Raw genomic sequence first — 57,671 nt, 5'->3', positions numbered from 1 at the left:
GGAAAAGGCAAAGTTGCCGTGTTGCTTGCTATCGGTTCGGATCAAGGGATGTGTGGTCAGTTTAATGAGGTTTCAAAGCAGGAAACTTTGCGGGTGATTGATGAGCTTAAGTCCGAAGGGTTTACTGTTTCGTGCTGGACTTGCGGAGAAAGAGTGCATGGAGCTCTTGAGGGTAGCGGAGTTACTACAGATCTAAATTTCAGAGTTCCGGGAAGTTTGCGCGGAGTTAACGGCATAGTTAATGACATTGAACGTAACCTTGAGGAATGGAAAAGGAAAAAAGGTATGCACAGATTCAGCATTGTGCATAATAGATTTGCCCCCGATGGTTCAAGGGTTGCCGCAAAGCATATACTTCCGCTTAGTATAAGATCAAAGGGGGCGCCGTGGGAAAGTAGATCTTTGCCCATGACGAATATTCCTATTACCGATTTATTTTCGACTCTTTTTCTGGAATACATTTATATTTCAGTTTACGGAGCTATCGTGCAATCTCTTGCCGCGGAAAACAGCTCAAGGCTGGCGGCAATGCAGGTGGCTGAGAAAAATATTATAGAGCATGTCGAATTGCTCGAGTCGGACTACCGCAATACTCGGCAGGGAACTATTACGGGTGAACTGCTTGATATTGTCGCGGGAGTCGAGGCTGTTTCGGGTGGAAAGTTTTAATACGGTATCTATTTGATAATAAACAAAAAGGCCCGCTAAAGCGGGCCTTTTTTATGCGAGGTATTCGAAGGTGAGGCTTAAGGCTGTTATTAGCTTTCTTGTACTGCCTTGGGGGCAACGTACTTTACGAGGAACAGAGCCATTGTGGCTACGGCTGCTGCAATCCCGATCAGTATTGATGTGTTCATACTAAGTTCGAATCCGATTTTAGCCTGCATGATGAATGTTACAACCACCGCTGTCATGAAGGTGGCAGGGATGGATGCAATCCAGTGCAGTTTTGCGCGCTGTCCTAAGTAAACTGCTGCGGTCCAGAGTACCATCATGGACAGACACTGATTTGAGAATCCGAAGTATCTCCAGATTGAAGTGAAGTTCTGAGTAGAGATTACATATCCAAGAGCGAACAGAGGAACCGCAATTAGCAGACGTTTGATTGCAGGACCCTGATCAAGTTTGAATGTTTCAGCTACAATAAGACGTGTGCTGCGGAATGCAGTGTCACCACTGGTGATGGGCAGGATAACAACAGCGATGATTGCGAAGATTCCGCCTACAGGTCCGAGAAGTGCATTTGCAGCCTGTGAAACTACAGCGGAAGGGCTGCCGGAAGCGATAACAGCGTTCATAGCTTCAGGGGAGTCATAGAAAGACAAACCGATAGTACACCAGATAAGCGCGATGACGCCTTCAATGATCATTGCACCGTAGAATACTGAGCGTCCTTCTTTTTCATTTTTTACACAGCGAGCCATAAGTGGCGACTGTGTTGCATGGAATCCACTGATTGCTCCGCATGAAAGAGTGATGAAGAGCAGAGGCCACATTGGTTTGCCAGTGGGGCTGGTGTTAACAGCAAAGTCAAGGTTAGGCAGAAACGCGTGATCACTGAACATGAGTGCAACTGCAATTGCGATGGTCATGACCAGTAACAGTGCTCCGAAAAGCGGATAGAGTTTTCCGATAAGTTTATCAATTGGAAGAATAGTTGCGAGGAAGTAATATGCGAAAATACAGGCTACAAGGAGTCCGGTGTTGATTCCGGTCAAACCTGTGAGCAGTTTTGCTGGGCTGAGAACAAAAACTACGCCGACAAGCATTAACAGAACGAAAGCGAATACGCGCATAACATGGCGGGCAGGCATTCCTAGATATTCACCAACAAGTTCAGGTACGCTTGCACCGTTGTTGCGGATGGAAAGCATTCCGCTGAAATAATCGTGGACAGCTCCGCCGAAGATACAACCGATTACGATCCAGATAAGGGCGGCAGGGCCGTAAAGTGCGCCGAGAATAGGTCCGAAGATCGGGCCGATACCGGCAATGTCCAGAACCTGAATGAACATCAGTTTCCATTTAGGCATGGGCATGTAGTCAACATCATCACGCATAGTGTAAGCAGGGGTGGTGCGGTTACCGTCCGGGCCGAAAACATTATCAACAAATTTACCGTAGATAAGGTATCCGACAATCAGGGATGCAACGCAGGCAAAGAAAAATAGCATAGACAAGACCTCCATCTTTTGTGCTGAATGAAAATTATGCACCTTTCTGACATGAAGGGGTCGGCAGGTTCAACAGTTCATGCTTGAAGTGACTAATTCGATGTTTGAAATGACATTCAAAGTGTCGAATCAGCTTGTTGTTGTTTGAAAGTCCGTTTTCCGGGGTTGATTTCGCAGTTTTGGAATTTTAAAACTGACGCAGGTTCCTTCGTTTAGTTTGCTGGTGATTGTTATTTTACATTGAGGGCCGTATATCTGCTCGATACGCTGAATGCAGTTGCGCACACCTATTCCTTCCTCGCATGATTCGATTTTCTTTTTTTCAAAGAGCTGATCCAATTTAGCCTGACTCATTCCGACACCGTCATCTTTTATTGAAACGCTGAGTTGCCTTCTATCGCATTGAATCGAAATAGTAATTTGACCGCCTTCCTCGCGTCCCATTATGCCGTGTTTCACACTGTTTTCTACCAGCGGCTGGATGATCAGCGGCGGGATGGGCCAGTCTTCGCATTCTTTTTCAACAGTAATATCAACTTTAATGCGGTCTCCGAAGCGGGCCTGTTCAATTGCAAGATAGCTTTTGAGCTGGGCAAGTTCTTCGGATAGCGGAATGTAGCCGCGGCTGCTGTCCAGATTTTTGCGCATGTACGAGGATAGCTCAAGGAGCAACTCCCGCGCCCTGTTCGGATTTGTACGACAAAAGGATGTAACTGTATTTAAAGAATTAAATAGAAAGTGAGGATTTATTTGAGCTTGAAGGCGACGAATTTCCGCATGAGCAAGCATTTGTTCTTTGATTTGAATTTCTTCAAGTTCCAGCTGTGTGGAGCACAGATTGGCGAGTCCCTTGGCTATTTCAAAGGAAAGCAGATCAAGCTCTTTCTTTTTTGTTCCGTAAAGTTTTAAAGTTCCTAAAATTTCACCCTTTTTATGAAGGGGAACAACCGCTGCGGAAGTGAAAGGACATCCTCGATGATTACATCCGATTTTTTCACTTGAATCCAAAAATACAGGCTCACCTTGGGCAAGCGCATTTAAGGTGGAAGCTGTTCTGATTTTTTTACCGGGAAGGTGATGATCGTCACCAACTCCGATATGAGCCAGCACATTTTTATTGTCAGTAATTGCCACGGCTGCAACAGAAACATTGAAAAATATAATTTTGGCTGTTTCCATAGCAGATTCCATGGTTAAACCGGAACGGAGGTGTCCCACCGTGAGGTTGGCAATGTCCAGAATTTGTTGCGCCTGTATGGAATCGCGTTTGGTGCCGTAGCGGAAAACTATGTTGATAACCTGTGCAAAAATAGCTGCACCGAAAGTGTTTAAAATGATCATGGGCAGTGCGATTAATTCTACAAGCTTTAATGCTTCGGAATACGGACTTGAAAGGTAGAGGACCATGATCATATGGATGATTTCACCCACAAAGGCGAGACCGGCGGCGGCTCGCCAGTCCATACGGTTGGCAAGTTTGAGAGAAATTAATCCGGCTGCAGTACCTTCTAAAACTGTTGCAAGTCCGCAGGGAACGGCGCTGAATCCGCCGAAATCTATTAAAATGCGATGACCTCCGGCTATAAGTCCGGCGCCGAGTCCGACTAATGGTCCGCCGAATAAGCCGCCAGTGATAACCGCCATTGCCCGTAAATTTGCTACTGATTGAAATACGAAGTTGCCACCGTATGTTCCGAGTATTCCGAAAATTCCGAAAATGAGTATTTGTGTGGCAATTGTTGCCTTGGGTGAAGTTTTACGGAATCCTATTTTATGGATAGGTGTGATGGTGAGCAGTAGAAATGCTCCGGCTACGATAAGGCCGAATCTTTCCGCAAGGGTGATGATCAGAGTTTCGGGATTCATATCTTAAATTCTCCGCATACTGAGCTATGCAAGTCCAAGTCTTTCGCGAAAAGATTTTACGCGGCCCTTGCTTATTATGACTTCATTCTCTTGAATGTTATTCATGGTCAGAACGTATTTTCCATTAAACCACGGCGCAAAATCCCGAACATGGGTCAGGTTTACAAGCTCGCCCCGATTAGCTTTGAAAAAAGGTTGTCCTTGGAGGCGTTCTTCAAGTTTATCGAGAGTCTTATCTCCGTAGCAGGGGAAAATATCTTCGGCAGTGTAAACCATGATTTTACGATCTTCCATTCTGCATAGAATTACTTCGGCAGGCTCGAGAAGAAGTATGCGTCCATTCCCTTCAACTGAAATCCGCAAAACGTTGTGTCCCAGTCCCATGCCGCTTAGTAATGCGTTCATGTTGGGGACTTCAACTTTTTCAGTGCAGTTTGCAAAAAGTAGGCAGCGGACCCGTTCAAGACTTTTGGAAATCCGTTCTTGCGAGAAGGGTTTGAGAATGTAGTCGACGGCGTTTTCTTCAAAAGCCCGCAGGGCGTATTCATCGTAGGCTGTGGCAAAAATAACGAGCGGCGGATTTGGAAACTGCATAATTTCCTGCAATACATGGAAACCGTTTTTGCCGGGCATTTGAATGTCCAGAAAAACGAGATCAGGTTCTTCTTCCTGTATCAACTTGATGCCTTGAGTGGCCGAAGTTGCGGTCCTTATGATTTCTATATCATTGAACTCTGACAGCAGATAATTAAGCTCATCCAGCGCAGGAGCTTCGTCATCTATGAGAATACATCTGATTTTCTGCTTTGCAGCCATGGTAAGTCCTCTTATTGCAGATTTCGTAATACCTTTTCGCGTCTGGATTTGACAGTTTCTTTTAAGGTATCCACATCTATAAGGGTAAAAGCTCCGGCAGGGCAAATCTGTACACAGGCAGGCCCTTCTTCTCTGTCGCTGCAAAGTTCACATTTCTGTGCATAAAATTCAGGAAGTTCCGAATTGTCATAGGGGTATTTAGAGCCTGTGGCAGGGCGCGGCAGATTTTTATCAAGAGGTAAAATGTTAACGGCTCCAACAGGGCAGGCCAGTATGCACATTTTACAGCCGATACAATTTTCTTTGCGAATGTGAACCACTCCGTTCAGATAGACAATCCCTCCTACTGGGCAGGCTTTTGCGCAAGGAGCGTCTTCGCACTGGCGGCATTGTATGGGCATTGTTATTTCAGGAGTCGATATTAAATTTAAACGGGGATTAAATGCCGCGCGCAGCCTTGCCGCTTCCGGGATAGACAGTTCGCTGTTCGCTGAAGCGCAGGCAACCTCACACGCTCCGCACCCAATACATTTACGCGGATCTGCAATAACGAAGGCTTTCATTTTATGCGTCCTGTTTGCCGAAAACTGTGTGCAGCAATTTATGGGAAGTGTGACCTAAAGGTTCGCCCAGAAAATCAGCATATGCTTTTTGCACGTCAGGATTTTCATGTGATTTGCGAATCTTGGAGTTTTTGTCATGTGAGTACATGGATTCTTTTCTGCACCGGTAGACTTCATCCCGTTCAATCGGCAGCAGCACTTTAGGCTGACCGCCTCCGCTGATACATCCCGACGGGCAGCACATGACTTCCACGAAATCTACATCTGCGTTGCCTACACGTACTTTTTCTAAAAGCGGAGCAACGTTTGTAAGTCCGGCAACTACCGCAATTTTGAAAGTCTGTTCACCCATGGTCATGGAAGCTATGCGGAAACCTTCCTCGCCACGGACAAAAATAAGATCTGTTTCGGGTACTGGTTCACCTGAAACAAGTTCGTACGCTGTGCGAAGTGCGGCTTCCATAACTCCACCCGTAACCCCGAAAATATTTCCTGCTCCGGAATATGTGCCGAGTGGTTTGTCGAAATCTTCATCAGGCAGTGATTCGAAATCAATTCCTGCTTCGCGGATCATGTATGCCAGTTCACGTGTAGTTAAAACAGCATCAACGTCGCGGTGTCCTTCCATACTCATTTCAGGTCTTGCGCTTTCGAATTTTTTGCAGGTGCAGGGCATAACCGCAACACTGTATATTTCCGCGCGCTGTTTGCCGTTAATGTCGGCACCATAGGTTTTAAATAATGCGCCGGACATTTGCTGGGGAGACTTACAGCTTGAAAGATGCGGCAATAAATCAGGATAATTCAGCTCCATGTAACGCACCCATGCCGGACAGCAGGAGGTGAACATCGGGAGCGTTCCGTTATTTTTAACGCGTGAAAGAAGTTCGTTCCCTTCTTCCATTATGGTGAGGTCTGCGGCAAAATTTGTGTCATACACTTTGTCGAAACCCAGTCTGCGAAGTGCGGCGGCCATTTTACCGGGGGTGAGGCTTCCTGCCTTCATTCCAAAATCTTCGCCTATAGAGACTCGTACTGCCGGAGCACATTGAACCATAGTAAATTTGTCTGATTTTAGTGCGTCTGAAATTTCGAAGACATCACCCGCACAATAAGCGGCAAACAGAGGTTCCGTTGTTGATTGAAACATACCGCGTTCAAGAAGTTTATCTGCGCGCGGAGTTTCCGGTTCATCTAAAATTGAAGAGTAAGCACTGCATGTCTGCACGCATTGTCCGCAAAATACACAGCGGGAAGAGTCAATTTTATGCGGCTCTCCATGAATTCCGGAGATAGCGTCTACGGGGCATACGTCCTTACAGCGACCGCAGCCGGTGCAAAGTTCTTCATCTATTATGATAAGTTGTTTTGATTTGGACATGAATATTAACCTTAAGAAAAATTTTGTGAAGTGTTTAGAAAACTCATAGCCGCTTTAATGTTGCGTTCCCGTTTCATGCGGGAAGGGTCTATTAAGCTCAGTGCTTTTTCAGGGCACACTTCAACGCAGGCAGGACCTTTTTTCCGATCAGAGCAAAGGTCGCATTTTCCGGCAAAGAGCATGGGCACTTCGTCCATTGAAGTTTCACCATTTTCGCACAGAACAGCCTGCATCACTGGAGCGCCGTTTTTATATACAGGCAGAAGTTCAATTGCTCCGAAAGGACAAGCGAGCATGCAGGTTTTACATCCAACGCAAAGCTTTGTTTCAACAACAATCGCACCGTTTTTGCGGCTGATGGCGGAAACAGGACAGCAATTAGCGCAAGGGGCGTCTTCGCAGTGGCGGCATTGAACGGGAATGGTAATTTCAGGAGTCTGCACAACGTATAAACGGGGCAGAATAGGCGCGTTAAGTGCTCCTGCTGTGAATGCCGGACTGGACGAATGAGCCTGGGAGCAGGCGACTTCGCAAAGTTTACAGCCGATGCATTTTTCAGGATCAGCTGCTATAAAATGGTTCAGGGAAGAAGACATATATTCCTCATTGTAATTATTTATGATGCAAAAATATTATGCACTGACGTTATTGATATTGTATGGCTTTGCCGGATGTTTTTCCGCGCTGCCTGCTCGAACTTTTACGGCACAAACCTTAAACTCAGGCGTACCTGTTTCAGGATCAGTGGCACTGTTGGTGAGTATGTTGCCCGGACTTTCGCTGAAATGAAAGGTGATAAAAGTCAGTCCTTCGGGGACTCTTTCAGTCACCTGCGCCCGCGCTCTAAGTTCACCTCTTCGGGATGTGACGACAACATAACCGTTATCTTCGATTCCAAAGCGTTTTGCGTCTGCCGGATTGATTTCCAGCATTTCTTCCGGTCGAAGTCCGTCCAGTCCCCAGCAGCGGCGCGTCATTGTGCCGGTGTGGTAATGGGCTGTTACTCGTCCAGTCGTAAGAACTAAAGGGAAATCAGCGTCAGGTAGTTCAGCTGGTTCTTTATAATCAGCGGCAAAAAAAGAACCTTTGCCGCGCACAAATTTATCAACATGCAGGACCGGAGTACCTTTGTGATCTTCGGAAGGGCACGGCCATTGTAACTTTTCATTTTCTAAACGGGAGTAAGTTATTCCGCCATAACTTGGGGTAAGCGCACGCATTTCATTAAAAATGTCTTCGGGGGAATTGTATTTTGTTTTTATTCCCATGCGCTTAATCAGTTCAGCAAGTATCTGCCAATCGGCTTTGCTGTTTCCGATCGGATCAATGGCTTTGCGAATAAGCTGAACCCGTCGTTCCGTACTGGAAAAAGTTCCGTCTTTTTCCGCGAAAGTTGCACCGGGTAGAACCACATCCGCCAGTTCTGCCGTTTCAGTCAGAAAAATATCTTGCACAACCAGAAAATCAACAGCTTCAAGGCAATGTTTCACATGGTTGATATCAGGGTCGCTGCGCATAGGATTTTCACCGAAAACGAATAATCCTTTTACATTACCGTGTTCAATTTCATGCAAAACTTCGGGGATTGTAAGCCCTGTTGTTTCGGATAGTTCAATTTCCCAAGCTTTGCTAAATTTCTCGCGTACTTCCGGTAGGCGGACTTTTTGGTAGCCCGGAAAAACGTCCGGTAGCGTACCCATGTCGCAAGAACCTTGAACATTGTTTTGACCGCGCAGGGGGTTAACACCTGTTAAAGCTTTTCCCATGTTTCCTGTGAGCATAGCAATATTAGCGACGCTGCGGACATTATCAACACCGGAAGTGTGTTGAGTTATGCCCATAGTATAATATGTAGCAGTGGTACGGGCGGTGCCTATTATGCGGGCCGCCTTGTAAATAAGTTCTGCTGGAACGGTTGTAATGGTTTCAGCGTATGCCGGAGTATAGCGCATGGCAGAGGCTCGAAATTCTTCATATCCTTCGGTGCGTTCCGCTATAAATTTTTCATCCGCCAGCCCTTCGGTAATTAGAACGTGAGCAAGCCCGTTTAGCAGGGCGACATCGGTTCCGGGTTTCAGTCTAAGCCAGACATCCGCATGTTGCGTAAGGGTGATGGCGCGCGGGTCGGCTATAATCAGCTTTGCTCCGCGCTGGGCCGCTTTCATCATGCCCAATCCTATAATAGGATGGCATTCTGTGGTGTTGGTTCCGATTGCAAAAATGGCATTACCCGTGCCCATCAAATCCAGTTCATCAATAGAATTAGTCATTGCCCCGCTTCCGAATGATGCAGCCAGACCGGCTACAGTGGGAGCGTGTCAGAGTCGCGCGCAGTGGTCGATATTATTGGTACCGATGGCTGCGCGCATAAATTTTTGCATGAGATAATTTTCTTCATTGGTGCAACGGGCCGAGCTGAATCCGGCAATTGAATCAGGTCCGAAATCTTTTTTGAATGATTTGAACCGTTCAGTGATTACAGAAAAAGCTTCGTCCCAGTCTGTTTCTACTAATACGCCGTTTTTACGGACAAGCGGGGACGTTAACCGATCTGGATGGTGAACAAAATCAAAGCCGAAATGCCCTTTGGCACACAAACTACCTTGGTTAACTGAGTTGCTCATAGCAGGGATAACTCCGATAATCTGATTGTTTTCTACTTGAAGATGAAAATTGCAGCCTGATCCGCAATAAGGGCAGGTGGTGAGTATTTTTTTCATAATTTAATGGTCAGCCGTGTGAGATGGGCTATATTTATAGGATACGTTTTGAATGGGCAGACCATAGAGACGAGTTTGGAAGGGATGCAAGGATTTTTTTGAAAAGTTATGATTTGAGTGCTGGTATTATAATGAATGTTGTTTTGTATCAGTTGAGAGCTAGATGTCGAAGAGTTCCGCCATGCGCTTATTCATAATGTCTTCAACAACGGAAAGGATCGTGGATGTTGTAGCAATTTGTGTGTCTGAAAATTCATCCAGTTGATTCAAAAGATCGTTGAGGTGGCGTTCGTGAAATTCTTCATGAATTTTGAAGGCTTCCCAACCTGAATCAGTAAGGAAAGCAAGTGTTTCTTTTTTGTTGTTTGTTGCTGATCGCTTCTCTATCAAACCTTTTTTCATTAGTTTTCCAACCATCTGGGAAGCTGCACTTCTGGTGATCCCCATAAGCTGTCCCAGTGTGTTAATATTTACCCCTTTATTATTACCGATTGTTTGAATTGAGTGAACTTCGGACGGACTCAGCAGAAGGGTCTCACCGACAGGAATGGGAAGTTTTTCGATACGCATGTGTTTGTTAATGATGCGTTTCAGTCTACGGGTCATGTGTCGAACGGTTTCTTCTTTGGTATTCATGTTTTTATTTGTAAAGTTTCTTTACATTCTGGTCAAATGAATTCTTGTTAAAGTTAATTGTTGTTAGCGTGTAAAGTAATTCAATTCAATTAATATTGTTTAGAAGCTTTACAAAAGTTTTAGCCGGAGGTTATGCTTCTTTTAATCTAAAAAGGAGAAAATATGACTACTGAAAATTTACGCACAATATGGGATCGGAAAGCAGAAGATCACGCCGCCGGGAGAGAATGCAGATCGCAAAAACGAAGCTCTCAATTGTATCACGATAGTTGGTGGAGCTACATTCAGCCACTATTGTCTCATATCCCAAATGGCAGGATACTGGAGGCTGGGTGTGGTACAGGACGATGGGCTGAACATTTAGTTCCCATGGGATTTGATATGGTTCTTTCGGACTTCTCTCCAAATATGCTTGTAAAAGCTCAGGATTATGCTGAGAAAAAAGGGTTTATTAAGGGAGTAAGTTTTGAGGAACTTGATGTCTGCGACTTGCACACGCTTAAAAGTGAAAGCTTTGACATGGTTATTTCGACAGGAGAACCAATAAGCTTGTGTTCCGACCCGCAGAAGGCGATCAGTGAATACTGCCGAGTGGTCCGTCCGGGCGGCTATGTATTGTGTGATGCTGGGAACAGATACCGCAGAGCCTATGACAATTTTCGTGCATCACCATCTGAACAGGTTCTTCAAATCCTTGAAACAGGTGTGTGTGTTATGGACAACGGAATGAAGCTTCATCTTCTTGGTCCCGGTGAATTGACGGCCATTTTTGAGGATCAAAATATGGAATTATGTACACTGGCCGGAATAACTCCGATGTTATGTTTTCCCCCGGATCCAAAGCTAGAGAAGGGTATGGAAAACGATGCAACGTATCAGGCAATGATTACCATGGGACAAAAATATGCTGAGCATCCAGAGATGATTGCGTTAAGCAGCAGATTGATCGCAGTAGCTCGGAAACCGTAAGACTGTAGCGAGTATTTACTGTTATTGCGAGATTTGTTTCGTTAATTCTTATCTTTTTGCACGATTAAATTGATTAATACTCTTAAATGTTTGAATAAAAATCGGTATGCTCTTTGCAAAATGCTTGATGGTCATAATTCAGCAAAAAAGCGGAGGGTCATTATGAGTATTAAGGGGAAACTGTTATTGGTTTTTATTTGTATTTTATTAGGATTGTTCAGCATTTTTGGAGTGAATTTTTACGGCGGGATATTGATTGAGCAAACTAGAAAAATAGAATTACTCGCTAATCAAGGCACGGCTGACTTGCTTCAGGCTAGAAGGCAGGAGAAAAATTTTATTTTGCGTCGGGAAGAGTCATATGTGGAAAAAACTAAAAAGTATTCACAACGTGCTGGAGAAACCCTTCAAAAAATAGCTTTAATGCAACCAGAAATGGCTAAGAGATGCAGCGATGCAATGCAGCTTTTAACTAAATATGAAACTGCAATGTCTAAAGTTGTTGATTTATATAAGCAGATAGGCTTGACGATGAATGATGGGTTGAGATGGCAGTTTATTTTAAATGCGCGAAACATGGAAAAGGTTTTTAAGGAAAATGAACAGGATTCTGAATTCGTAGTGCTTTTGTTGCAAATGCGGCGCCACGAAAAAAATTATATTATTCGAAGTGATGATAAATATTTGAAACGTGTTGATAACATTGCGTTGAAGCTTCGTGATCTTGTTAACGAACACTACCTCGGCGAGAAAGGAAAGATTCAGCTTAAAGCGCTAGATGGATATTTAAATACATTTGATGAATACGCAAAGTCAAATAAAGCTGTAGCTGAACAAACAGCAGATCTAATTAAAGCAGCTCGTGCGCTTGAACCAGTCTATGCCGGTATTGCAGCTGAGAGTGCAGCTCAGTCGCAGCATGACGCAATGTTTACTAAATATTTAGTAATTGGAATTGAAGTCTTTGCCGGACTGACAATTCTCGGTTTGTTGTTATGGGTAATGTTTTCTGTAACCGAACCTCTTAAGCGTTTAAATGCTTTTGCTAAAGGTGTTGCAGCAGGGAATTTAGATGAAGAGCCTAAAGGAAACTTTTGTGCAGAGTTGAATGAATTACGAAAAGTAATGGTAGGTATGGTTTCTAATCTTAAATCGCTTATTAATGAAGCTAAAGAGATGGAGAGTGGAGCGATCCTTCAGGCAAAGGCCGCCGAAGTCTCTCGGGATGAAGCTCTAGAACAGCAAAAGTATGTTCAGTCTCTTGTAGAGAAGATGGGAGAAGCAGCTGTTAAAGCTGATGGTGTAGTTAGTGAGCTGATAAATGCTTCTCAAGAATTACAGTCCCGAACAGAAATTATTGCTACGGGAGCGGGTGTTCAGCAGGAACGGATGGCTGAATCTGCAACTGCCATGGAACAAATGAATTCTACTGTTCTTGAGGTTGCTCGCAATGCAGGCGATTCATCAAAGGCAGCTTGTGAGGCTAAAGAAGAAGCTGGAGATGGGATCATTGTGGTGCAACGCGCTGAGCAATCAATGTTAAAGGTTGCTGAAAATGTTTCTATTTTGGAAGAGGATATGTCCAAGCTGGGATCGGATACGGATTCTATCGGACATGTTATCGGGGTTATTAATGAAATTGCGGATCAGACTAATTTACTGGCTTTGAACGCTGCAATTGAGGCAGCCCGCGCCGGAGATGCTGGTAAGGGGTTTGCTGTAGTCGCCGACGAAGTTCGAAAACTTGCTGAGAAGACGATGCAAGCCACCAAAGAGGTTGAAGCTCGTATTGTAACTATTCAAGATGCATCGCTTCGAAATGTTAATGGAGTTAAGCAAACGTTGACTTTTGTTGATTCAGCTAATCAGGAAGTAGCTAATTCCGTGAACGTTTTCCAAAAAATTCAAGCTCATTCGGATGATGTTGCAGTACGTATAGAAGGGATTGCGGCATCGACACAGCAGCAGTCAATAGCCTCAGAGCAAATCATTAGTGCGGTTATTGAGGTTACTCAGCTTGCATCCAATTCAGCTACAGCTGTAAATGAATCAGCACAGGCTATTTCCGGGTTGACTGTTTTAGCTGAGAAATTGTCTGTGATAATTGGTGACCTTCGCAGTGAAGGAAATGAAGCCTCTTTAGGTTAGTGAAAAAATAGTAATCATGCATAACTTACTTTCATTATGCCAAATCGTGCCATTGTTTATTTTGCGACATTTCACATGGTTTTATTTAGAACTAATACACTGTAATTAAAGGTGAAAATTTACTAATTATGGTGTTTGTGAAAACTGGCACATGTGGCATAGCCTATGCAATATAAACCGTAATTCCCTAAGGGAAGCATAATAAACGATTAGGAGGAATTATAATGGAACTCACTTTTTCCACTCATGGCCGGTCTTGTGATCTTGCTTTACATCCAGTGTCAGAGAAAACTGTCCGGACAATTAACCAGTACGGATCTGATGTCTATTCTATGAAGCCTATGGATTGGTGGCGCAAGGGCAATACCACCACATGGGGAATGCGTATCGATAATGAATGTGTCATTCAGGTTTCTCTGGACGACAAAAAGTGTGAATTTGACCGGAATTTAATTACTGCTACTCCCGTAAAGATCAGGCGCAGAATGTACTTGGACAGCAAGGCTAAGTATCTGTGCGTTCTCGGATATGATAATGAAATGTGCAAGTTCTCATGGAAGTGGGATAATATAGAAGAATTCGATCCAAGTAAGTTTGAATTTATGGTGCATCAATGGGATCGGATTATGGGCGAAGATAATTATTTTATTCTTGACGAAGTCAGATACGATGGACAGTTCGCCAACAAGCACGACTGGTGTGAAGCTTCAGGTTTTACGCTTGTCCCGCCAAAGGTGATAGATCTGGAAGAGGTTAGACAGGAGCTTTCGCAAGGGTCATTAGAACATAAGGGAGAACCTTTTCCTTCTCCTAAGGTTTTAGCCGGCACAGTTTAAAATATATAAGATTGCTTTTTTCCAATAAAGAAATCCCGTGCGGCACCGTGCGGGATTTCTTTATTTATTTAACTGAGACTACATATCTGGTTGACGGACCCCGACCTTGTTTCGTGAGCATTTCACGTTTAACAAAATCTTGCAGGTCATATATAGCAGTACGCGTTGGAAGACGTCCTCCAACCATTTCTTGATATTCTTTGCGGGTAACTGTCTTTTTAGTTTTAATCGTAGGCCATGCTGCGTTTTGCCTTTCATTCAAAGGTGATAGTTCTTCTATGGTTTCAATCTGTTTATGTTTATCGTCGTTTTTATTTTCAGAAGTTTTTTCTTCTACTGGACTATGAGCATTTTCGTTTTCTGAAAAAGAGGTCGCGTCAACGTCGGAAGGTGGTACTTTTGATTCGATTTCACCCTCAAGCCGTATTTCCTCTGGCTGGATAATCTTGCCTTCAGCCATGACTGTGGCTCTTGTTATACAATTGACAAGTTCGCGAACGTTACCTGACCACTGGTAGGAGACCAGCTTACTAAGCGCTCCTTTACTGATACCCATATCTGTCCGCCCGGTGAGCTGCTCAGCTTGTTTGAGATAATAAATGCTCAACAGCGGGATGTTTTCAGGGTGTTCCCGTAGTGCCGGTGTCGCAATTGAGATGACTTTCAGTCGGTAATATAAATCTTCTCTGAAAATCTTTTGTTTAATCAGAGAAGGTATGTCGACGTTGGTTGCGGCAATAATTCTGACATTGAAATCAACTTCCTTATCACTTCCGAGAGGTTTTATTTTTCTTGATGCAATAGCTCTAAGAAGTGATTGCTGAACTTTTGGTGATGCGGATTGGATTTCATCCAGAAATAAAGTTCCTCCGTTCGCTTCATTGAAAGCTCCGCTGCGGTCGGTTTTCGCATCAGAAAATGCTCCTTTGACGTGCCCGAATAATACATCCAGCAAAAGGTTTTCATCAAGCGCTCCACAGTTGATAGCAACAAAAGGCAATTTTTTGCGGTTGCTTTGACTATGGATGGCTTCCGCGACCAGCTGTTTACCGGTTCCAGTTTCTCCGGAAATGAGAACATCAACATCTACTTGAGCGGCTTTTAATATGTCAGATTTCAGACTCGAAATAATCGGACCGTGTCCAATTATTTCAGGTATGAGACTTAGTTCCACGTCCACCAGAGTTTCTAATTCCCGTTTAAGGTCTGCCGGTTCGCGTTTGTTTACATTGAAAATGGCTTCATCTTTGGCTTGCAGCTCAGTAACCTGCTGTTTAACTCGCCTGATAATGTTGTTAATCGAACGTTGAAGCATCTCCACATCAAACCCGCAGTATGGAAGATTAATTTCCTCTAATGTTTCCAGTGAACTCAGTTCGTTCATTCTTGTGGCCAGTCTGAGGACCGGAGTTGTTAGAATTTTTCCGATGCAAAGTATAAGGAATGATATAAGCGCAATTGTGCCGATTGTGACCATAAGCATTACGTCAAAATGCTTATACCCTGCGATGATCGGGATCTGGCTTCTGTCAACAAATACAACTCCGCCGTAAACCATGGGAGGGTTGTCTACAGCTGTTTTGAAGTTAACAGGAGCGTAAGAGAAATAATAAGATTTGACGTTTGAATTGGCTTCATCTGTTTCAGCAATTTCTAGCAAACCGTATTCATTATTTTTAATTTTTTCCAGAGCTTGCCAGTATGTTGCGTAATTTTTATTTGGCCTGAACGCGGAAGCATGTCCCTGTTTGCCTAATGTTCCTTCAAAATTTTCTCTGGCAAGAAAGGTTGTGAGTTCTTTGTCTTTTTCCTGAATCGAAGCCGATTGAAATAGAATCCAGCCTTCAGTGTTTAAAAGGTAGCTGAATCGCAGTTCCTGACTTCTGGGGAATGCCCATAAGGGGGATTGTTCCGAATTATACAGTGAAAGAATATTACGTATCTGTGATGCTTCGACTGAAAGAAATAAAATTCCGGGAGGATTTTCATGGTTTCCGGGAAAATAGGTATAAAAACGAATGACATGGGTACGGACATGAAGGTTTGAAGCATTGGCATCGGGCAGAGGGTAAACTACTTCCATCACCTGTGAAGGCTGAACTTCCCCTTGTTTTAAAGAGTTCATTTTTTTTAGTTCCAACAGGGGATTCGGTTCTATCCGTGATGATTCGGTTAGGCTCATCTCGTTAACTAGCCCATTTCGTTGTACAAGGACGACGGGCTTTCCTCCCGATGCAGGAAGATAGGCAAGTTCGAAATATTTGTTTCCGCCTGCCCGTAAGTGCCTCTCCATCATGTCTCGCAGTGAGTTAGACTGCATATCGCCTTGCGCGAAGAAAAGCAGATCTGTTCTGCAAGTATCCATGTATTGCTCGACTTCGTGAACAATTGCCAAAGTTTGGACTTTGACGGTTCGAGTCAGTGCAATGTTAACGTATTCGTCAGCTACGCGGTAAGACGTATATCCTGTAAAGAGTAGAATTGCTAAAATGGAGGGAAGGAGAGTGAGTAATAACTTGCCTCTGAGTCCCAGTTTTCTAGATATTTTGCTTACGATGTTTCGCAAGCCTTCCTTGTTGGAATTATTATCTGATGAGGATTCAGCCATGCCGTTCTCCTTGGAGACAGATCTTTTTTAATATAGATAGTTCAAAAATTCACTATCTTTTGCGATATGTCCCTTCGCTTTGTATTGTCAATAGGTTTTTGGCATACGCCTTGCTCTAAAAGTATGTCATGTGTGAATTTCAAACATGGTTTTTGCTAGATAATATAATGATTTGTAATGATTGGGTAATGCTAAAAAAAATGTGGCAATTTCGTGCAAAAGGATTTCATGATGAAAAAAAAGTTGTATCGCGGAGTTCATAAACTCCTTCTCGTTTCGATGATTGTTGTTCCCGCTATACCACTTCTTCTGGCGGTGACTATCGGTTATTATTCATATTCAAAAACAACGGAAAAATTGGTTGTAAGTGCTATCCGTCAGTCGGCTATAGATCATAGGGATATAATTTCGGTATTCCTTAAAGAGAGACAGTCGGATTTGCAGGGATATTTGAATTTAATACCTCCTGAGCATTTGAAGCGAGGGTTTGAGCAAGAAGATATTGCTTTGATGTATAAATATGCTGGTGGTGCATTTCAGGATTTAGGCTTGATTGCTCCAGATGGGGTTCAAGTTTCATATGCTGGAGCTTATGAATTGGTTGAAAAGAAATATCTTGATGCTCCATGGTATCAAGGTGCTGTGAAAAAGGGTTATTATGTCAGCGATGTTTATTTAGGATATCGCAATGTTCCGCATTTTGTTGTGGCAGTCATGAGGCGCATAGATGGTAAACCTTGGGTGCTGCGAGGTACTATCAATCCGGATATATTTAGAAAACTTGTTGATGGTGTTAAACTTGGGGATACCGGTGAAGCTTATATTGTAAGTCAGGATGGTAAGTTTCAGACTGCGCGCAGATCCGGTGGAAGACTTCTCGAAAACGATTTGTTTAATTATCCTTTTCAGAAAAAAAATATAATGACGTTCCTTGGAAATGATGATGGTGCTGATTATTTATTTACATCCGCTCTTATGAATGATGGTAAATGGCGGCTTATCGTCCGTCAAAAGAGAGTTGATGCTTTTCGATCAACTAATAATGCTGGATATACAGTTCTTATTATTCTTCTTTGCGGCGGCGCTTTCATTGTTGCTTTGGCGGTTTTTGCCAGTCGCAAAATTTATGAAACACTTGAACGTCAGGCCGGTGATGTCTGTGCTCTTGAAAACCAGCTTATGCGGGCAGTTCGTCTTGCTGAGCTCGGAGAAATGTCGGCTGGCTTTGCTCATGAAATAAATAATCCATTGCAAATAATGAAAAGTGATCTCGCATTGTTGGAGATGGTTCTTGAAGATGTATTTTCAAGCAACTGCGATCCGGTAATACGCGATGAGGTTCAGGATATTGCAGATCAGCTGAAGTTGCAGATTGATCGTTGCGCAGGGATTACTCGTGAAATTCTTCATTTCGGACGAAGCAGTAAGCCGGAGTTGCAGAATATTAATCTCGCAGTTTATTTGCCCGGAGTGGGGGCTATGGTTGAAAAGAAAGCCACTGTTCATGGTATACAAATGAGTTGTGCGATCAGCCCTGAAATTCCTTTAATTGAGGCTGACCCCGGGCAGTTGCAGCAGGTAATGGTTAATCTACTTAATAATGCGATTCATGCCGTTATTGACCGGCATGGTTCTGAAGGTGGAAAAGTCAGTGTTGATGCTGCGCGCGGAGCGGATGGAAGCGCTGTTATTAAAGTAAGCGATAATGGAACAGGCATCAGTCCTGATAATTTGAACAAGGTTTTTGTTCCTTTCTTTTCTACTAAGGCTCCGGGAAAGGGGACAGGCCTCGGTCTGTCAGTGTGCCACACAATAATAACGTCTCTTGGCGGTGACCTAATCGTCGAAAGCGTTAAGAATGAGGGCACAGTTTTTACTATAACTTTACCTGGAATTCACAGTTAGTTTTGAATCATAGAGTTTTTTTAACAGTGCATGCGTTTAAGGTTTATCACTTGTAGCGAATTCTAATATTAATACTTTTAAAAATCCTTTTTGACTCAGCAGAAAATTGCTGGGCAAGAAGGATTTTTTTTTGGGGTAGAATTTCTTTTTTTGCTTGATTGTTTAACCTTTAAATGTGTTTTTGCGAGATTAAAGTTAATTATTTCAGTGTGTTTGGCTTGGCACGCTGGTTGCAAAAGTAAGTGTTAGAAATTCGTAAAAACAAGTTGGGAAAAGGCACGGAGAAGTCACAAGCAACCAGATTAAGGTGTTTGGCTTCACCTAAAATGAAGTCAGACACAATGCGAGACAGCTATGGAACAGATGAAAATCATGCTTGTAGATGACGAAGAGCGTCTGCTCAGCACAACAAAAAAACTTTTCGAGAAGATGGGGATTGATGTTTTTACATCAACGTCCGGAAAGGATGCTCTCGAACTGCTTAGGACTGAAGACGTACATGTAATCTTTCTCGATATAAAGATGCCTGGAATGGATGGCATGGAAACTTTGCAGCGTATCAAGAAAGATTACCCGCTTATCGAAGTGATCATTCTCACGGGACACGCAACGATGGAGTCCGCAGTGGAAGGTCTGAAGCTGGGTGCGATGGATTTCCTGGTTAAGCCGGTGAGTATGAAGGACATTCTTGGGAAGGTTGAGGAGGCTTTTGAAAAAGTTTCACGCCACAAGAAGAAAATTCTTTCCGCCCGGATGGCTGATGTCGTCGAAGGTAGAAAGTAAAAATTGATAGAACTTCAAGGAGGTTGATAATGAGTAAGATTAAGGTCCTCATGGTCGACGATGAGGAACGCTTCCGTAACACGACAGCTAAGATACTGTCCCGCAAAGGATTTGAAACAGTCCTGGCGGAGAGTGGTGAAGAAGCACTGGAAAAACTGGGGGAAAATCCGGATGTAGTTATTCTGGATGTGAAGATGAGCGGAATGGACGGACATGAAACATTGGCACGGATTAAGGCTCTTAAGCCTGATCTTCCAATAATTATGCTTACAGGTCACGGTGATCTGTCCGGTGCCATGAAAGCTCATAAAACAGGCGCGTTCGATTTTCTTGCCAAGCCATGTGATATCGATCTTTTGGCTGATAAAATTCATGACGCTCATGCTTCTGTTTCCAAAAAGCCTTATCAGGAGAAGCTGGCAGAGCAAATAATGATTCCTCTGGATGACTATACCCTGATTCCGGATAACAGCACCGTGCGTGATGCCATCGCAGCACTGAAAAAGGCCATGAGTGAATTTGTGGCTACAAATAAGTTGATGGACACAGGGCATCGTTCGGTTGTGGTCACTAATCCCAACGGCAGCGTTGCAGGCATACTTAATCCCTTAAACCTTATCAATGAAATCAGGCCCGCTTATCTGACAGCTCCTAAACCTTCTACGGCGGACAGTCTGCAGTATTCAGCCATGTTCTGGCAGGGGCTTTTCACTTCCCGCGTTAAAGAAATCATGAATAAACCTGTGCGTGAACTGATGTCTGCGACTCTTCCGACAATCAGTTTTGACGCAAACCTAATGGATGTTGCCAACAATATGGTGACAATGCCTGCACGGCGCATGGTTGTTCAGAAGGAAGGCAGGGATATAGGCATCGTCCGGGAGCAGGAACTCTTCTATGAGATCGCCCGGATAATCTCATCGAGTTAATTATACTGAAGTAAAGCGATAGAGGTGAAATATGGCACAAGCAGAAAAAGCGGCGACAGGTTACGATAAGTTCGTCAACTGGAAGTTGCTGATAATCCCAGTAGTAATCTTTACGGTGATCCTTCTTTTTCCCGCAACACAGGGAATGAAAAAGGTGGGAATGCAGTATTCCGTTGGCCCGAAGGTTGTAACTAATTATATTAGTGAACAACTTTTTAACTCCAAAGGTTCTGAAGTTGAGCAGTGGCAGATTTTGACTGCTCAGATGATGGAACAAAACATGCGCATGGGAGCTTTATCCAAGACTCGTTTCATGAAGCGTAATGCTAAGTGGCTGAAGAAGTACAAGATTAAAGCTGATCCAGCCAATTTGGAAAAGGCTCTTGCTTACGTGGATACCAATCTTTCAGACGCCGCTTATATAACGGTAATGAAGAAAGCGTTTGATCTTCGAAACAAGAATCTTTCGTATGAGGATTTATCCTCCTCAGAAAAGAAGAGTGCTGATAAAGGAGCGTGGAAAATCAAGGTTTCCATCGCTATGGTTGTCTTTGTTGTCTTCTGCTTCATGACGGAATGTATGCCGCTTCCCGGTGTAGCATTTTGTATCGGCTTAATTCTTGTCTTTACCGGAGTCGTCTCACGAAGTGAGGTTGCAAGTCTTTACTGGTCTGACGCCTGTTGGTTTATCATGGGTTCGCTGATGTTCGCGGCCGCTTTCGTTAAGACGGGAGTGGATAAGAGAATGTGTCTGCTCATGTTTAAAAAACTGGCAGTTCCTAATGTGCGCTGGATTACGTTGATATTCTTCCTTGTAATCAGTCCACTTGCCGCGTTTATTTCAGACCATGCACTGGCAGCAATGTTCCTGCCAATCGGTATGTTGCTTTATCAGAATAGTCTTACTGACGAGATTCCTGAAGATAAGGAACTTGCCAAGATGCTGATGATTGCGATTGCTATGGCCTGTAATATTGGTGGCCCTGGTGCTCCTTCCGGTGGTGCACGAAACGTTATTATGATGACTTATTTGTCAGACATGTTCGGCATGGACATTGGTTATGCCCAGTGGATCATGTATTGTATGCCGTTTGTTATTGTTATGATTCCGTTCACATGGATTGTGACCAATACCGTGTTTAAGCCGAGGATTACTTCTCTTGCTCCAGCTATGCGTCATCTTGAAGGTGAAATAGCAAAGATGGGTAAGTGGGACAGGAATCAGATCTGGGCCATGATCATCTTTGTTTTCATGGTCTTTGGTTGGTTTACTGAGAAGGCATTCTTCAACATGGGAATCTATCCTATCCGTCTGGGTATCGGTGTAATAGCCGTTGCCGGAGCTGTGGCCTATCTGTTGACCGGTGTTGTTAACTGGCGCGATTATCAGGAGAAGGTCGACTGGGGTGTAGTCTGGCTCTACGCTGGTGCAATCATCTTTGGTCGTACATTGGATAAGACCGGTGCTGCATATTGGTTAGCTCAGTCTGTTATTGATACTCTTGCTCCGCTTGGTATGGATAAGGGTATTCCACTCATGTTGACCTCGAATGGTTTGACAGCTGTGCTGACAAACTTAATGGCTGACGGTCCGGCCGCGGCCGCAGTTGGTCCTATCACTTTGAATATGGCTAGTATTGTCCATCCGGGAACAACGTTCCTGCCGTTTATGGCAATGGCTACAGCTATTTCATCTTCCTTTGCATACTGTCTTATTATCGGAACTCCCCCTAACGCAATTGTATACGCCTCAGGATATCTTGAGCCTAAGGATTACCTTAGAGTCGGGGTGCCTATGTGGTTTATCGCCAACATTATGATTGTCCTTCTCACATCATTATACTGGTGTGGAATTGGATTCGGTAGCTTACCGGGATTTTAAAAAACGATAATCAGGTTTATATACCCCGGCGGTTTCCCCTTTAAGGGGGCCGCCGGGCCAGGAGGGTAACATTATGAAAAGCAATGAAAAAAAAGAACAGCTCTTTGTTTATGAAAACGGCTCCACATATTTTTCAAAGCAAACCGAGCGGAGATTTCTTTTTGTTTTCACGCTTGTCATGCTCGTTTGGGGCATGGTTGAAGGTTTAAATCGATTAATAGGCTAGGAGGAAGGTTATGGAAGCTTCATGCACGCAGGCTGAAAAGATGGGAATCAGGGAGTACATGGATACTCTTTTCGCGATTATGCGTTCCCCTGCTAAATATTTTGAAAGTGTTGCAGACGAGAGTGGGTCTAGGCGGGCACTATTCTTTTTAATGATTTCGGGAATTTTTTATTGCTCGGTAAGCATGACATATTTTTTTGAAAATTCCCTCACCATGGGCGTTATTATGATGATTAACGCCGTTTTTATGCCTGCGCTCGGAGCTGCTTTCTCCTTTTGTATGATCAGTATGTCGACCCGGAGCAGAGTGCCATACGGTAAGGTTTTTAATGTCTATGCTTACGCCGGTGGAGCTCTCATGGTCATCTCATGGATTCCCGGTCTTGCAATGGTCTTGGAGCCTGTTCGCGCCGTGCTTGTAGGAATCGGTCTGGTAAAAGCTTGCGGTTTAGGAAAGATGCAGGCGGCTTTTTTAGTTATAATAACTGGTGTTTTACTATTAATATTTTTTTGGACAGCCGCTCCGTTGGTTTTGGAATTGCGGTCAATGTTCGGGTAGAGGTTAAGCCATAACAATTTTTATCTGCCCACAACATGACCCTGCTCTCACTCCCTCACCCGACAGGACCGGGGGCATAGAGTCCCCGGTCCCACTGGTAAGAAACTTTTTGAGGAGTATCAGGACATGAAGAAAATCAGGTTGCTGTTGGTAGATGATGAAAACGATTTCCTTAACGCTTATGTGCGAAGGCTGGTTCGTCGTAATGTTGAAGTCAGTGTGGCGTGTCGCGGTCGGGACGCTGTCGAAGCTGTAAAAGCTACAGACTTTGATGTTGTAGTTTTAGACGTAATGATGCCCGGTATGAACGGCATTGAGACACTTCGGCAGATTAAGGCGGTTTCTCCTGCTCTTCCTGTAATCATTTTAACGGGGCATGCGAAATCTGAAGCTCTTGTCGAGGGAATGGAATGCGGGGCTTTTGACTTTTTGCTGAAGCCGGTCGGAACCGAAGATTTATACTACAAAATGTTAGATGCGATTCGGTCCCGGACTCTCGATTTAGTTTGACCAGCCGGAGAGATAATTATGCGTTCCATCTTTGAGATTATATCAAGAGTTGTACGAAATCCTTCAACTGCGAAGGATGACGGATCAAGGCAGTTTATCGCGCGTTGCGAAAATTTCAGATTACTACTTGCCGCGAACAATAAAGCTTTGGAAATTATGGCGGAGATGAGCGAAGAAGCTCGTTTAAATTCTCTTTTCGGAATGTCACACGTGAGATCTCAAAGCCTTAAAGTCTCGGCAAATGTTCGTCAGATGATAGAGCGTTTATGTCGTATGAATCCCGGAAAATATGATGCTTTAAAAGATGTTTTTAATACTATTGTTATGGAGATGGAAAAAGCTTCGGACAGCCGCGCTGAGCAGTGTCGAGGACCGTTGATTTTAACTATGGATGAAATTTGTGCAGATTCAATTTCCGAAACAGGATCTAAAATGGCTATGCTTGGAGAAATTCGTTCTGAGCTGGGTCTTAAAGTTCCTGAAGGGTTTTCCATAACAGCTTCAGCCTTTATGTTTTTTATGGAAAATTCCGGTCTGGATGATGAGATCAACCGGTTGATTCAGATAACCGACGGTAATGATTTAAATGAGCTTCAAACTCTGGAAGCAAGCATAAAACATGCAATAGATTTAGCCGCTATGCCGATTGAACTTGAAGATTTTATCGAAGGGGCTTGCGCAGAACTTTTGGAAGGCAGACATGATTTACGGTTGGCAATACGCAGCAGTGCTTTAGGAGAAGATTCCGGAGAGGCCAGTTTTGCGGGTCAATTCCTTTCTGTTTTGGGTGTTTCTCCCGAAAACATAACAGATTCTTACCGGGCTGTAGTTGCAAGCATGTATTCTGCTACCGCCATGACTTACCTGCTCAATCAGGGTCTTCGTGAAGATGAGCTTGTCATGTGTGTAGGATGTCTTGAAATGATTGAATCCGTGGCGGGCGGAGTCATATATACTCGTGATCCTATTGGAAAACACAAGAATGCTCTGATAATAAGCGGAGTGCCGGGTCACCCCAGTTCGATTGTTGACGGCAGTGCACTTGCGGATACGTGGGTTATGGATCGTGCGGATCGTACGCTTCGTGATGTTTTTATCGCCGACAAAGAGTGGCAATGTCTAAGCTCGTCAAATGGTGAAATTAATAGAGTTAAAATGTCTGAAAACAGACGCGGTGTTCCTTCAATTCCTTATTCTGTAATTATTGAACTTGCTGAAATTGCGCTCAGGATTGAAAAGCATTTCAATTGTCCGCAGGATATTGAATGGGTTAAATCTTCTGACGGTCAGATTTATATATTGCAATGTCGTCCCTTGTCTGTCGCTGAGTCGCAGAGCAATGGCGATTCAATTCCTAAAAAAGATGAACATGAATCGCTCGCTATTTTGAGCAATTGTATTCCAGCCAGTCACGGCTTTGCCTGCGGTGAAGTCGTTATGGTCGAAACAGATGATGACATGTTTAATTTTCCCGACGGCGCAATTTTACTTACTCATAATGCTAAACCTCGTCTTGCTGCTTTGTTGCCGAGGGCCGGAGCTCTGATCTCAGAGCATGGCAGCGCGACCGGACATCTAGCGAATGTTGCCAGAGAATTTGGAATTCCTGCTTTTATTGGAATTACGGGAGCTGTGGAAAAGTTATCAGGAGTCGGCGTTGTCAGTGTTAATACTGCAACGGGCAGGATTTATCGCGGGTTTCTGAGTGGTCAAAATTATACTCGGGATAATCTTACGGTTCTGCCTCAGAATAATCCTGTAATAACAGCTTTACGAAATACTCTGCCTTTTATTGTTCCGCTTTCGTTGACGGACCCGGATTCTTCTGAATTTACACCGTCTAATTGTGCATCGCTGCATGATATTACCAGATTTTGTCATGAAAAGGCTGTGGCGGAAATGTTCCGTGAAAATGCTATGTGCGCAGCAAATGCCAAGAGATTGAAGGGAGAACGTTTACTTCAGTACTGGCTGATCGATCTCGGGGGCGGAACCTCTTCTTCGGTTGATGATAAATATGTAAGTCTTTCCGATATCAATTCAAATGCTATGAAATCGTTATGGATCGGTATGACGCAAATTCCGTGGGACGGACCGCCTCCGGTTCAGGCCGCCGGTTTAATGTCTGTCATTTCTGAAGCGGCATGTAATCCGGCACTGGCTCCGGGAATGTCTAATAATATGGGTGACCGTAACTATTTCATAGTGTCCAGAAATTATTGCAACCTTCAATCCCGCTTCGGTTTCCATTTTTGCACTGTGGAAGGATATGCGGGTGATGACCCTGATGAAAATTATGCGTTTTTCCAATTTTCCGGAGGGGGAGCGGACAAGTCGCGCCGCATGATTCGTTCTTGGTTAATTGCCGGAATTCTCGAAAAACAGGGATTTATTGTTGATGTAAAGGAAGATTCGCTTTTTGCCAGAATTGAAGGTGTTGCGGCGGAAGCCGTTGAGCAGGCACTTGCCGTTGCCGGATATTTGCTGGTTCATACCAGACAAATTGACATGGTTATGTCGGATTCTAATGCCTATCGAAACTATCAGGTTAAATTCGCGCAGGACATAGAAGCTGTCTTATCAAGTTATAGTATCCAATCTTCCGAGCAGGGGAGGTCCTTATGACAAGTACTTCCTACACGAAGCTGAGATGGAAGCTGATTGCAATAACCTTATGTTTTTCTCTCATACCGCTTTTTGCATTGGGGTATGTTATTCATGATCAGTTCAGTAAATCTTATGAAGAAAAACTGACCAGTAATTTGGTGCTCGTTGTTAATAGTAAGCGGGATACCATCGACATGTTTTTAAATGAACGGGTGGTGCAATTACAGAATCTTGCCAATACGCACACGCTTGCGCAGATGACTGACCAAACGTACCTGAATTCTCTTTTTGATATAATTCATAATACCTCACGGTCATTTATAGACCTTGGCGTTATCGGGCCGGATGGAAGTCATGAGGCTTATAGCGGCCCTTTTGATCTCAGGGATGTTAATTACAAAGACGAAGCCTGGTTTAATCAGGTCATGCTTAAAGGGGTCTATGTAAGTGATGTTTTCATGGGGTTTAGAAATTTTCCACATTTCATCATTGCAGTGAAAAGGCGAGAGGCAGGTAAAACATGGATATTAAGGGCCACCATTGATTCTGATGTTTTTACTACTCTTGTCAGAAATGTGCGGAGCGGTAAGCTCGGTGATGCCTATCTGGTCAATCGTAACTGGGAACTTCAAACTTCCTCAAGATTCGGCGGCAAGGTTTTATCCAAAGCCACATTGCCTGAATATTCCGGTGGCAGACCTGTGGATATTTGTAAATGGACTGAAAGCGGAACAACTCATGTTGCGGCTATAACCTCTTTGTCACTTACTGACTGGAAGCTTGTGGTGACTGAAAGTCCCGGTGAGGAACTTTCTCCGCTGTTGCGGGTTCAATCCATGGTTTATCTTTTGTTTCTTGTTTGTGCATGTATGATTTTTGTCGGCACGTATCTGACGGTGGCATCTGTGGTCGGGAAATTAAAGGCGGCGAATGATGAAAGAGCTGCGCTGGATGCGACGATCATGCAATCAAGCAAAATGGCTTCGCTCGGCAAGATGGCGGCAGGAGTTGCGCATGAAATTAATAATCCTTTGTCCATCATAAGGGAAAGTGCCGGATGGATTCGCGATCTCATCAACGATGGAGAATTGGACGGATTCGAAGCTTTGGATGATCTCAATGAGGCTGTCAGCGACATTGACCGTCATGTAGAAAGAGCGCGGACAGTGACTCATAGAATGTTGGGTTTTGCCCGTAGAATGGAGCCGGCTCAGGAAGATGTTGATCTTAATATTCTGGCTAAACAGACCGTTGCTTTTCTGGAAAATGAAATCAAGTATCGCAATATTGAAGTCGTTTTTGATCTTGACTCAAACCTTCCATTAATAACTACAGATTCTAATCAGGTACAGCAGATAATTCTTAATTTGCTGGAAAACTCAATTGATGCAGTTGCCGAGAATGGAAGTATCACATTGGAAAGCCGTGTCGAGGGATCTTTCATTGCTATGGGAGTTAAGGATACGGGGACGGGGATATTGCCGGATCAGCTTACAAAAGTTTTTGATCCGTTTTTTACAACAAAATCAGCAGGCGAGGGTACAGGATTGGGCCTATCAATTATATACAGTACATTGAATAAACTGGGTGGTAAAATCACAGTGCAAAGTGAACATGGGCAGGGGGCTGTATTTACTTTTTTTCTACCGCTATCAGGTGTTGTCCACGATAGCTAGGAGGGACCATGTCCAGAATAAGAGTGCTTGTGGTGGATGATGAACCTGATTTCTTGAAGTTGATAGGGCGGAGACTTGCGAAGCGAAATGTTGATGTGGATGTTGCAAATAACGGACAGGAAGCCCTTAATTTTTTGTCGAAGACTTCAGTTAATGTGGTCATTTTAGATGTTAGAATGCCGGGACTGAGTGGTATTGAAACTCTTAAGGAAATCAGGCGCAGATATCATGATGTCGAAGTGATTATGCTTACGGGGCATGGTTCCGTGCAGTCGGGAATCGAGGGCATCAGTCATGGTGCATATGACTATATTCTTAAGCCTTTTTTGATTGATGATCTGCTTGAAAGAATACGCGCCGCGAACGAGCATTCTGAGCTTAAGCGACAGAGCAGGAGTGTTTCATGAATCTGGCACGGGCTAAGCGAGTTATTCATTTGGGGCAATACGCATATCCTTTGTCGTATTTGGTGATATTGATTGTTGCTTATGAATGGCCTTTTGCTGGAAGTGTTGCTGCGGTTTTATCTTCCATTGGGTTGTGGCTGATTCTCAGGTCTTCAGCCTGTTCGCTTGAGCAAGCATGTGATGAACAGACGGACCTTAAGAATCAGCTTGTACAATCTCAAAAAATATCTGCGCTCGGTGAAATTTCAACAGGTATAGCGCATGAGATCAATAATCCGCTGAGTATTATCATGCAGGAAGCTGAATTGATGCGGACAAATCTTCACTCAGATTCGACCCAGAAAGAAATGGATGAGCTACGGGAAAGTCTGGATGTTGTTTTTCAGCAGGTGGAACGTTGTTCTGACATTACCCATAAGTTGTTGGATTTTGCCCGAAAGAGACATCCGGTTACACAGTGTGCAGATATTAATCGATTATTGCTGGATATGTTGAATTTGCTTCAATCCGAAACTGAAGCCAAAAATATCCGGATAGTAAAAATATTTAGTGCTGATATTCCGAAAATAAAAACAGACCCACCTTTGTTGCGGCAGGTCTTTCTTAATCTGCTGAATAACGCCGTCCAGGCTGTAGATAAGAGCGGCGAGATTCTGGTAACCACCTGGAACAGTGACGATATGGCTTTTGCTCAGATTCGTGATACCGGACCGGGTATTCCTGAAAAGGAGATAAAGCAAATATTTAATCCTTTTTATACGACCAAGCCTCCCGGGAAAGGTACAGGCCTGGGGCTATCCGTCAGTCTTCGGATTGTAAATCAGTTGGGCGGTTATATTACTGTAGACTCGGAGCCGGGAAAGGGCGCTGCTTTTACCGTTCATGTTCCTATTTAATATCAGAATATCAGGAGTATAAGATGGAAAAATCTTCAAAGGGGATTATTAAAGTTTTAGTTGTGGATGACGAGGAACGTTTTCGGAAAACTACAGTCCGTATGCTTAAAGATAAAGGTTTAGTGGTCGACGATGCTGCTGACGGGGCTATTGCTCTTGAAAAACTGGCGGAAGGTGATTTTGATGTTGTTCTGCTTGATATTAAAATGCCCGGACTTTCCGGAGAGGAAACTTTTCATAGAATTCAGCAGAATAGCTTTGATGTGGAGACGGTTTTCCTTTCCGGACATGTTTCTCTTAACCGGGCTGTAGATTTAATTCAGCATGGAGCGTTTGATTATATTCTTAAACCTGCTTCATTTCAGGATATATTTAAAAAAATACAGAAGGCATATGACCAGAAAATGCTCCGTAACGGCAAAATAGATATCCACGATCTGTTGAGTAATCCTGAATAACCATGCTTAATCATGGAGACATCTCATGACTGAATTTTCTCAAGATAATATGAGACTCTGCTATTGGAACGGTTCAATTAATCCCTTTATTATAGGGATTGTAGGAGTAGGACTTGAGCTTAAGGTGCTTTTAGATATCATTAACAATGATGTTTTCAGGGAGTTTATTCCTGAGATGAAGTTGGTTGCAATAAGTGACGTTCATCAAAAGAAAGACACCTTGGCTCTTCATGAGCTTGGTATTCCATCATACAACACCTATGTTGAGATGCTTGAAGTCCATTCTGAAATTAATCTGGTAATCGAAATGACTGGTAGCGTTGATATGTTTTCTAGTCTCAGAAAATATCTCCCTGAATCTATTTCTTTGATGGATCATCGTGAAATTGTGTTCTTCTGCGGCCTGCATGACATGGCGCTTGTGAAGGGAAATTATAAGAATAATTTAGCTCATCAGCAGGTTCTGATTCAGTCGATCATAGACGAGATCCGGGAAGATATTTTTCTTATGGATAAGAACGGATGTGTTGTTGATATAAACAGTGTTGTATGGCGGAGAGCCGAAATTCCAAAAGCCGAATTGATAGGTAAAACCTGCTGGAACGCCGCACGTCTGCGTGACGGGTCCACTTTTTGTGATCAATTTGATCCTGAATGTCCGTTCCATAAGACTCTCAAGAGTGGGAAAAAAGAAGAATCCCTTGTCACAAAGGTTAATAGCGATGGCCTTTTGCAATATTACAGGCTCTATGCGTATCCGATTTTCGACATGAGGGGTAAAATGTCTCACATAATGGTTATGCATCGGGATATTACTGAACGAACCCATCGTGAAAAGCACCAGAATCAAAGAGATAAGCTTGCTGTCATCGGTGAGATGTCTACATATTTGGCTCATGAAATACGCAACCCGCTTTTTGCAATAGGCGGCTTTGCCAATTCATTATTTAAGTCTTCATGCCTTAACGAGAAGGACCGGGAGAAGGTTCAGATTATTGTTGAAGAAACAAAACGACTGGATAGATTGCTCACGAATATGCTTAATTTTGTTCGTTCTTCTCATACATCAAGAAAGGAATTGGATATAGTTTCGGTTGTTCAAGGTGCTGCTGAATTGATGTCTATCGGTTATGGTCAGCAGGGATACCGGATAGAGGTTTGTTCTGTGTCACCGCTTCCAAATGTCCTTGGGGATGAAGACGCTTTGAAGCAATGTATTGTTAATCTTATTAAAAATGCAGTTGAAGCTATGCCTGAAGGCGGGGATATCACACTTAGTCTCGATTTGCATGATGGCGATGTTGTCTTGCAGGTAACCGATACCGGAGTTGGTATGAACGACCATGAACAGGACCGTGTTTTTAATCCTTTTTATTCTACCAAGGAAGACGGCAGCGGGCTTGGCTTGGCAATGATTAAGAAGATTGTTGAAGAGCTAGGCGGACGAGTGGAACTTGCAAGTAAGCCGGGGCATGGCACAACTGTTTCTCTGTTTTTGCCTCCTGCCCTTGATGTTGAGGTTACGGAAGTAAACGATGCTGGATAGCCCGTTGCTAGAGCGTTAAGTTTCAGTAATGTGTCGAAAATGGCACCGTTTTACCCTTGAATTCGGTTTAGTTGCCATGTACGTTGCAGCCCTCTAGTCTTAAGAGGGCTTTTTCGTGTTTTCTGATCTGTGAATAATTTTTATCTCAAATGCGGGGAAGATCAAACCACGCAAAAAAAGGCTTACAACGTTGAAGTCGTAAGCCTTTATAATGACATGGTGCGGCAGGAAGGATTCGAACCCTCGGCCAACGGCTTAGAAGGCCGTTGCTCTATCCAACTGAGCTACTGCCGCTCAAGAGAAGATCCTTCTAAGCGAGGTTCTCTTCGCGGTCAAGTAAAAAATGAATGGTGATACCTTGAAATTTAATAATTTTTTAGAATTTAGCGAGTATTTGGACGAGCTTGGCCTTTTTCATATGGATTTGAGCCTCGATAGAATGGAAGAATTTGTATGTAAATGGGGGGCTAAGGGAGATTTCCCTGTTATCCATGTGGTGGGAACCAATGGAAAGGGGTCAACTTCAACTTATTTAACTTATATAGCGATGGAGTCCGGCTTAAAGGTCGGAACTTTCACTTCACCCCACTTTGTGACTCCTCGCGAACGAGCCACTATTGACGGTCAGATGCTGTCTGAAGATGAATGGTGTCATCTTGCCAATATGGTAATGGAGATTGCTCCTGATGTTGGTCTGACTTATTTTGAATTGCTTACATGCATGGCTTTGGTTGCGTTCAAAGAACATGGTGTTGATCTCGCAGTGATGGAAGCTGGACTTGGCGGACGTTTTGACGCGACCAATACTCTTGATCCGGATTTGACAGTCTTTACGCCAATCGGGCTTGATCATGAAAAAATACTTGGTGCGACCATCGAACTTATTGCTGCGGATAAAGCTGATGCTATGCGAAAGGGTGGAACCGCCGTTACATCTATTCAGGTTGACGAGGTAATGAATGTTTTGCATTCACGCGCTGAGCAGTTAGGCGTTGAGTTTCATAATGCTGAAAAAATGAATGGAGTTTCAGAGTTATCGCCGACTCTTTCAGGCGTGCATCAAATGCAGAATGCTCATTTAGCCGTATGCGCATGGTCACTTTTCTGCGCTAAAAAAGATTTGCAGTTTAACGAATCTCAGATTTGCGAAGGGGTGAAAAAGGCTTTTATTCCCGGTAGACTGCAAATAGTTAAGGCCGATAGAACCTATATTCTGGACGGCGCACATAACCTTCATGCGTTTAAAGCTCTTGAGTCGGAAATAAAAAGATCGAAAATCGTGCTTGATGCGATTGTGTTTTCCTGCATGAAAGATAAGAATATAGCCCCTGTGAAAGATATCTTATTTGAATTGACGCAGGGGCCGATCATAACTTGCGGTATTCCTGAAAATGAAAGAGCCTGTTTGCCGGAAGATTTTATAGAGCGGCTCGGAACCAGAGTGCAGACTGCTCCGTCACTTGATGAAGCATTGTCCTTATTACCTTCCGGTGACGGGACGGTACTAATTTGCGGTTCCTTGTATTTGCTCTCAGCTTTTTATACAAAGTATCCACGCTTTTTAATGAAGTAGTAAGACAAGAGCCTTTGGCGATCAAAGGTTTTAGGAGTAATAATTGTCTAATCTTTTCAAATTTCTGCCGTCAGTAGATTCTGTGCTTACCAGATTGGAGGAAGAGGGTGCTCTCAGCGGTGTTCCCCGTACCCTAGTTAGAGATCTGGTTAACGGCTTTCTCGATGTGTGCCGCGAAGAAATCAAGTCCGGAATTATTACGGCTGAAGATCAGCTCTCGCTTGATGCTCTTTTCCCGCGCCTGACTTGCCATGTGCGGGCCGGAGCGCGTCCGCATTTTCGTAGAGTTTTGAATGCAACAGGTGTGGTTGTTCATACTAATCTGGGACGTTCGCTGCTTGCTGATTCAGCGGTGAAAGCTGTCACGGAAGCTTGCGGATCATATTCCAATCTTGAATTTGATTTGAAAACCGGAGAGCGCGGCAGTCGCTACAGTCATGTAGAAAAGCTTGTCTGTGACATTACAGGCGCGGAAGCTGCGCTGGTTGTGAATAATAATGCTTCGGCAGTTCTGATTACTCTTGAAACTCTTGCCGCGGGCCGTGAGGCGGTTGTTTCACGCGGTCAGCTTGTTGAGATTGGCGGCTCCTTCCGTATTCCTGACGTTATGACCAAGAGCGGAGCTATTCTGCATGAGGTGGGCGCGACCAACAGAACCCATCCGTATGATTATGAAGGCGCAATTAATGACAACACGGCGTTGCTCATGAAAGTGCATACCTCAAATTTTAGGATAATCGGTTTTACAAAGGAAGTTACGGGAGCGGAGCTGGTAGAACTGGGCACTAAATATAATCTGCCGGTTTATGAAGATCTCGGCAGCGGCAACCTGACAAATTTTGCGGGCCTCGGCCTGATGCGGGAACCGACAGTTCAGGAAGTTGTGTCTGAAGGCGTAGACGTTGTTTCTTTTTCCGGTGATAAAGTTCTGGGCGGTCCGCAGGCCGGAGTCATTGTCGGTAAAAAGAAATATATTGATATGATCAAAAAGAATCCTTTGAACAGGGTTGTTCGTATTGATAAAATGACGCTGGCTGCGCTGGAAGCTACTTTGCGGCTCTATCTGGATCCCGAAATAGCCATGAAAGAAGTGCCTACTTTACGCATGATTATGGAAAAGCCGGAATCTCTACAGCTCAGAGCGCAATCTCTTTCGCGCGTTTTGGATAGATTTCTGGGTGAGAACGTTACCCTTGGTGTTCGCGAGGGTGTTTCCAGAGTCGGGGGCGGTGCGTTTCCTGAGCAGGATTTAAAAACTTTTCTGGTAACCGTGGTTCCACAGGGAGATCTTTCTGTGCCGGAACTGAAAGAACGGTTACTTTCATCTGATCCGCCGCTTGTCGGGCGTATAGAAGATGATGCCTTTTGTCTTGATCCGCGAACACTTACACAAATTGAATATCATATGGTGGCTGAGTCTATTTCACAGGCCCTTAATCTTGATAAATAGAAGGATTTAACATGAATAAAATGCTTGAACATAAAACGAAAAGTTGCTGGGAATTATTTCAGGATGAAGAACATCAGCTGGCTATGGATGATCTTAGCGCACGTTACATTGATTTTTTGAGCCGTTGCAAAACTGAGCGTGAAACAATCAAGTATGTTGAAGAAGTTCTGCTTGAAGCTGGTTTTGATGACTACATCGGTTCAGATAATTGTTTCCGTTCGTTCAAGGACAAGACAATTTTTATTGCCCGTAAAGGTAAAAAGACTCTTTCCGATGGATTCAGACTGGTCGGTGCTCACGCAGACACTCCCCGTCTCGATCTGAAGCAGCATCCCCTTTATGAAGATTTGGGTATCGGCATGGCTAAAACTCATTACTACGGCGGCATCAGAAAATATCAGTGGCTTGCACGTCCGCTTTCCCTGCATGGTGTGGTTGTAAAAATTAACGGCGAAAAAGTTGATGTTGTTATAGGTGAAGATCCTAATGATCCGGTCCTTACTATTTTAGATCTTTTGCCTCATCTTGCATCCAAGCAGGTTGAAAAAAAGGTCAGCGATGCTTTTGAAGGTGAAAAGTTAAATATCGTTATGGGACATTCTCTTTCATTTTCAAAAGATGATGTCGAAGATAGTGATGAAAAAACTAAACCATCCGTTAAACGTAAAATTCTGGAAATCTTGAACGAGAAATACGGCATCATCGAAGAAGACTTTTTCAGCTCTGAAATGCACATCGTTCCAGCCGGACCTGCCCGCTATGTCGGACTTGATAAGTCTATGGTCGGTGGATACGGACAGGATGACCGTTCCTGCGTATTTTTAGCACTCGAAGCATTCCTTTCCGAACCTGATCCGGACCATGCACAGATTGTGCTGTTCTACGATAAAGAAGAAGTCGGTTCCGAAGGTTCAACCGGCGCCAAGTCCCTTTTCTTTGAATACTGCCTCGAAGATCTCATTGAAGCATGGGAACCCGGCATGAAGATGTCCCGCATTATGATGGCGGGTAAGGCTCTTTCAACTGACGTGCACGCCGCAATCGACCCTGATTATCAGGATGTGCATGAAAAGCTGAACTCCGCTTATCTCGGCTACGGTCCATGTTTCTGCAAGTTCACTGGACACAGAGGTAAGGTCGGCGCAAATGACGCACACGCTGAATATGTTGGCTGGTTGCGTAAAATTTTAGGTGAATCAGAAGTTCCATGGCAGATGGCTGAACTCGGTAAGGTAGACATGGGCGGCGGGGGAACTGTTGCTAAGTTCCTCGCACTCTACGGAATGGACGTTATAGATTTCGGCCCTCCGGTTCTTTCCATGCACAGTCCGTTTGAACTGACAAGTAAAGTTGACCTTTATGCTACTAAACTGGCTTTCAGTACTTTTTTGCGTAGTTAATTTACTAAAAGTTTTTTCCTTCTGGTCGCTGAAGGCAAAAAAATCTTCAAGGAGCATAAATGCCTGTAGTTATGGGGACAGCGGGTCATATTGATCACGGTAAGACCAGCTTGATTAAGGCTCTTACCGGAACTGATTGCGACAGACTTGCTGAAGAGAAAAAGCGCGGCATCACCATTGAATTAGGTTTTGCCAGCCTAGATCTGGGCGGTGACCGTCAGCTTAGTATTATTGATGTTCCCGGCCATGAAAAGTTTGTTAAAAACATGGTTGCCGGAGCGGCGGGGATTGATTTTGTTCTGCTGGTAATAGCAGCGGACGAAGGCGTGATGCCTCAGACCCGTGAACATTTGGAAATATGTACGCTGCTTGGGATTGAGCGCGGCTTTGTGGTGCTCACCAAAGTTGATATGGTTGATGAAGAATGGCTTGCGCTCGTTAAAGAGGATGTAAGTGAATTTCTGGCCCCGAGCTTTTTAGCCGAGGCCCCGATTTACGGCGTTTCTTCGCATACCGGGCAGGGCCTTGATGAACTTAAAACCGCGCTTGCCGATTTTATGGACAGTTTTTCTACTAAACGAAGAACCGATCTTGCTCGGCTGCCTATAGATAGAATCTTTACAATGAAAGGGCATGGCACTGTAGTAACGGGCACGCTCATTTCAGGTCAGTTTTCAGTGGGCGACGATGTTGTAATTTATCCTGCTATGACTGAAACGAAAGTACGCAGTCTGCAATCTCATGGCGGCTCTGTTGAAACAGCTCCTGCCGGACGCAGAACAGCGGTTAACCTTCACGGTGTTGAAGTTGATGACATTGAGCGCGGTGAAGTTGTGGGCAAACCGGGCACGTTGTTTCCGTCTAAGGTATGGGATGTAGAGATAACCTGTCTTCCGTCCTCGCCACGTTCTTTGAAGCATCGTAAAGAAGTTCATTTTCATCATGGTTCAAAAGAAACTATGGCGAAAGTGTACTTTCTGGATAGAGAAAAGCTCGTCAAAGGTGAGCGCGCGGTCTGCCAAATCCGTTTCGATCAGCCCATGACCGGAGTCTATGGCGACAGAATCGTAATTCGCTCATTTTCGCCGCTGAGGACCATTGCAGGGGGAAGCATAATAAATCCTATGGGAAGTAAGGTTAAACGCTTCTCAGAGGATGTTAAGCGCTTAGAATCACTGATTGATGCTAGTCCAGAAGATCTGATTCTCATGCAACTGGAACTTGCGGGTAACGCAGGGCTGAATTTTCAGGAACTGTCCATCATGACAGACGTGGCATCCAAGCCGCTCGAAAAGCTATTGCAGTCCCTAGGTGGTCAGCAGAAGGTCTTCCTGTACGATAAAGAAAGCCGCAGTTATATTTTCGGTGGTCATTATGAAAGTCTTGTGAGTGGATTCATAAAATACTTAGAAGATTTCCATAAAAAAGATCCTATGAAGCCCGGTGTATCCAAAAGTGAAATAGGTTCAGCATGGGGCAAGGGGCTTCCTGCCAAGCTTTTTCATTCGATAGTTGAAAGGCTTACTAAAAAGAATGAAATCGTAGTGGCGCAGGATATTATACATCTTCCCGGTCACAAAGTTTCAATGGCTTCCGATCAGCAGAAGTTGCGCAACATATTATTTGATGCATACGATAAGGGCGGACTGACTCCGCCGAATGTTAAAGATATTCTGGAGCCGCTTGATCTGGTCTTCAAAGAGGCCGCACCGGTGTTTAAGCTGTTGCAGGATGAAGGGGCAATTGTAAGAATCAACGATAGTTTATATTTTGCCACATCTGCGATTGAAAAGCTTAAAGTAATTCTTGAGGGATATTTCGCAGACAATTTAGAATTAGGGCCGCCAGATTTTAAAGAGCTGACGAATCTGTCCAGAAAGTTTGCAATACCACTTCTTGAGTTCATGGATAAAGAAAAGTTCACCATGCGGGTGGGCGACAAGCGCAGACTTAGAAAAACCGGTGTAGTTTAAAGCTATGCTGTGATTGATATGAATATATGCGGAATCAAGTTAATGCTTGGTTCCGTTTTTTTTTGTAATGCAGATTGAAATACATAAATCAGGAGTAAATATGGAAGGTTTTGACATCAAAAAAGTGATTGAAGAAGGTATCCCGTTTGACCTTTTCTTAGGTCTCAAGGTTGAACACCTAGAGCATGGCTATGCAAAACTGCGTTTGCCTTACCGTCCTGAGTTCATAGGCGACCCGAGACGTCCGGCATTGCATGGCGGTGTTATCTCCATGCTGATTGATACCTGCGGCGGAACAGCTGTATGGGCATCGGGAGATGTGCGGGATCGTGTTTCCACAATTGATATGCGCGTGGACTATCTGCGTCCCGCTGGACCGGAAGACCTAATCGCCGAGGCCCGTGTAAGGTTGCTGGGCAACAGGGTGGGGAATAGCCAGATTACCGTTTATTCTGCATCTGACCCTGATCTGATTGTTGCGGAAGGGCGCGCTGTTTATAATGTGCGGAAACATTCTGATGATGTGTAAGGATTTTTTATTTAAATTTATAGGTAAATGAAATTGGTGAATTTGATATTTTTAAATTTGAGATGCATATTAATTCAAAATATTCTTTCATGGTGATTTTGTGAAACTGGATATGCAGAAGGAAAATAATGAAGTTTGGTAAATACAAGTATGAGCAATATGAAATTCCAGATCCATGTGTTTTGGATGTAGCTGATCAATTTTACAAAGGGGCTATGGTTCTTCATGGTCAACCTGCATTTTCAGGTGTTGTTGTACCGATGATAACCAACGCAGTGCTTTCGCTTGAACTTTATATCAAATCATTGAATACAATATCAGTAATTAAAGAATATGAAGACTTTGGCAATGGTGTTAAAGGTGGGAAAGTCACAGGAGTTCCTCGTGTTAAGGTACACACGTTAAGTTTGCTTCTAGGTGCGATTCCAAAGGAAGTTATAGACAATATTAATGAAATATATGCTGAGGGAGCGTCAAAATATTCTTTTGATGATTTGATAGAATTGGTTAAAAAGTATGACACGTTATTTGTTGATGTTAGATATTCATTTGAAAATGATGTGCTCGCGGGCTTTAATTTTGTAGATTTATTTAATTGTATTGATGCCATAAAGACTGTGATTAAAAATATTAAGCCTATTCATTGGGCTTATTTGTAAATTGTCGAGTTCGTAAGACATTTCTTAAATTTTAGCGAATAAATTTAAAAAAGCCCTCCGTTAACACAATCAGCGTTAATGGAGGGCTTTTTATATTTATTCAGCCGAAATGATAAAATTGGAGAGTCGTATCGATTCGCAAAAGCAACTGTTGGATTCGATATAAAGGATTAAAGTATAAGTATTTAATATTGCTTAGAATTAAAGAAAGCGGGGACTGGCAAGGGTTTTGCGAGAGATTTTCATGAAAATGTCGAGACTGAAAAAAGCGCATTAAAAAAGGGATCAGAATTAATTCTGATCCCTTGATCATTCGCTGGGGTGAGTGAGGGGATTTGAACCCCCGGCCACTTGGGCCACAACCAAGTGCTCTACCAACTGAGCTACACCCACCGTGTCGAGAAACAGTGACTATCTAAACCCGGGAAAATGGTCAAGAAGTTTTTGAAAAAAAATGAAAAATAATGCATAAGAATCTTCATCAGACGGTAAAAATCAAAAATAAGGAAATATATTATGGATAAATTAGTAATTGAAGGTGGAGTCGCTTTAAAGGGGCCTATCCGTGTAAGTGGAGCTAAAAATGCTGCTTTGCCTATTTTGCTCGCGTGCCTTCTGCCCGAAGGACAAGTTAATCTGACCAATGTCCCGCGCCTTAGAGATATTCATACTACCCTTAAACTTCTGGATATTCTGGGCTGTGAGACTTCCTTTGATGGAAATAACGTCACCAGCATTGTTAAAGACTTGAAAGTTGAGGCCCCCTATGACCTAGTTAAGACCATGAGAGCCTCTGTATTATGCCTTGGGCCGCTCTTAGCTTTGAAGTGTGAAGCGAAGGTGGCCTTACCCGGTGGGTGCGCTATCGGGGCACGTCCGGTTGATTTACATCTATCCGCATTTGAAAAGATGGGTGCGGAGTTTGATTTGGAATCGGGCTATATTCATGGGCGTTGTAATAAACTTAAAGGCGCTCATATTAATTTTGACTTTCCAACCGTTGGCGGCACGGAAAATGTGCTCATGGCGGCGGCGCTTGCAGATGGTGATTCAATAATTGAAAATGCAGCACGTGAACCGGAAGTTGAAGATCTTGCAAATTTCCTTATTGCCTGCGGAGCAAAAATCACCGGACATGGAACCAGTGTTATTCAGGTTGAAGGTGTTTCTTCGCTCAAAGGCTGTGATTACAAAGTCATGCCTGACCGCATCGAGGCCGGAACTTATATGGTTGCCGCCGCAATGACTGACGGGGAACTGCTTATTCAGGATTGCCCGTATGAGGAACTTGATGCTGTTGTTTATAAACTGCGCGAAATGGGCGTGTGGGTTGAAGAGAAAAAAGATGGCGTGCTTGTTCGCAGGAATGGAGAGTTGGTTGGCGTTGATATCACCACGCAGCCTTTTCCCGGTTTCCCTACAGATATGCAGGCCCAGCTTATGACTCTTATGTGTCTTGCCAAGGGAGCGGGAACAATCGAAGAAAAAATCTTTGAAAATAGATTTATGCACGTTCAGGAATTGCTCAGAATGGGTGCTAATATTAAACTTAAAGGCCGCACTGCAATGGTTCGAGGCGTTTCCGGCCTGACCGGAGCACCTGTGATGGCTTCTGATTTGCGCGCCAGTGCCTCGCTTGTTGTTGCGGCGCTTGCGGCTTCCGGCAGAACTGATGTTCAGCGTATTTACCATTTGGACAGAGGATACGAAAGACTCGAGGAAAAACTTTGCGGAGTCGGGGCGAAAGTCTGGCGCGAAAAAGAGTAGTTCTTAAGAATCACTGATTATGAATAGAAGTGATAGTAAATCTTGTTTAGTAAGCAGGCCCGGAATTCCGGGCCTGCTTTTTTGGCAGAAGCTGGTGCCTGCTTTTGTTTTTGGAATTTTATCTATCAAGTGGCTGTTGCCGTGTTTTGTTGCTTTTTTTGTTTATGTCGTGATTCTCTTTTCGTTCAGGCTTCAAAAGGGAACGATTGTCCTTTTGGTGCTGATGTTTGCGCTGGGCAGTTTTTATGCTTCGGCAGTGCTACCGGTTCCACCGGGCGGAATGCCGGATTGGATGGCAAGTAAAGAAAAAGTTCACGTTAATGCGGAAATAGCAGCCATAAAGGGAGTTCCCGGCAATCGGCTGAAAATTATTCTCAAAAATGTTCTCTGTACAACCTCGCATAAAATTTCCGGCGAAAATAATTCTGAAACGGTTAACGAGACAACGAAGCTTGCCGGATATTTGCTCTGGACATGGGAGAAGCCGGATGTTTTCCCCGTCACGGGACAGCAAGTAAATCTGTTGATAAAAGTGAAACCTATTCATGGTTTCAAAAATGCTGGAGTCTGGGATTATGACTTCTACAACAGAACTAAAAACATTTTTTATCGTTTCTATACTCGCGGCCCGCTCAAAAATGGCGAGCTGAAACCTGTTGATCCCGGTTTTTGGGAGCGGCTGCGTGCAGATTTGCGCAATCGGATTGTTCGCAATACTCCGTCAACTCAAGGTGGCGCAATTTTTCCTGCGCTTCTAACCGGAGACAGATTCTTTTTATCTAGAGACACAGTTGAACTTATCCGCAGGGCGGGAGTTTCACATTTGCTGGCTCTGTCCGGTTTGCATGTCGGGTTTGTCGCATCAATCGGTTTTGCTTTCGCATGGTTGATAGGTTTATTCTTTCCTCAAATTTATTTGAAAATTCCGCGAATAAAACTGGCGGTTATTCTGGCAACGCCGCTTGTGCTCTTTTATTTATGGCTGGGGCAATTTTCCCCGTCTCTTTTGCGAGCGGTGTGCATGTTCGGATTCTGGGGCTTACTGTTGCTCATGAATCGGGGCAGGGTGCTGCTTGATGGCCTTTTTCTGGCGGTAGTGTTGATACTGACCTTTTCTCCGCTCAGTGCCTTTGATCTTGGATTTCAGCTTTCAGTGCTGGCTGTTGGTGGGATCGCTGTTTTTTATCCATATTTTCAATCTATACTTCCTGCCGGAATAACTATTCTTGGTAAAGTTACCCATTTTATTCTGGCCGTTCTGGCGGTTAGCCTTTGCGCGAATATTACTATTCTTCCGATTACAATCTGGAATTTCGGAGTGCTGATTCCGAATTTAGTTTTTAATGTTTTGTGGATTCCGCTTTTAGGCTTTTTCCTTATGCCAGTTTGCGGAGTGGGCTCCCTTGTTATGTCGTTTGTGAATACGGCCGTTTCTCAGAAGCTTTTTTCATTAGGTGCGGCGTGTTTTGACGAAATGTTTTCTCTTGTGCGGACAGCTGTTTCTGCCGGATGGCTTCCCGAATACGCTTTCTATCGGCCCTTATGGCAAGACTTTATAATATATTATGTTCTGCTGTTACTTTGCCTTTCGCTCCACAAAAGCAGAAAAGTAAAATTGACGGCAGTTTGCATGATAGTTCTGCTGGTTGGTTCGCGTATAGGCGTAATGTATAATTCAGGTGAATTACCGGGAATAGGTTCTGAATTTGTAAAGGTCGATTTGCTTGATACCGGACAGTCGCAAGGTCTTGTAATTACCGGGCCAAGAGGAACAAGGACCGTTGTTGACGGCGGTGGATCATTTGGAGATTCTTTTGATATCGGTAGAGCAATTGTCGGCCCTTGGCTGGCGAGCGGTCATTTGCCGAAAGTTGATAATATTATTCTTACCCATGCTGACAGGGATCATTGCGGCGGCCTTGCTTACCTGCTGGAAAAATTTGATGTCGGTCATTATTATTCCGATGGAAATATGCCCGGGGGAGTCATTGGTGAAAGGTTTAAAAAAGCTTTTTCTGAAAATGAACTGGTACCTGAAAAAGTTAAGCGCGGTGACATCATTGAATTGGAACCGGGGTTAATTTTGCAGGTTCTTCATCCTGCTTCGGATTTTAAAGGAACGAAAAATAATCGTTCACTTTTTTTACGACTGGTTTGGAATGGCAAGGGGCTTATTTGCATCTCGGGTGATGTAGAGAAATCAGGAATCAAGACACTGCTTCGCAATAATGATGATCTTTCAGCCGATGTATTAGTTTTACCGCATCACGGCAGCGCAGGGGCTTATTCCCCTGAATTGTATGGCAGAGTAAGTCCCAAAATTGCTGTTGCAGCGTGTGGCTTTTTGAATCGATATAATTTTGTTGTAGAAAAAGTTGAGTGCGAATTGCGGACTAGAAAGATCAAAATTTACAAGACTTCTGAAAAGGGTATGATTTCAGCAAAATGGAATAAGTTAAGGGAAATTATTATTCGACCTTGAAATTTATGAATTTCTATGTTTTTGATTAAGAACATAACTTGATTTTGATGCTTAAAAGTGACAGGGTTTTGGTGTATGGTACTCTGTTTTAATGTTCAGCTTGCCTTAATGGAGGTGCGTCTGCATGCGAATGCTTATTGTTGACGATGATTTTTACTGCCGCAATATGTTGCATGAGATCATGAAGCCTTACGCTCAATGTGACATAGCGGTTAATGGCGAAGAGGCTGTATTTGCTTTCAAAAAGGCCCTTGAGGATGAGAAAAGGTACGATTTAGTTTGTCTTGATCTCGTCATGCCGGAAATGGACGGGCAGCAGGCTCTTCGGGAAATAAGATCAATTGAGAAAGATTTTAAAATTAATGGGGATGACGAAGTTAAGGTTATCGTGACAACGATGCTTGATGATCGCAAGGAAACCCACGATGCTTTCTTCCTCGGTGGAGCTACTTCTTATCTGGTTAAGCCTATTGAGGAAGATAAGTTGCTAAAAGAAATGAAAAATTTAGGTTTTTCAGTGTAATTAAAGTTGGTCTTGGCAATTAGATTTACGAGTATATTGCTGAGAGATAAATTTTTTTAAGCTTTATTATTTACCTGAAAAGATTTGAAATCCGCAGCATTTGTTGCGGATTTTTTTTGCTTAATTTATTATAGTGTATTATTTAAAGACGTTATAGATGTAGAACTGAATTGAAGTTCCTTAGGAAGTGGTCTATTGTGTCCTATTCAAATTAAGTTTTATCCGCCCTTTGTTGGCGTACTATATAAGGTTCTTAAATAATGTCTCAAATTTTAGGTGTTAAATTTAACGATTTCGGTCAGATATACTATTTTTCTTCCGGGCCTTTTGTTGTCCGCGAAGGACATTCAGTAATCGTAAAGACTGAACAGGGGATGGGGCTCGGCAAAGTCTTTGTTGTACAACAGGATTTGCCAGAAGATATAACTGAAGATTCAGTCAAAACAATATATCGTCTCGCAGGTGAAGAAGATCTGGTTATCGACGGTGAAAACAAAGATCTATCCCGCAATGCCCTCAGATTCTGTAAGGGATGCATTGAGGGGCAAAAGCTCGAAATGAAGCTTGTTGATGTTGAGGTTTTCTTTGATCGCAGCAAGATGATTTTTTATTTTACCGCTCCCGGAAGAATTGATTTTCGTGAGTTGGTTAAAGATCTGGTTAAAGAATACAGAACACGCATTGAACTTAGACAGATCGGTGTCCGGCATGAAACTCAGATGCTTGGCGCAATAGGTAATTGTGGGCAGATTTGTTGCTGCCGTCGGTTTATGCGTAAATTTATGCCTGTTACTATCCGCATGGCAAAAGAGCAGAATCTTTTTCTTAATCCGACAAAAATATCAGGTATATGCGGTCGTCTTTTATGCTGTCTTTCTTTTGAGCAGGAAAATTACGAGCAGTTTCACAAACGTTGTCCAAAAATTGGTAAACGCTATAATACTGCGCATGGAAATGTTAAGGTTACACGGACGAATTTCTTCAGAAATACTTTGACCATCCTGCCGGAAGTTGGTGAAGAAATTGAAGTTTGTCTTGATGAGTGGCCGGATGTTTTAAAAGCTACATCTCCGGATCAGCTTGTAAAAAAGGAACTTCCGAAAGATGATTTAGATTTTGATAGTAATGAACCGCAAGCTCGAATTAATTATAATGATCGAGATAGATCAAGTAAGCCGGCAGCTCCCGGGCGTGCAGATCGTCCCGAACGACCTCGTGCCGCAAGGCCGGAGCGTCCTCGTCCAGCTAGACCGGAACGTCCGCGTCCTGAAAAAAAGAAGCGTCCTTTTGTAAGCAGTGATGCTCCTGAACCTGTTGCAGAGCGTGATCGTGTTGCTTCAGAGCCAGTCAATAAGTCTGAAGCAGAAACTCAAGAGAAAAAACCTGTTTCTAGAAATCGCCGTCCTTCAAGGCGCAGGCGCAGAAAAAAACCTGCAGGTGGCGATTCATAAAAAACTAAAGAAAACTAGAATTGATTATCTTCGGGTTGTCGGCTATATGGCGGGCAGTTCGTGAGAAGTTAATAACCTTGCGGCCGGTGAAAGTAATAATACTCATCCGGCTGCATGTTTTTGTATGTAGTGTCTTTTTCCAGCTTTGTTTTAATGCGGAATTTTTAACACGCTGAATTTAAGGCTGTTAATTGCGCTGTTTTTGTCACCGTAACAGGAGAGATCGATTTTGGATTCGTTTTTTATTACAACTCCCATTTACTACGTTAATGCCAAGCCTCATCTTGGTCATGCTTATACGACAATTCTTGCTGACTCCATGAAACGGTTTCACAAGCTAATGGGAGATGATACTTATTTTCTCACTGGAACGGATGAACACGGTGATAAAATAGTTCAAGCTGCGGAAAAAGGCGGACAAACTCCAAGTGAGTACGTTGACGAAATCAGTGCCCTGTTTAGAAACCTTTGGCCTGATTTGCAGATTGAAAACGATGACTTTATCCGGACTACAGAAAAACGCCATATTAAGTGCGTTCAAGAAGTCCTGCAAAAAGTTTATGATAAAGGTGATATTTATTTCGGAGAATACGGCGGACATTATTGTTTCGGCTGTGAAAGATTTTATACCGAAAAAGAACTCGTTGACGGTAAATGTCCTCAGCATGAAACAAAGCCTGAATATATAGCTGAGAAAAACTACTTCTTTAAGATGTCTAAATATCAGGACTGGCTTATCGGGCATATTAATGCCAATCCAGATTTTATTCGTCCTGAAAGATACCGCAACGAAGTAATGAGCCTTCTTAAATCCGGTGCTCTTGAAGATTTATGTATTTCCCGTCCTAAAAGTCGCCTCGAGTGGGGCATTGAACTTCCATTTGATAAAGATTTCGTTACATATGTTTGGTTTGACGCTTTAATCAACTATATCACAGCACTTGATTATCCAAAGGGTGACAAGTTTAAAAAATTCTGGCCTTCTGCCAACCACCTTGTTGCTAAAGACATTCTCAAACCGCATGCTGTTTTCTGGCCTACAATGCTTAAAGCCGCTGAAATTGAGCCTTATCAGAATCTTAATGTGCATGGATATTGGCTGATTAAAGATACCAAGATGTCTAAATCACTCGGAAATGTTGTTGAGCCGCTTGAAATGGCTCAAAAATACGGGGTTAATGCTTTCCGTTATTTCCTCATGCGTGAGATGGTTTTTGGTAATGATTCAAGTTTTTCGGAAGAAGCTCTCGTAGGTCGGCTTAACGCGGATCTGGCAAACGATCTCGGAAATCTTTTCAGCAGAACTTTAGCTATGACTCATAAGTACTTTGGCGGGTTGGTTCCGGCCGAAGGCGAAGAGGGTGAAGAAGACTGCAATATTAAGAATATTGGACGCGCCAGCATGGCTGCTTTTCAGCAGAACTTTTTGGAAGCTAAGTTTTCAAGAGGTTTAGAATCGTTATGGGAGCTTGTGCGCGGGTTGAATAAATATATAGATACAACGCAGCCTTGGACTCTCTATAAAGAAGAAAATCTTTCCCGCCTTGGCACCGTAATGTATGTTCTTCTTGAGAATATGCGTAAAATTGCTGTTCATTTGTGGCCGGTAATGCCTGAAGCCAGTGAAAAAATGTTGGCCGAGCTTGGAATTACTTTCCGTCCTGAGAAAGTTAATCTTCAAGGTGAAGTTGATGTATGGGGCCTTCTTGAGCTTGGTACGGAAGTCGCCAGCAAGTCGAATCTTTTCCCAAGAGTTGAGTTTGAAAAAACTCCTCCTGTAGAAAAGAAAAAGAGTGAGAAGTCTGCCCAAAAAACTAAAGAAGTAAAAACTGCGATTGAGGGAATTATTGAATTTCCTGATTTCCAGAAAGTAGATATGCGAATTGGAACGGTTCTTTCCGTTGCCAAGCACCCTGATGCCGACAAATTGTTGATAGTGAAAATTGATACCGGAGATGAAAAGCCGCGTCAGGTTGTTGCCGGATTAGCCGAGTTTTTCTCTCCTGAAGATCTTGAAGGCAAGCAGGTTGTAGTCGTGGTTAACCTTAAGCCCCGAAAACTTAGGGGTGAGGTTTCGCAAGGAATGATTTTAGCTGTCCGCAACGGGGACGGGATGGAGCTTTTGACCGTTACGGCCGGTGTCGCTAACGGGTGCAAGGTTTCCTAATTAAATTTATGTTGCAAAATAAAAAGGCAGATCATTTTTGATCTGCCTTTTTTATGGTCTATCGATTTCTAGCTGTAATGTGGCGGTGGAACATCTTCTACATTGCCTGATGCTGAGGCGATATCTTTTAGATCTTTCATTTGTCCGGCAAGGATATCAATTTTTTTTTCGAGTTCTGAAATTTGATTCTGCTGAGCAATAATGAAGACGTTCATGTCTTCAATTATCCTGTCCTGCATTGCAAGACTGGTTTCCAAGGTTTCAATTCGGTCTTCAAGTTTATTTGGGGTATTCATGAATTCAAAGTGCCAGAACAAAGAATATAAGGCAATTGTGTAATGATTAATAATTTATATTATGCTGAAATGATAGATTAAAATATATGTAACTGGAAGATCAAATGGCTGAAAAGGGGTTGGTGAGCGGGGTGTTAAGCTTTTTTCTTATCAGGAATGTCGTAAGGAACTGATGCACCGTCTATAACAATGTTGACGATTCTTCCTTCGGTCCGCTCGATATGCTCTTTGTAACTGCTGAGTGAGTTCATGGTAGAAACTGTATCTTGAGTATTCGACCAGACTCCTTGAAATTTTTGCAGTTGATCATGCAGTTTTTTCATTTCACGAAGATCTGCGGAAAAGCGAGATGAATCATTAGCTAAAATTTCTATGGCTCGCCATTTTGTGTTAGAATCCATAGCTGTCTCTCTTAATCACAGCATCCGCATATAGGGATAGCTAAAATCTTGTTAGCCATTTCTTTTCCCAACGCGTATTCTGAGGAGCGAATTCTGATGGTCATTCTTCCACAATTTCTAAGCACATTTATAATAGTACCTGGAATAATACCCATGGAAAGCAGTCTGCTACAGAAGCATCTGCCTCCTTGTAAACTGATAACCCTTACTGACACACCTTCCTTATAGCAGGATAGTGGTCGTGGCTTTTTTGTGTCTGGTAGTACGTTCATTGCAATTGATATTTAAATTCATTTAGACTGTTTGTCAATGTCCTAATTCGTTTGGAACTGAAAAAGACGGGAATTCGAGACTTGCTCATCTGCGAGTAATGTTTTATGGCTTTCTGTCACTTAAAAGTCCTAAAGAAAATATCTCAAACCAATATTTGGGTGGAGTTTATGCCTAAACGCACTGATATCAAGAAAATTATGCTTATCGGCTCCGGGCCGATTGTAATTGGCCAGGCCTGTGAATTCGATTATTCCGGAACTCAGGCTCTTAAAGCTCTTAAAGAAGAAGGTTACGAAGTAATACTCGTAAATTCTAATCCTGCCACAATAATGACCGACCCTCATCTGGCCGATCGTACATATATAGAACCGATTGAGCCTGGAACTGTTGCTAAGATTATTGAAAAAGAAAGACCTGACGCTCTGCTGCCTACTCTTGGCGGCCAGACAGCTCTGAATACTGCGCTTGCAGTGGCTGAGATGGGTGTTCTTGAAAAGTACGGCGTTGAACTTATCGGTGCATCTGTTGATGTCATTGAGAAGGCTGAAAGTAGAGAGCTTTTTCGTGCAGCAATGGAAAAGATTAATCTCAAAGTTCCTTTCAGCGGTATTGCCCGTAATATTGATGACGTGCGTTATTGGGGTAAAAAGATAAATTTCCCGATTATTATCCGTCCTGCATTTACTTTAGGTGGTACCGGCGGCGGTGTTGCTTATAATATGGAAGATCTCGAAAAGATCGCCATGCAGGGAATTTCCGCAAGTTTACAAAGTGAAGTTATGCTCGAAGAATCCATTTTAGGATGGAAAGAATACGAGCTGGAAGTAATGCGCGACAAAAAAGATAACTGCGTAATTATTTGCTCCATTGAAAATATAGATCCCATGGGTGTCCACACTGGAGACTCCATAACTGTTGCCCCGGCACAGACCCTTACTGATGTTGAATATCAGATTTTGAGGGATGCTTCTCTCGCCATCATGCGTGAAATCGGAGTTGAAACCGGTGGATCAAATGTTCAGTTTGCAATTAATCCTGCAAATGGCGAACTTGCAGTCATTGAAATGAATCCACGGGTTTCCAGATCTTCGGCCCTTGCTTCCAAAGCAACTGGGTTCCCTATTGCCAAGATCGCGGCAAAGCTCGCTGTCGGTTATACTCTCGATGAAATTCCTAATGATATCACCCGCGAGACAATGGCTTCTTTCGAACCTACCATTGACTACTGCGTAATAAAAATTCCTCGTTTCACCTTTGAAAAATTCCCGGGAGCCGAAGATTACCTCACCACAGCGATGAAGAGCGTTGGTGAAACCATGGCAATCGGACGTACTTTTAAAGAAGCTTTGCAGAAAGGTCTTAGATCTTTAGAAGTCGGTATGCCCGGCTTCGGTAAAAATTTCGAAAAACCTGAGATAGATCGTGAAGATTTGATTGGACTTATACGTAAGCCCAATTCAAAACGTATTTTTGCACTTCGCGATGCCTTCCTCTGCGGTTTCACTGTAGAAGAAATATTTGATATTTGTAAAATAGATCCTTGGTATTTGAATCAGTTTGAAGAGCTTGTTCGTTTTGAAGAGAAACTTAAAACTTTCACTCTTGAAATCGGCATGTATTCTGAAAACACAGAAATTCCGGCAATGCTTAAAAAAGCTAAAGAGTTAGGATATTCCGATCCGCAATTGGCTACTCTCTGGAAAAAAACTGAAGAAGAAGTCAGAACATTCAGAAAAAATCTCGAAATCAAACCTACATATTATCTGGTTGACACTTGCGCCGCAGAATTTGAAGCCTATACTCCTTACTTCTACTCTACTTATGAGTCAGGGCAGGAAGCTGAGCCTATGGAAGGCCGTAAGGTAATGATTCTGGGAGGCGGTCCTAACAGAATCGGACAGGGAATTGAATTTGACTATTGTTGTTGTCATTCCGCTTTTGCTCTTGAAGAGATGGGCGTTAAGTCAATTATGGTCAACTCCAACCCTGAAACCGTATCAACTGATTATGATACTTCAGATCGACTTTATTTTGAGCCGCTTACTTATGAAGATGTTCTTAATATTGTTGAGTTTGAAAAACCTGATGGAATTATCGTTCAGTTCGGTGGTCAGACTCCGCTCAATCTGGCAATTCCTCTACTGAAAGCAGGGGTTAAAATTCTCGGAACTTCACCGGACAGTATTGACCGCGCTGAAGACAGAGAAAGATTTCAAGCCCTTCTTCATAAACTTGATTTGAAGCAGCCTGCAAACGGAACAGCCCGTTCACTTGAAGATGCTCAGAAAATAGCTACTGAACTGACATATCCTTTAGTGCTTCGTCCTTCTTATGTTCTGGGCGGACGCGGAATGGATATTGTCTACAGTGATGATGAATTTGAATCATATTTCCGTGAAGCCTCAGTTGTTTCTCCTGAACATCCTATCTTGATAGATAAGTTCCTTGAGAATGCTGTCGAAGTAGATGTTGATGCTCTTTCTGATGGCGAGCAGACTTATGTAGCAGGCGTTATGGAACATATTGAGGAAGCAGGAATTCATTCCGGTGACTCAGCATGTGTACTTCCGCCTCATACGCTGAGCCCTGAAATAGTAAAAGAGATTGAACGGCAGACGGTAGCTCTTGCAGCAGAGCTTGAAATTGTCGGATTAATGAATATTCAGTTCGCGGTTAAAGACAATGTTGTTTATATCATTGAAGTTAATCCAAGAGCATCAAGAACAGTTCCGTTTGTAAGTAAAGCAACAGGAATTCAGCTTGCAAAGTTTGCAACCAGAGTAATGCTCGGCGAAAAACTTTCTGACTTAGATCCTTGGTCTCTCCGTAAAGAAGGTTTTTATTCAGTTAAAGAAGCGGTATTTCCTTTTAACAAATTCCCGAATGTTGATGTAAAGCTTGGACCTGAAATGCGTTCTACCGGTGAAGTTATGGGTATGGACGTTCTGCCCGGACTTGCTTTTATGAAAGCTCAGCTCGGAGCCGGACTGAAACTTCCACTTGAGGGAACTGTTTTTATCTCTGTTAAAGACCGAGATAAAGAGGGGATTGTTACTACTGCTCAGATTTTTAAAGAGCTCGGATTTAAGATCCTTTCTACAGGAGGCACGGCGACCTTCCTTAATGAAAAGGGAATTGAAACTGAAAGAATTCTTAAGGTGAATGAAGGGCGACCTCATGTTGTTGATTACATAAAAAATAACGACATTGATCTTTTAATAAATACGCCATCCGACAAAAAAACGGTTTCTGATTCGAAAGAAATTAGGCAGACCGCCTTGTTGTACGGGTTAGCATATACAACGACAGTCGCTGGCGCGCATGCCATGGCTTTAGCCATAAAAGACCATCGCGGCACAGGGCTGGATGTACGGTGTTTACAGCATTACCATAACATGGAAAAATAAACTGGAAATTATCGGGCCGGGCACATGCTCCGGTCCTTTCCTTTTTGAATACAAGAGCAGGAAATATGAAAAAAGAATATTGCGGACTCTTTGGAATATGCGGCCATCCCGAAGCAGCAAGAATGACCTATTTTGGTCTTTATGCTATGCAGCATCGCGGTCAGGAATCTGCTGGAATTGTTACATGGGACGGCGATACAATCCGTGAACAGAAGGGCATGGGATTGGTTGCGGACGTTTTTAACGAGCGTCATCTAAGTAAAGAATTGAAAGGTGATATTGCTATCGGGCATGTCAGATATTCTACTACCGGCGCATCACTGATAAAAAATGCTCAGCCGTTTGTTGTAAGATTCGGCGATTTGCGTCTCGCGATTGCCCATAACGGTAATCTTGTGAATACGAAGGAACTTCGTGATGAACTTGAAGCGCAGGGCTCAATTTTCCAGACTACTATGGATTCAGAAGTTTTCGTCCATCTGATCGCAAAAAGTCTGAATGGAAATACCATTGAAGACGCTGTCATGAAAGCTTGTAAAAAGGTCAAAGGGGCTTTTTCACTTTTGATTCTTGCAAATGACAAGATGATTGCAGTTAAAGATCCTCATGGATTTCGCCCTTTAGTGTTTGGTAAAGTTGGTGCCAATTATGTTTTCGCCTCTGAAACATGCGCATTCGATCTGATTGATGCTGAAGCCATTCGTGCCGTTAAGCAAGGGGAAATGGTTGTTGTTGAAGACGGCAAACTGACATCTTATATTTATGATGACACTACTCCCAAAAGGCAATGTATTTTTGAATTGATCTATTTTGCACGTCCTGACTCCATTATTTTTGATGAAGTTGTATATGAAAGACGTAAAAAAATGGGGCAGATTTTAGCTAGAGAAATGCCGAAAGATGTCGATTTTGTTATGCCTTTCCCTGACTCCGGTAACTATGCCGCTGTCGGATATTCTCAGGAATCAGGACTTCCGCTTGAACTCGCCATGATTCGAAATCATTATGTTGGCCGTACTTTTATTCAGCCCTCACAGGATATGCGCGATTTCAGTGTTAAGATGAAGCTTAATCCTGTTCGCAGCATGATTAAAGGCAAGAGCATCATGATTATCGAAGATTCCATTGTTCGCGGAACAACAATTCGCGCAAGGGTCAAAGAACTCAGAGCGCTTGGCGCACGTGAAATTCATATGCGTGTCAGTTGTCCCGCAATTCGCTTCCCTTGTTATTACGGAATCGATTTTTCATCTAAGGGTGAACTTATCGCGGCTAATAGTACTGAAGAAGAAATTGCAAGTTTTATCGGTCTTGATTCTCTTCATTATCTTTCAATTGATGGTCTTTTGGACTCAGTTGAAGATAGAGATTCTTATTGTCTGGCATGCTTCAACGGTGACTATCCAATTGAGCCCTGCTCCTGTTCCGGTAAAATGTGTTTGGAAGATAAGTGCTAGCAACAAAGTAATGGAGTATTTTCATTTATGAATGATCCTTTTGTTTGTGCACGATGTGCCGCTAAAGGCCCGACATGTTGCGAATTGACTCCAGGCTGTGAAGAAGTCTGTTTTCCAGTTTCTGAATATGAACGGGAGCGCATTCTAGAATGCGCTCTCGATTTAGGCGGGTTCGTTTTACAACCGAACACCGCCCTTTTTATTGAAAATTTACTTCGCTTGTTTCCTGATCAGCGTAGGGCTGTAAAAGAGTTGTTTCCTCCGGGAGGAGCTCATTATCGGTTAGCGGTTGATGAATCGGGAAAGTGTCTCTTTTTGGGAGAGCAAGGTTGTCTTATACCGCAGGATTTTCGTCCCTATTATTGCCGCTTATTTCCTTTTTGGACAACTGAGGGCGGCAGAATCAATGTTTTGGAAATAGCGACTTGTCTTGCTCAACTTGAAAATAAGAGTCCGGGAAAATTGCTCAAAGCTTTGGATGTTTCTCAGGTAAAAGTCAGAGATCTTCATGCAAGGCTGAGACGGGCATGGGGATTTGATCCTCAGTCAAAATAGTTTTTTTGAGCCAACTGATATCATAGTCGAATTTTAGATTAATTATTATCCGGACCAGTTATCTGATTTGATAACTTGCGAGATTAGCAGATGAAGAAAGTTTATAAAATAAGTCTGATTGTAATGCTTGTGATCGGGGTTCTCGGGATATCTTCTGCGGCCGGTTTATACTACTGGGCCTCCAGAGATTTGCCGGGCTTTAAGAATGTTACCGATTACAACCCGCCTCTTGTTACTACTGTGTATACGCATGATAACAAGGTGCTTGGATATTTCTATAAAGAAAAACGGTTTTTAGTAAGAATGGATGAAATGACTCCGCTTCTTTCTAAAGCTTTTCTTGCCGCTGAAGATGCTTCTTTTTACGAGCATGACGGTGTGGACTTTTCTGCTATTTCACGAGCTTTTGTAGCCAACCTCAGGGGTGGCTCCATTAAGCAGGGCGGAAGTACCATAACTCAGCAGATTATTAAGCGTTTGCTGCTTACTCCTGAAAAAAGTTATAAACGTAAAATTAAAGAAGCAATTCTTGCTTTCAGGCTTGAGCATTATCTTGAAAAAGATGAAATACTCACAATTTATCTGAATCAAATTTATCTCGGCGCAGGGGCATACGGTATTGAAGCGGCTGCCCGTGTTTATTTCGGTAAACATGTTAGCGATTTAACCGTTGCGGAATGTGCTCTCCTCGCAGGATTGCCACAGGCTCCGAGTCGCTATGATCCATATAGACATCCTGAAAGAGCAAAAGCTCGCCAGCTTTATGTGCTGGGGCAAATGTACGAGCATAGGTGGATTGACCGGGATCAGTACAATACTGCTATAGACCAGCAGCTTGTATACAAAAGCATGGAAGACCCGTCTTGGCAGAATGGTCCATATTATCTGGAAGAAGTTAGACGCTGGCTTCTTGATAAGTATGGCGAAGAAGCTGTTTATTACGGCGGTCTCAATGTAGTAACAGCTTGCGATTTAAAACATCAGAAAGCGGCTGATGAAGCTGTCCGAACCGGTCTTGAAAATTCATCCACCAGAAGGGGATGGAAAGGGCCTTTGGCTCAGTTACAGCCTGCCGATTTTCAGAAATTTTTGACAACCGATGTTGTTCCGGTTTCAGAACTTAAACCCGGTTACTGGGTGAAAGTTTTAGTGACAAAGGTTGCTAAAACTGAAGCCGCAGTTAAATTTGGTAAATATTCTGCGAAAATGCCTGTAACAAGCATGCACTGGTGTCGTAAGCCGGATATTCGTAAAGCTCATGATCAAGTCCGTCCTGTTAAGGACGCTACAACTGTTCTAAAATCAGGGGATGTTGTCTGGGCTAAACTTACCAAAGCCTTTTTTAAAGACGGCAGTGAAGTTAATTTCAATCAAGTCAGTGCTGATGCTGCTGAGCTTGAAGATGTCAGTTGGACTGTTGATTTAGTTCAGAGACCCGTTGTCGAAGGTGCTTTAGTTTCTATGGACCCTAGGTCCGGTGAAATTAAGGCAATGGTTGGCGGGTATTCATTTCATAAAAGTCAGTTCAACCGTGCAACACAGGCGAAAAGACAGCCCGGTTCGGCATTCAAACCCATTGTGTACTCAACAGCAATGGACAATGGTTATACTCCGGCATCTATCATGATGGATGCTCCGTTTGTATATACTGATATGGTTGCAGGTAAGCTCTGGAAGCCGGAAAATTTTGAAGGAGTTTTCTACGGACCGACTTTGTTGCGTACCGCTCTTGTTAAATCACGAAATCTGGTAACCATCAGACTTGCTCAGAAGATGGGTATAAGTAAAATTGTGGAACGTGCTAAGACAATGGGACTTGAGGGCGAGTTTCCTCATGATTTGTCAGTTGCGCTTGGTTCCGCATCAGTTACTTTGATTAATATGATCGAAGCTTACTCCGCTTTTGCGCGAGGTGGTACATCCGTTAAAGCCCGTCTGGTTTTGACTGTAAACAGTGCCTGGGGTGAGCTTCTTTATGAATCAAAGCCTGAAGTCCATGATGCAATCAGCCCGCAGACAGCTTATATAATGTGCAGTCTTCTTAAGGAAGTTGTTCAGCGCGGCACAGGGTGGAGAGCAAAAGTACTTGGTCGTCCGGTTGCAGGTAAAACCGGAACTACAAATAATGAACATGATGCTTGGTATATGGGATTTTCTCCTTACCTGCTGACTGGTGTGTTCGTTGGTTTTGACCAGTTGACTCCGATGGGTAAATGGGAAACCGGCTCACGTGCCGCGAGTCCTATCTGGGTTTCTTATCGTAAAAAAGTCGAGAAGGATTACCCTTATATGGACTTTCCACAACCAGACGGTGTTGTAATGGCGAAGATTGATGCCGCTTCGGGCCTGCTTGCCGGGCCGGGATCAAGTGAAACATTCTTCCTTCCGTTTAAGGAAGGAACCCAGCCTACCAAGACAGCTACTGGATCAGGATCAGGTTCTGAAAGTGGCGGTTCTTCCAGTGAAGATCTGTTTAAGCAGACTTTCTAAGGTTTAAATAAGCTGGTTTGAAATAATACCAGTCGAAAATTAATCAAAAAAAAGGGCAAATCTTTAATTAAAGATTTGCCCTTTTTAGTGGTCAAATAATTCTTATTTAGGATAAGTTGAAATTCCGCCGTGAGCTCCAGACCATTCTACTGGATTGTTGAGGAAATTTTCGACTTCATCCAAAGACTTGGTGTTGAAGTATTTTTCTTTTTTACAGACGTTCAGAATATCCCACCAGTTTGCCAGTGAGAGCATTTCAAGTCCTGCTGCAGCAAGGGTTTCCTTGGTGTTTGGGAAAATTCCGTAGTGGAAGAGTACAAAAGTATGAGTAACTTCTGCGCCTGCACGACGAAGAGCTTCAGCAAAGGTTATTTTGCTGCGTCCGTCAGTGGTTAAGTCTTCAACAAGAAGAACTTTCGCTCCTTCTTTAAAATCACCTTCAATCTGTGCATCGCGGCCAAAACCTTTTGGTTTTTTGCGCACATACTGCATAGGAAGCATCAGTCTGTCAGACAGCCATGCAGCAAAGGGGATACCGGCTGTTTCGCCGCCTGCAATACAGTCGATTGACTCAAAGCCTACTTCTCTAAGAATAACAGAAGCACCGAAGTCCATCAGTGTCTGACGAACACGCGGGTAGGAAATAAGTTTACGGCAGTCAATGTATACCGGGCTGGCCCAGCCAGAGGTAAACTTGAAAGGCTCATCAGCTCTGAAGCGAATAGCTTCAACTTCGATGAGCATTTTAGCTGTAATTTCAGCTATGGTTTCTTTGTCTGGAAAGCTGGTAGGAACCATTGTTTCTCCTTTGTTGTTGTATGCGTAAAAAAAGCTGAGCCTAAAAAAAACGGCTCAGCCTCTATCAATCAACCAATTCCCAATAAAGGGGAGTGTCGGGGTTGAATATTCGAACCTCGTCCTCTCCCGCTTTGAAGAGCCATTCCATTGAAACGGGTATATCTCGTTTGGCTAGAGTAATTGTGCTGCCATTGGGAGAAAATCCGTAAAATCTGGCTCCGTATATAGAAGTAAAGCCTTCGAGTTTTTCAAGGGCGTTATTTCTTTCAAAAATTTGAGTTACATAACCGATTGAGGTCGGCGCATTAAAAATTCCGGCAGCAGCCCCTGCTTTTTCTTTGCTTGAACACGGGTGCGGCGCAGAATCTGTTCCGAGAAAAAACTTTTCATTACCCGAAGTTGCTGCATCACGTAATGCTTCGCGATCTTCAAAAGTTTTCGCAACCGGCAGGCAGTACATGTAAGGATTCATGCCACCTTTAAAAAGATCGTTGCGGGTCAGCACCAGATGATGCGGAGTTATGGTCGCAACCGTGAACTCGTCTTGATCAAGAACATAATCAACTGCGGTTTTGCAGGTCAAGTGTTCGAAAACTATTTTCAGTTCGGGAAAGTCCTTACGAAGCGGTGCAAGCACTCTGTCTATAAAAACTGCTTCGCGGTCGAAAACGTCAACTTTCGGGTCAACCACTTCTCCGTGGACGGAAAGTGGAATTCCAAGTTCTTGCATCACTTCGAGTACCGGATAAACTTTCTTTATGGAAGTTACTCCGCAGTCGGAATTGGTTGTAGCTCCTGCTGGAAACAGCTTAATTGCATGGAAAGCTTTAACAGCGCAAGCTTCGCGAATATCTTCCGGGTCAGTTGTATCTGTCAGGTAGCAGGTCATAAGCGGTTCAAAGCGCGAACCTTCCGGGCG

Annotated in this window: 46 protein-coding genes and 2 tRNA genes (2 of these 48 cut by a window edge); 32 read left to right on the top strand and 16 right to left on the bottom strand. The window is 43.4% G+C overall.

Annotated elements, in window-relative coordinates:
* Window positions 1–669, top strand: partial view of a F0F1 ATP synthase subunit gamma gene (locus BLT41_RS16490; protein WP_092163137.1) — the 3' portion only. Its footprint begins 198 nt before the window's first position; only the last 669 of its 867 coding nucleotides appear in the window; its start codon lies beyond the left edge, outside the window; it ends in the stop codon at window positions 667–669.
* Window positions 670–758: 89 nt separating this feature from the next.
* Here the strand turns inward: BLT41_RS16490 and BLT41_RS16485 are convergent, their stop codons facing one another.
* From BLT41_RS16485 to BLT41_RS16450, 8 genes are all read right to left on the bottom strand, one after another.
* Window positions 759–2,174 carry a carbon starvation CstA family protein gene (locus tag BLT41_RS16485; RefSeq protein WP_092163136.1) on the bottom strand — a complete coding sequence of 472 codons (1,416 nt, stop codon included), beginning with the start codon at window positions 2,172–2,174 and terminating at the stop codon, window positions 759–761.
* Window positions 2,175–2,303: 129 nt separating this feature from the next.
* A complete protein-coding gene (locus BLT41_RS16480; protein ID WP_092163135.1) occupies window positions 2,304–4,040 on the bottom strand; it encodes a LytS/YhcK type 5TM receptor domain-containing protein in 1,737 nt (578 codons plus the stop codon).
* A 24-nt stretch (window positions 4,041–4,064) separates the two neighbouring features.
* On the bottom strand, window positions 4,065–4,856 hold the full coding sequence (locus BLT41_RS16475) for a LytR/AlgR family response regulator transcription factor (RefSeq protein WP_092163134.1): 792 nt from the start codon (window positions 4,854–4,856) through the stop codon (window positions 4,065–4,067).
* An 11-nt stretch (window positions 4,857–4,867) separates the two neighbouring features.
* Window positions 4,868–5,419, bottom strand: coding sequence for a 4Fe-4S dicluster domain-containing protein (locus BLT41_RS16470; RefSeq protein WP_092163133.1), 552 nt, complete (start codon window positions 5,417–5,419; stop codon window positions 4,868–4,870).
* A gap of 1 nt (window position 5,420) precedes the next feature.
* The gene (locus BLT41_RS16465; RefSeq protein ID WP_170830401.1) at window positions 5,421–6,800 is read right to left on the bottom strand and encodes a [FeFe] hydrogenase, group A; all 1,380 of its coding nucleotides are present in this window, start codon (window positions 6,798–6,800) and stop codon (window positions 5,421–5,423) included.
* 11 nt (window positions 6,801–6,811) lie between these two features.
* Window positions 6,812–7,396: a 4Fe-4S dicluster domain-containing protein gene (locus tag BLT41_RS16460; RefSeq protein ID WP_092163131.1), complete on the bottom strand. Its 585-nt coding sequence runs from the start codon at window positions 7,394–7,396 to the stop codon at window positions 6,812–6,814.
* A 36-nt stretch (window positions 7,397–7,432) separates the two neighbouring features.
* Window positions 7,433–9,520, bottom strand: coding sequence for a formate dehydrogenase subunit alpha (gene fdhF, locus BLT41_RS16455; RefSeq protein WP_092163130.1), 2,088 nt, complete (start codon window positions 9,518–9,520; stop codon window positions 7,433–7,435).
* 159 nt (window positions 9,521–9,679) lie between these two features.
* A complete protein-coding gene (locus BLT41_RS16450; RefSeq protein ID WP_092163129.1) occupies window positions 9,680–10,156 on the bottom strand; it encodes a MarR family winged helix-turn-helix transcriptional regulator in 477 nt (158 codons plus the stop codon).
* 162 nt (window positions 10,157–10,318) lie between these two features.
* On the opposite strand from BLT41_RS16450, the gene BLT41_RS16445 reads away from it, so the two are divergent.
* The 3 genes from BLT41_RS16445 (at window position 10,319) to BLT41_RS16435 (ending at window position 14,109) form a co-directional block, all read left to right on the top strand.
* A complete protein-coding gene (locus BLT41_RS16445; protein ID WP_092163127.1) occupies window positions 10,319–11,125 on the top strand; it encodes a class I SAM-dependent methyltransferase in 807 nt (268 codons plus the stop codon).
* A 162-nt stretch (window positions 11,126–11,287) separates the two neighbouring features.
* On the top strand, window positions 11,288–13,273 hold the full coding sequence (locus BLT41_RS16440) for a methyl-accepting chemotaxis protein (RefSeq protein WP_170830400.1): 1,986 nt from the start codon (window positions 11,288–11,290) through the stop codon (window positions 13,271–13,273).
* A gap of 224 nt (window positions 13,274–13,497) precedes the next feature.
* Window positions 13,498–14,109, top strand: coding sequence for a hypothetical protein (locus BLT41_RS16435; RefSeq protein ID WP_092163123.1), 612 nt, complete (start codon window positions 13,498–13,500; stop codon window positions 14,107–14,109).
* Between the two features lie 64 nt (window positions 14,110–14,173).
* On the opposite strand, the gene BLT41_RS16430 is transcribed toward BLT41_RS16435, so the two are convergent.
* Entirely contained in the window at window positions 14,174–16,717 is a 2,544-nt protein-coding gene (locus BLT41_RS16430; protein ID WP_092163121.1) for a sigma 54-interacting transcriptional regulator, read from the bottom strand.
* A gap of 231 nt (window positions 16,718–16,948) precedes the next feature.
* Between BLT41_RS16430 and BLT41_RS16425 the strand changes: the two genes are divergently transcribed.
* The 13 genes from BLT41_RS16425 to BLT41_RS16370 all read left to right on the top strand — a co-directional run bounded on the left by BLT41_RS16425 (window position 16,949) and on the right by BLT41_RS16370 (window position 31,101).
* Complete coding sequence (locus tag BLT41_RS16425; RefSeq protein WP_170830399.1) at window positions 16,949–18,622, top strand: sensor histidine kinase; 1,674 nt, start codon at window positions 16,949–16,951, stop codon at window positions 18,620–18,622.
* A 354-nt stretch (window positions 18,623–18,976) separates the two neighbouring features.
* Window positions 18,977–19,405, top strand: coding sequence for a response regulator (locus BLT41_RS16420; RefSeq protein WP_092163117.1), 429 nt, complete (start codon window positions 18,977–18,979; stop codon window positions 19,403–19,405).
* 29 nt (window positions 19,406–19,434) lie between these two features.
* Window positions 19,435–20,334, top strand: coding sequence for a CBS domain-containing protein (locus BLT41_RS16415; protein WP_092163115.1), 900 nt, complete (start codon window positions 19,435–19,437; stop codon window positions 20,332–20,334).
* 31 nt (window positions 20,335–20,365) lie between these two features.
* A complete protein-coding gene (locus BLT41_RS16410; protein ID WP_092163110.1) occupies window positions 20,366–22,216 on the top strand; it encodes an SLC13 family permease in 1,851 nt (616 codons plus the stop codon).
* Window positions 22,217–22,289: 73 nt separating this feature from the next.
* Window positions 22,290–22,442 (top strand): hypothetical protein, encoded by a 153-nt coding sequence (locus BLT41_RS17525; protein ID WP_170830398.1) that lies wholly within the window; start codon window positions 22,290–22,292, stop codon window positions 22,440–22,442.
* A gap of 10 nt (window positions 22,443–22,452) precedes the next feature.
* Entirely contained in the window at window positions 22,453–23,001 is a 549-nt protein-coding gene (locus BLT41_RS16405) for a YIP1 family protein (protein ID WP_092163108.1), read from the top strand.
* Window positions 23,002–23,127: 126 nt separating this feature from the next.
* Window positions 23,128–23,511, top strand: a complete 384-nt coding sequence (locus BLT41_RS16400; RefSeq protein ID WP_170830397.1) for a response regulator — start codon at window positions 23,128–23,130, stop codon at window positions 23,509–23,511.
* 18 nt (window positions 23,512–23,529) lie between these two features.
* Window positions 23,530–26,136, top strand: a complete 2,607-nt coding sequence (locus tag BLT41_RS16395) for a PEP/pyruvate-binding domain-containing protein (RefSeq protein ID WP_092163107.1) — start codon at window positions 23,530–23,532, stop codon at window positions 26,134–26,136.
* Window positions 26,133–27,794, top strand: coding sequence for a sensor histidine kinase (locus tag BLT41_RS16390; RefSeq protein WP_092163106.1), 1,662 nt, complete (start codon window positions 26,133–26,135; stop codon window positions 27,792–27,794). The genes BLT41_RS16395 and BLT41_RS16390 overlap by 4 nt, the downstream gene beginning before the upstream one ends.
* Window positions 27,795–27,802: 8 nt before the next feature.
* Entirely contained in the window at window positions 27,803–28,201 is a 399-nt protein-coding gene (locus BLT41_RS16385) for a response regulator (protein WP_092163105.1), read from the top strand.
* Window positions 28,198–29,097, top strand: coding sequence for a sensor histidine kinase (locus BLT41_RS16380; protein WP_092163104.1), 900 nt, complete (start codon window positions 28,198–28,200; stop codon window positions 29,095–29,097). The genes BLT41_RS16385 and BLT41_RS16380 overlap by 4 nt, the downstream gene beginning before the upstream one ends.
* A 23-nt stretch (window positions 29,098–29,120) precedes the next feature.
* Window positions 29,121–29,555: a response regulator gene (locus BLT41_RS16375; RefSeq protein ID WP_092163103.1), complete on the top strand. Its 435-nt coding sequence runs from the start codon at window positions 29,121–29,123 to the stop codon at window positions 29,553–29,555.
* Between the two features lie 25 nt (window positions 29,556–29,580).
* Window positions 29,581–31,101, top strand: coding sequence for an ATP-binding protein (locus BLT41_RS16370; RefSeq protein ID WP_092163102.1), 1,521 nt, complete (start codon window positions 29,581–29,583; stop codon window positions 31,099–31,101).
* Window positions 31,102–31,318: 217 nt separating this feature from the next.
* On the opposite strand, the gene BLT41_RS16365 is transcribed toward BLT41_RS16370, so the two are convergent.
* Window positions 31,319–31,395: transfer RNA gene (locus tag BLT41_RS16365), tRNA-Arg, on the bottom strand.
* A 64-nt stretch (window positions 31,396–31,459) separates the two neighbouring features.
* Here BLT41_RS16365 and BLT41_RS16360 point away from each other — a divergent pair.
* From BLT41_RS16360 to BLT41_RS16335, 6 genes are all read left to right on the top strand, one after another.
* Window positions 31,460–32,674 carry a bifunctional folylpolyglutamate synthase/dihydrofolate synthase gene (locus tag BLT41_RS16360; RefSeq protein ID WP_244512314.1) on the top strand — a complete coding sequence of 405 codons (1,215 nt, stop codon included), beginning with the start codon at window positions 31,460–31,462 and terminating at the stop codon, window positions 32,672–32,674.
* Window positions 32,675–32,717: 43 nt separating this feature from the next.
* The gene (selA, locus tag BLT41_RS16355) at window positions 32,718–34,124 is read left to right on the top strand and encodes an L-seryl-tRNA(Sec) selenium transferase (RefSeq protein ID WP_092163101.1); all 1,407 of its coding nucleotides are present in this window, start codon (window positions 32,718–32,720) and stop codon (window positions 34,122–34,124) included.
* Between the two features lie 11 nt (window positions 34,125–34,135).
* Window positions 34,136–35,524 (top strand): aminopeptidase, encoded by a 1,389-nt coding sequence (locus tag BLT41_RS16350; protein ID WP_092163100.1) that lies wholly within the window; start codon window positions 34,136–34,138, stop codon window positions 35,522–35,524.
* A 59-nt stretch (window positions 35,525–35,583) separates the two neighbouring features.
* Window positions 35,584–37,497: a selenocysteine-specific translation elongation factor gene (selB, locus tag BLT41_RS16345; RefSeq protein ID WP_092163099.1), complete on the top strand. Its 1,914-nt coding sequence runs from the start codon at window positions 35,584–35,586 to the stop codon at window positions 37,495–37,497.
* A gap of 100 nt (window positions 37,498–37,597) precedes the next feature.
* Window positions 37,598–38,026, top strand: a complete 429-nt coding sequence (locus tag BLT41_RS16340) for a PaaI family thioesterase (RefSeq protein WP_092163098.1) — start codon at window positions 37,598–37,600, stop codon at window positions 38,024–38,026.
* 128 nt (window positions 38,027–38,154) lie between these two features.
* Window positions 38,155–38,685 carry a hypothetical protein gene (locus BLT41_RS16335; protein ID WP_092163097.1) on the top strand — a complete coding sequence of 177 codons (531 nt, stop codon included), beginning with the start codon at window positions 38,155–38,157 and terminating at the stop codon, window positions 38,683–38,685.
* 317 nt (window positions 38,686–39,002) lie between these two features.
* Here BLT41_RS16335 and BLT41_RS16330 read toward each other — a convergent pair.
* Window positions 39,003–39,078 (bottom strand) — tRNA-His (locus BLT41_RS16330).
* Between the two features lie 123 nt (window positions 39,079–39,201).
* Between BLT41_RS16330 and murA the strand changes: the two genes are divergently transcribed.
* The 5 genes from murA to metG all read left to right on the top strand — a co-directional run bounded on the left by murA (window position 39,202) and on the right by metG (window position 47,075).
* Window positions 39,202–40,452, top strand: coding sequence for a UDP-N-acetylglucosamine 1-carboxyvinyltransferase (murA, locus tag BLT41_RS16325; protein ID WP_092163088.1), 1,251 nt, complete (start codon window positions 39,202–39,204; stop codon window positions 40,450–40,452).
* Window positions 40,453–40,471: 19 nt separating this feature from the next.
* A complete protein-coding gene (locus BLT41_RS16320; RefSeq protein WP_092163087.1) occupies window positions 40,472–42,934 on the top strand; it encodes a DNA internalization-related competence protein ComEC/Rec2 in 2,463 nt (820 codons plus the stop codon).
* A gap of 124 nt (window positions 42,935–43,058) precedes the next feature.
* The gene (locus BLT41_RS16315; protein ID WP_092163086.1) at window positions 43,059–43,457 is read left to right on the top strand and encodes a response regulator; all 399 of its coding nucleotides are present in this window, start codon (window positions 43,059–43,061) and stop codon (window positions 43,455–43,457) included.
* Between the two features lie 260 nt (window positions 43,458–43,717).
* Window positions 43,718–44,908, top strand: a complete 1,191-nt coding sequence (locus BLT41_RS16310) for a PSP1 domain-containing protein (protein ID WP_092163085.1) — start codon at window positions 43,718–43,720, stop codon at window positions 44,906–44,908.
* Window positions 44,909–45,137: 229 nt separating this feature from the next.
* Window positions 45,138–47,075 carry a methionine--tRNA ligase gene (gene metG, locus BLT41_RS16305; RefSeq protein WP_092163084.1) on the top strand — a complete coding sequence of 646 codons (1,938 nt, stop codon included), beginning with the start codon at window positions 45,138–45,140 and terminating at the stop codon, window positions 47,073–47,075.
* 68 nt (window positions 47,076–47,143) lie between these two features.
* Here metG and BLT41_RS16300 read toward each other — a convergent pair whose 3' ends face one another.
* The 3 genes from BLT41_RS16300 to BLT41_RS16290 all read right to left on the bottom strand — a co-directional run bounded on the left by BLT41_RS16300 (window position 47,144) and on the right by BLT41_RS16290 (window position 48,044).
* Entirely contained in the window at window positions 47,144–47,371 is a 228-nt protein-coding gene (locus tag BLT41_RS16300) for a SlyX family protein (protein ID WP_092163083.1), read from the bottom strand.
* A 134-nt stretch (window positions 47,372–47,505) separates the two neighbouring features.
* Window positions 47,506–47,772, bottom strand: coding sequence for a hypothetical protein (locus BLT41_RS16295; RefSeq protein WP_092163082.1), 267 nt, complete (start codon window positions 47,770–47,772; stop codon window positions 47,506–47,508).
* A gap of 11 nt (window positions 47,773–47,783) precedes the next feature.
* Entirely contained in the window at window positions 47,784–48,044 is a 261-nt protein-coding gene (locus BLT41_RS16290) for a FeoA family protein (RefSeq protein WP_092163081.1), read from the bottom strand.
* Window positions 48,045–48,212: 168 nt separating this feature from the next.
* On the opposite strand from BLT41_RS16290, the gene carB reads away from it, so the two are divergent.
* From carB to BLT41_RS16270, 4 genes are all read left to right on the top strand, one after another.
* Window positions 48,213–51,452: a carbamoyl-phosphate synthase large subunit gene (gene carB, locus BLT41_RS16285; protein WP_092163080.1), complete on the top strand. Its 3,240-nt coding sequence runs from the start codon at window positions 48,213–48,215 to the stop codon at window positions 51,450–51,452.
* 65 nt (window positions 51,453–51,517) lie between these two features.
* Complete coding sequence (gene purF / locus BLT41_RS16280; protein ID WP_092163079.1) at window positions 51,518–52,909, top strand: amidophosphoribosyltransferase; 1,392 nt, start codon at window positions 51,518–51,520, stop codon at window positions 52,907–52,909.
* A gap of 27 nt (window positions 52,910–52,936) precedes the next feature.
* Entirely contained in the window at window positions 52,937–53,464 is a 528-nt protein-coding gene (locus BLT41_RS16275) for a YkgJ family cysteine cluster protein (protein WP_092163078.1), read from the top strand.
* A gap of 90 nt (window positions 53,465–53,554) precedes the next feature.
* The gene (locus BLT41_RS16270) at window positions 53,555–55,954 is read left to right on the top strand and encodes a penicillin-binding protein 1A (protein ID WP_092163077.1); all 2,400 of its coding nucleotides are present in this window, start codon (window positions 53,555–53,557) and stop codon (window positions 55,952–55,954) included.
* Window positions 55,955–56,056: 102 nt separating this feature from the next.
* Here the strand turns inward: BLT41_RS16270 and BLT41_RS16265 are convergent, their stop codons facing one another.
* Both BLT41_RS16265 and pyrC read right to left on the bottom strand, forming a co-directional pair.
* The gene (locus BLT41_RS16265; protein WP_092163075.1) at window positions 56,057–56,752 is read right to left on the bottom strand and encodes an orotate phosphoribosyltransferase; all 696 of its coding nucleotides are present in this window, start codon (window positions 56,750–56,752) and stop codon (window positions 56,057–56,059) included.
* 64 nt (window positions 56,753–56,816) lie between these two features.
* Window positions 56,817–57,671, bottom strand: the 3' portion of a protein-coding gene (gene pyrC / locus BLT41_RS16260) for a dihydroorotase (protein ID WP_092163073.1). Its footprint extends 189 nt past the window's final position; 855 of the gene's 1,044 nt are visible here — the last part of the coding sequence; its start codon lies beyond the right edge, outside the window; the stop codon is at window positions 56,817–56,819.

It is taken from the genome of Maridesulfovibrio ferrireducens, from assembly GCF_900101105.1.
Lineage (GTDB): Bacteria > Desulfobacterota > Desulfovibrionia > Desulfovibrionales > Desulfovibrionaceae > Maridesulfovibrio > Maridesulfovibrio ferrireducens.
The sequence above is the reverse complement of the archived record's forward strand: the minus strand, read 5'-3'. Positions and strand labels throughout refer to the sequence as shown.

What these genes read in the sequence shown, in the direction of transcription:
- BLT41_RS16485 (WP_092163136.1), bottom strand. Translation starts at nt 2,174, where the DNA reads ATGCTATTTTTCTTTGCCTGCGTTGCATCCCTGATTGTCGGATACCTT.
- BLT41_RS16480 (WP_092163135.1), bottom strand. Translation starts at nt 4,040, where the DNA reads ATGAATCCCGAAACTCTGATCATCACCCTTGCGGAAAGATTCGGCCTT.
- BLT41_RS16475 (WP_092163134.1), bottom strand. Translation starts at nt 4,856, where the DNA reads ATGGCTGCAAAGCAGAAAATCAGATGTATTCTCATAGATGACGAAGCT.
- BLT41_RS16470 (WP_092163133.1), bottom strand. Translation starts at nt 5,419, where the DNA reads ATGAAAGCCTTCGTTATTGCAGATCCGCGTAAATGTATTGGGTGCGGA.
- BLT41_RS16465 (WP_170830401.1), bottom strand. Translation starts at nt 6,800, where the DNA reads ATGTCCAAATCAAAACAACTTATCATAATAGATGAAGAACTTTGCACC.
- BLT41_RS16460 (WP_092163131.1), bottom strand. Translation starts at nt 7,396, where the DNA reads ATGTCTTCTTCCCTGAACCATTTTATAGCAGCTGATCCTGAAAAATGC.
- BLT41_RS16450 (WP_092163129.1), bottom strand. Translation starts at nt 10,156, where the DNA reads ATGAATACCAAAGAAGAAACCGTTCGACACATGACCCGTAGACTGAAA.
- BLT41_RS16445 (WP_092163127.1), top strand. Translation starts at nt 10,319, where the DNA reads ATGACTACTGAAAATTTACGCACAATATGGGATCGGAAAGCAGAAGAT.
- BLT41_RS16440 (WP_170830400.1), top strand. Translation starts at nt 11,288, where the DNA reads ATGAGTATTAAGGGGAAACTGTTATTGGTTTTTATTTGTATTTTATTA.
- BLT41_RS16435 (WP_092163123.1), top strand. Translation starts at nt 13,498, where the DNA reads ATGGAACTCACTTTTTCCACTCATGGCCGGTCTTGTGATCTTGCTTTA.
- BLT41_RS16430 (WP_092163121.1), bottom strand. Translation starts at nt 16,717, where the DNA reads ATGGCTGAATCCTCATCAGATAATAATTCCAACAAGGAAGGCTTGCGA.
- BLT41_RS16425 (WP_170830399.1), top strand. Translation starts at nt 16,949, where the DNA reads ATGAAAAAAAAGTTGTATCGCGGAGTTCATAAACTCCTTCTCGTTTCG.
- BLT41_RS16420 (WP_092163117.1), top strand. Translation starts at nt 18,977, where the DNA reads ATGGAACAGATGAAAATCATGCTTGTAGATGACGAAGAGCGTCTGCTC.
- BLT41_RS16415 (WP_092163115.1), top strand. Translation starts at nt 19,435, where the DNA reads ATGAGTAAGATTAAGGTCCTCATGGTCGACGATGAGGAACGCTTCCGT.
- BLT41_RS16410 (WP_092163110.1), top strand. Translation starts at nt 20,366, where the DNA reads ATGGCACAAGCAGAAAAAGCGGCGACAGGTTACGATAAGTTCGTCAAC.
- BLT41_RS17525 (WP_170830398.1), top strand. Translation starts at nt 22,290, where the DNA reads ATGAAAAGCAATGAAAAAAAAGAACAGCTCTTTGTTTATGAAAACGGC.
- BLT41_RS16405 (WP_092163108.1), top strand. Translation starts at nt 22,453, where the DNA reads ATGGAAGCTTCATGCACGCAGGCTGAAAAGATGGGAATCAGGGAGTAC.
- BLT41_RS16400 (WP_170830397.1), top strand. Translation starts at nt 23,128, where the DNA reads ATGAAGAAAATCAGGTTGCTGTTGGTAGATGATGAAAACGATTTCCTT.
- BLT41_RS16395 (WP_092163107.1), top strand. Translation starts at nt 23,530, where the DNA reads ATGCGTTCCATCTTTGAGATTATATCAAGAGTTGTACGAAATCCTTCA.
- BLT41_RS16390 (WP_092163106.1), top strand. Translation starts at nt 26,133, where the DNA reads ATGACAAGTACTTCCTACACGAAGCTGAGATGGAAGCTGATTGCAATA.
- BLT41_RS16385 (WP_092163105.1), top strand. Translation starts at nt 27,803, where the DNA reads ATGTCCAGAATAAGAGTGCTTGTGGTGGATGATGAACCTGATTTCTTG.
- BLT41_RS16380 (WP_092163104.1), top strand. Translation starts at nt 28,198, where the DNA reads ATGAATCTGGCACGGGCTAAGCGAGTTATTCATTTGGGGCAATACGCA.
- BLT41_RS16375 (WP_092163103.1), top strand. Translation starts at nt 29,121, where the DNA reads ATGGAAAAATCTTCAAAGGGGATTATTAAAGTTTTAGTTGTGGATGAC.
- BLT41_RS16370 (WP_092163102.1), top strand. Translation starts at nt 29,581, where the DNA reads ATGACTGAATTTTCTCAAGATAATATGAGACTCTGCTATTGGAACGGT.
- BLT41_RS16350 (WP_092163100.1), top strand. Translation starts at nt 34,136, where the DNA reads ATGAATAAAATGCTTGAACATAAAACGAAAAGTTGCTGGGAATTATTT.
- selB (WP_092163099.1), top strand. Translation starts at nt 35,584, where the DNA reads ATGCCTGTAGTTATGGGGACAGCGGGTCATATTGATCACGGTAAGACC.
- BLT41_RS16340 (WP_092163098.1), top strand. Translation starts at nt 37,598, where the DNA reads ATGGAAGGTTTTGACATCAAAAAAGTGATTGAAGAAGGTATCCCGTTT.
- BLT41_RS16335 (WP_092163097.1), top strand. Translation starts at nt 38,155, where the DNA reads ATGAAGTTTGGTAAATACAAGTATGAGCAATATGAAATTCCAGATCCA.
- murA (WP_092163088.1), top strand. Translation starts at nt 39,202, where the DNA reads ATGGATAAATTAGTAATTGAAGGTGGAGTCGCTTTAAAGGGGCCTATC.
- BLT41_RS16320 (WP_092163087.1), top strand. Translation starts at nt 40,472, where the DNA reads ATGAATAGAAGTGATAGTAAATCTTGTTTAGTAAGCAGGCCCGGAATT.
- BLT41_RS16315 (WP_092163086.1), top strand. Translation starts at nt 43,059, where the DNA reads ATGCGAATGCTTATTGTTGACGATGATTTTTACTGCCGCAATATGTTG.
- BLT41_RS16310 (WP_092163085.1), top strand. Translation starts at nt 43,718, where the DNA reads ATGTCTCAAATTTTAGGTGTTAAATTTAACGATTTCGGTCAGATATAC.
- BLT41_RS16300 (WP_092163083.1), bottom strand. Translation starts at nt 47,371, where the DNA reads ATGAATACCCCAAATAAACTTGAAGACCGAATTGAAACCTTGGAAACC.
- BLT41_RS16295 (WP_092163082.1), bottom strand. Translation starts at nt 47,772, where the DNA reads ATGGATTCTAACACAAAATGGCGAGCCATAGAAATTTTAGCTAATGAT.
- BLT41_RS16290 (WP_092163081.1), bottom strand. Translation starts at nt 48,044, where the DNA reads ATGAACGTACTACCAGACACAAAAAAGCCACGACCACTATCCTGCTAT.
- carB (WP_092163080.1), top strand. Translation starts at nt 48,213, where the DNA reads ATGCCTAAACGCACTGATATCAAGAAAATTATGCTTATCGGCTCCGGG.
- purF (WP_092163079.1), top strand. Translation starts at nt 51,518, where the DNA reads ATGAAAAAAGAATATTGCGGACTCTTTGGAATATGCGGCCATCCCGAA.
- BLT41_RS16275 (WP_092163078.1), top strand. Translation starts at nt 52,937, where the DNA reads ATGAATGATCCTTTTGTTTGTGCACGATGTGCCGCTAAAGGCCCGACA.
- BLT41_RS16270 (WP_092163077.1), top strand. Translation starts at nt 53,555, where the DNA reads ATGAAGAAAGTTTATAAAATAAGTCTGATTGTAATGCTTGTGATCGGG.
- BLT41_RS16265 (WP_092163075.1), bottom strand. Translation starts at nt 56,752, where the DNA reads ATGGTTCCTACCAGCTTTCCAGACAAAGAAACCATAGCTGAAATTACA.